We start from the raw sequence: 40,552 nt of genomic DNA, 5'->3' as shown, positions 1-40,552 counted from the left end.
CGTAGAAAAGATCCATGCCAAAGCCGGCCTGCCCACCAAGGCCAAAGCCGAAGAAGCTCTTGACGCCGTGGTGGCCTCGCTGCGCGAAGCCCTGGCCTCTGGCGAATCCGTGACCTTCACCGGTTTCGGCAGCTTCAAGGTGGTTGAGCGCGCCGCCCGCAAGGGTCGCAACCCCCGCACCGGCAAGGAAATCACCATTCCTGCCAGCAAGGTTGCCAAGTTCACGCCCGGCAAGGGCCTGAAAGACGCCATTAAGTAAGTGGCGTAGCGACACATTTTTTCGGCGGCGCTATTGCCTTCACACAGGGTAATCGCGCCGTCGATATTTTCTCCCGCCATGTACGCGGCATTTTAGCCGCCTCTGCATAAAGCCGGAGAAAACACCCCTGCGGAGGGGTGGCAGAGCGGTTGATCGCGGCGGTCTTGAAAACCGTTGAAGGTGTGAGCCTTCCGGGGGTTCAAATCCCTCCCCCTCCGCCAGGTTTTTCAGCAAGTTATTGCACTCAAAAGGCGACCCCTGTTCGGGATCGCCTTTTGACGTTTTAGATAATGCGGCGGCGCAACAGAGGATCCGCAGCAACAGCAAAAGCGTCTTCTCTTCCGGCAGACCGGGCCAGTTCATACGCCTGCGAGGCTTCGGCAAGCCCGTCATCAAGAAGAAAAGTATTCAGGCAGGCCGTGGCGTAAGCCAGACTGGAGCGCCAGTCCTCCGGCGCGTCAAGGCTGATCTGCGCCTTGTAATCGAGCGCCAAGGAATAAAATGGCGTTTTATCCGTGCATTGCGCCATTTTTTGTACCCACTGGCGGGCGCTTTCATCCCCGGTGATGAACTGCTGCGCCATCTGGGCCATCTCAAAGGCTGTCTCCGGGCAGTGCCGCGTTCTGTCAAAATGAAATCCCGGCTGACAGATGCGCCCGGTGCCTGCAAGTATATCGGCCCAGACAAGGCAGGCCTCAAAGAGGTCTCGCGGAACTGGAAGGTCAGGGCAACGATGCCGCTGTTGCTCGAAGCAGGTCAGGAACAACGGCAACTCACCCAGGCGGAGCGCCGCCACGGCGCAGGCGGTTTGCAGATCAAAGGAGCGTTCGCCGTCATTCGGACGGGAGCTGCTGTCATCAGCTTCCAAAATCATGACAAGCAAGCTCCGTGCGTGTTCCAGCTGCCCGCTTTCCACAAGCAGACGCAGGCGCATGGCCTGCACATCCGGATACGGGGGCAGGTGCTCAAGCAGAGCGCCCAGCGCGGGGAGATGCTTTTCATAAGCGGGATTTGAGCGCGCCCACTGAATGCAGGCCAAGGCAAAGACGCGCTCAGCAGTACTGTGATCCATTGCCTGCGCCGCAAGAGAAGGAAGCATGCCCATGAGCATGGCAGTCCGGTGCTCGTGAAGATGGCTCTTCAACACCCGCTGCTGGGCTGCTTTGCCGATTTTCTCTGCAATGGCCGGACGCGCAGCCAGAAAGGAAAGAAGATCGTCCAGCTCGAGAGCATGCTTATATGTCAGGACCTCACTGCCAGGCTCAAAATTGACCGCCAAATCTTCGCCAATGTCTTCGGTGAGCACACAACAACCGCAGGAAGCACCTTCCATGATACGGAAGTTGAATTCCCGGCAAATGGATTCATTAGGCAGTGTGCGGGTGTCGTCATACAAAGCCAGCATGTCCTGAAAAGAAAGAATGCAGGGGACGACACCATGCCGCTGCTCCAGCAACTGCGCAAAACGGAAACGCTGGAGCCGATTCTGATCGATACGCCCTACGAACGAGGCCGCATGACTGCGCGCGCCATGAGGACGCCACTGACGGGCAGAGCCTGGAATGGCAAGACTGCGTACGTCCCGCAGCCTCCATTCCCCTGGCATTGCGGCGAACAGGCTTTTATGGGGTGTAAGCACCACATCAAATAGCCTCCCGTACCATCGCTGCCAGAAAAGATTGAGATGACTGTCTACCGCCCAAAATATCTTGGGGCAGCCCAGCTCGGCCAAACCGCTCAAAAAAATCCTGCGGCCGATATGCTCCATCTGGATGACCACATCCGGCCGAAAGATTCCTCCTTCTGACGAAGAATCTTCCAATAACCGTTGCACAGGCACAATACCGGCGGCATCAAGATTAACTCTCCGCACATTGTGCCCTGGCATTTCCCCAAGGTCGTAATCAATCAACAGAATATTCATACACCTTTGCAGCCGGGTTGATATCTGACAAAAAATCTGAATCCCGTGACTGCGCGCAGAAGCTCATTCAGCAATCTGCGGCATATGGAGATTCCTGCCCTGCGCCACCGTAATGCACTTTCCTTTCAGACGCTATCATTCATTACTGCAGCTGCATTCCACAAGTGAAACATCGCAATTTGAAGTCTGGACTGGAATGTGGTCTACGCCGTGGCGCAAACGCACATTGAAGACTTTGCGGAATTTGGCCGCGAGATCAGCGCATGGGTGAAAGCACGGGGCTGAATGCTGCCGCTACCGTCCGCCTGAGTCAGCTGCCCCCAAGTTGAATTTTATTTTCTAGCAAAAACACGGCCCGTTTCTGAACAGGGATAGCAGTCTTACGTGCTAACCTGCGCAAAAACGGGCCGTTGACGCTGCCCATAGGGCAAAAGACATTTAAATTTTCTAGCACCCCTGCGTATAGAACAAGGCCAGCCCGCCGCGCGCGGTTTCGCGGTAGTCGTCCTTCATGTCGCGGCCTGTCTGGTTCATGGTGCGGATGCAGAGATCAAGCCCCACAGGGTGCTTGGTGCCCTGCCCTGTGCGGGCCATCATCCAGGCGTTCCACGACTTCACGGAGCTCATGGCATTGCGCGAAATACAGGGAATCTGCACATAGCCGCCCACAGGATCACAGGTCATGCCAAGATGGTGCTCCAACGCAAATTCCGCCGCGTTTTCCACCACATCGGGCGTTTCGCCCATGACCTGCGACAGCATGGCCGCCGCCATACTTGAGGCGGAACCGATCTCGCCCTGACAGCCCACATCCGCGCCCGCCACACTGGCATGTCGCTTGATGAGCGTACCCACCATGGAGGCCACCAGCAGGCCGTCCACAAGGTCAGCCTCTGTTTTGCCGCGCTCCTTGATGAGCATGTGCACCACCGCAGGCATAACCCCTGCGGAACCCGCCGTGGGCGCGGTCACAATGGGGTGGCCCATGGCGTTTTCTTCCGACCCGGCCTGCCCGTAGGCCGACAGCCGCGCCGCAAAGGCATCGGCTGGCTCCGGCGAGCTGGCGGCCTGTTCCAGCATGAGCTTGGCCCGGCGCTCCAGACCAAACGGCCCCTTGAGTTTGCCTTCCAGCCCAAGGCCCGTGGCGGCGCAGCTGTCCATCACATGGATGATGCGCTGCGCGCCCTGCCGGATGTTCTGTTCCGACTGCCCGGTGATGGCCATTTCGTTTTCCAGCATAATGAGCGGGATGCTCTTGCCCGTGTTCTTCACGATTTCAAGTAAACCATTCATCGAATCAAAGGCATGCACGGGCTTGCCTTTATCCGGGGCCTTCCAGCCCTTCCACTGCAAAAATCCGCCGCCCACGGAATAGTATTCGCGCGAGGCAAGCTGCTTGCCCTTGCCCAACAACTCAATGATCAGCACGTTGCTGAACGGAGCCTCGATGGTGCCCTGCTCAAAGATCACGTCCGAATCCTTGAGCGGAATCCGGGCCGGGCCAAGTACCACCGTGCGGGTGTCGTCCGGTTTTACAAAAAGGTTGTCCAGAAATTCGGCCTTGCATTCATCGGGCTTTTGCCCAAGCAGACCCGCCGCCACGGCGCGGTCAGTGCCGTGCCCCTTGCCCGTAGCCGAAAGGCTGCCGTACAGGTGCACCTTGACGGCATCCGCTTGGGCAAGCTGCTCCTGCGGCAACTGGGCGCACAAATGGATAAAATCATTGCCTGCCGACATGGGTGCAATGGTGTGTGAGCTGGAGGGGCCAGGGCCGATCTTGAACATCTCGAACACGGTCACATCAATGGGATTGGCGCACACGGAGCCAGGCTTCCACAGGGGGTCAAAGCCTGCCCACGTGAGTGAGGGCAAGCACAGGCCCGCGCCCGTCACAGCCATTGATTGCAGAAAACGCCGACGATTACAGTGCATACACGCACCCTCCTGAGTTATCTGGCAGATTGCGAAGCCTACTGCCGGGGCTTTTTGTACGAGACAGGGCCGGTGGAATAGTTGGTGCGGGGCAGCCAGGCATCGGGATAGCCGATGTTCTGGGCCATTTTGTCCGGGCTGTTGAGAAAGCCCTGACAGTGCCGCGCCACCAGTTGGGGGAAAAATTCCCGCCAGTCGCGCAACGCGCCCTCTGCCTGCACCCGCAGGGCCTTGGCAAAGGCGGTCTGAGCCTGCGCCGGGGATGACGCTGCCTTGGGGGCCAACTCCTTTTGCAGCGAGGCCACGCGGGCAGCAAAGGCGGCTTCCATGCTGGCGGCTCTGGTCTGAATCTCCTGAGAAATCAGGTCGTAACGAATATTGGCGTAATCGCTCACCAGGGAATAGGCCCACCATGCGGAATCATTGGCAAAGCGGCGGGTGTCGCCCTGTTCGTAGCCTGCGGGCATGGGGGCGACCGCCAGCGGCACAAAAACAGATTCTGCCGCCGGAGCGAGCGCAACCCAGCACACCAGCGCGAGAGGCTCCGGCACATCGGGCCGATACTGCGCAATGGTCGTGTAGCCCACATAGTACATGCCCATGGGCCGTTCCCACGCGCCTTCAAGCTTGGTGGTCGGGCTCACGTCGCCGCTGGGGTCCTTGGGACCGATAATGCGGTTGGGATTGCCAAACGGCCCCGCCGCAACGCCCTTGGTGAGGTCGAATTCCGTACCTTCGTAATGGTCGCGGTGCATGCGCTTGATGTCGTCCAGGCTCAGCAGCTTGTCCGGCTTGACGGAAAAGGGATAGGCCCGTGTTGCGCCGTTTTCAACCCATGCGGGCAGCTTCAGCGAAGGAGCCGCCAGAGAGAGCGCCCGCCACACGCGCCGCAGCGAATAGTAGGGGTGGTTATATTCGCCATCGCTCACGGTGGTCAGCCAGTCCAGCGGCTTGGACGCATCCTTGGGGCTGCGCATGTTGTACTTGTCCACCGTGGCAAACAGGCTTTTGCCGTACATCTGATCGGGGTTGCCGGGCGTGATGTCGCGGATGCGAAATTCGTTGGCCGCCACAAAAAACTGGCCGTCCGGCACGCGCTGGGCCACCCACAGACCGCCGGTTCCCGCCGGGGAGGGTGCCATCTCCATAACCCAGGCTTCGTTTTTGTCGGCAACGGGCAGGGTTTCGCCCGTTCCGTAGTAGCCATACTGCTCAATGAGCGCGCCCATCAGCTCAATGGCCTCGCGGGCGGTTTTGCAGCGTTCCAGCGCCACGCGCGCCAGCTCGGACGAATAGAAAATGCGCTTGCCCGGCTCTGCCGTGCAGGTATTGTGCGCCCCATCCGTGCATTCGCCAAACATGAGGCCATGCTCGTTCATGATGGCGTAGTTGCCGTCAATATAGGCAAAGGTGTGCCGCACCTGAGGGATAAAACCGATGGCAATCGTACGCGGCGTATCCGGGTGGTTATAGCCCGGCGCACGTTTGGGGTCTGAAAGGCGGGGAACAAGAAAGGTATTGGTGGCGGGATTTTCCTTCACCGCCACGGCGGAATCGTACACAGGCCGCAGTGCGCCTTCCGGCCAGTCGCGGGCGGGTACGTACACAATGGACTGGTCGTTGAGATCATTGTCGTCAGAATGGCTTACCATCACGGAGCCGTCGGCGCTGGCCCCCCTGGTGACAATAAAGGTGGTGCAGGCAAGGGCCGCCTGGGGCAGCAGCAGGGCCAGAGAAACACAGCATAAGACGATCAGCCGCTTCATGGAACCTCCATAAAAAATCAGACCGCAACATCCCGCATGCTCAAACCGATACGCACAAATGCCAGCCACCCCAGCGGCAGGCGCTGGAATGCTGTACATCAAATCAGCAAACTGTTTTTCTTTTTTGTAACGCAGGGGCGACAGAGGCACAAGGATTGCGCAGGTCGAAGTGCTTTTTGAATGTAAAACAGTAGCAATCCGAGCCGAGAATTGTTATTGGTAATCTATTGTCATCTCCAGATCAGCACACCCCGCATTTGCAGAAATGCCGGGGTTCCCGTCCAGGTTTCAACGGCAGCAATTCCCCGCCCAGCGCTGTTTCAGGCGCCCACCCAATGACGGCATGAACCGCCACGGAGGTTTGTCCATGCTTGCTTCTCCCTACAAAGAATTCAAAGAAGCCCTTCTGGACTTTATTCCCAAAGACCGCATCCATACTGATCCTCTGCGTCTGCTGGCATACGGCACTGACGCCAGCGTGTACCGCCTGATCCCCAAGATCGTGGTGGACGTGCTGGACGAGGCCGAAGTGGTGCAACTGGTGGCCCTGGCAGACCGCATGCGCGTACCCGTGACCTTTCGCGCCGCAGGCACCAGCCTGTCCGGTCAGGCGGTGTCCGATTCCGTCCTTGTGCGCATAGGCAAGGGCTGGCGCAACTGGCGCGTGGGTGAAAACGCCGAGCGCATCACCCTGCAACCCGGCATCATCGGCTCAGGGGCCAACAAAATTCTGGCGGAATTTGGCAAAAAAATCGGGCCTGACCCGGCCTCCATCGACAGTTGCTTTATCGGCGGCATCTTTGCCAACAATGCCAGCGGCATGTGCTGCGGCACCTCCGACAACTCCTATAAGACCGTTGTTTCCTCGCGCATGGTGCTGGCAGACGGCACCATGCTGGACACGGCGGATGCCAAAAGCCGCGCCGCCTTTGCCAGAACACACGCCCATATTCTCAACGGACTTGCCGACCTGCGCAAACAGATCATGGACAATCCCGAGCTTGCCGACCGCATCCGCCGCAAGTTCAAGATCAAGAACACCACAGGCTACAGCCTCAACGCTCTGGTGGATTACGAAGATCCCTTTGAAATCTTGCAGCACGTCATGGTCGGCTCCGAAGGCACGCTGGGCTTTATCGCCGAAGTGACCTACCGCACGGTGGAGGAGGCCCCCTTCAAGGCCTCTGCCCTGCTGCTTCTGCCCACGGTCAAGGCCGCCTGTGACCTGGCCTCTGCCGTGGCAACGCTCCCCGTTGCGGCTGCGGAACTTATGGACAGGGCATCCCTGCGCTCGGTGGAAGGCACCCCCGGCCTGCCCGAGGGGCTGGAAACCCTGGACGACGACGTCTGTTCCCTGCTGGTGGAGACCCGCGCCTCCACCCACGAACAGCTTGAAAAGAACATTGCAACCATCAATGCGGCATTCAGCGACGTGACCTTTGTGCGCCCCTACGCCTTTACCGACAAACCCGAAGAATTCACCAAGCTGTGGCTCATCCGCAAGGGCATTCTGGCCTCGGTGGGCGGCATGCGGCCCGTGGGCACCTCCATTGTTATTGAAGACGTGGCCTTCACCCTCGACAGGCTGGGCGAAGCCGCCAAAGACCTGCAGGATCTTTTTGCCCGCCACGGTTACACGGTGGCCCCGCTCTTCGGCCACGCGCGCGACGGCAACCTGCACTTTGTTTTCTGGCAGGACTTTGGCGCTCCGGCAGAAGTGGCCCGCTACAAGGGCTTCATGGAAGACTTCTGCAAGCTGGTTACGGAAAAATACGATGGTTCGCTCAAGGCGGAGCACGGCACTGGCCGCAATATCGCTCCCTTTGTGGAGCTGGAGTGGGGCAGTCAGGCCTACGCCATCATGAAGAGCATCAAGAGCCTGCTCGACCCCAAGAACATCCTTAACCCCGGCGTGCTACTCAACAGCGATTCGCAGGGGCATCTCAAAAATCTCAAGCCCCTGCACCCCGCCGATGAACTGGTGGACAAGTGCATGGAATGCGGTTTCTGCGAGTCGGTCTGTCCCTCGCGCGACCTGACGCTCACGCCGCGCCAGCGCATCACCGTATACCGGGAAATCTGCCGCCTGCGAGAGGTTGCCCCTGAAAGCAGCGAACTGAAAACGCTGCAAAAGGGCTACGAATATATGGGCAAGGCCACCTGCGCCACAGACAGCCTGTGCCGTCCGCGCTGCCCTGCGGGCGTGGATACGGGCGTTTTCATCAAGAGCCTGCGCAAAAAGGACGCTGGTTCCCTCGGCAAAAGCATTGCCGGAACCATTGCCGACCACTTTGCTGGAACCTGCAAGGCCATGTCCATCGCGCTCAACAGCGTGGACGCCCTGCACCGCGCCCTTGGCACCAGCATCATGCGCGACGGCTCGCGCCTCCTGCGCTGCCTCACCTTCAACAAGGTGCCGCTGTGGAACAAGAACATGCCCAAGGGCGGGCGTTCGGTCTATCTGCCCACCCCTTACTCAGGCAATGCCAAGAAGGTCGTCTACTTCCCCAGCTGCATTGCCCGCAACATGGGCCCCGGCGAAGAACACAGCGACCGCCGTACAGAGCCGGAAGCCGTCATCAGCGTGCTGCTCAAGGGCGGGTATGACGTCATTCTGCCCAACAATCTGGACAAGCTGTGCTGCGGCATGGCCTTTGCCAGCAAGGGCCTCGCTGACGCCGCCCACAAAAAAGAGCAGGAACTGGAAAAAGCCCTGCGGCAGGCCAGCAACAATGGCGAATACCCCGTGCTGTGCGAAACCAGCCCCTGCCTGTTGCACATGAAGCAGACCCTCGACCCCAGCATCAAACTTATGGAACCTGTGCAGTTTATCCTTGAGAACCTCATGGACACGCTCAAGCTCAAAAAGCTGCCCAAGACCGTGGCTCTGCACGCCACCTGCTCCATGCGCAAGATGGGCCTTGAGGGCAAGCTGGAAGAACTGGCCCGCAAGTGCGCCGAAACCGTTGTGGTTCCGGACGGCATCAACTGTTGCGGCTGGGCGGGCGACAGGGGCTTTACGCATCCCGAACTCAACGAGGCCGCGCTCAAGGGCCTGCGTATGCAGGTAAGCACCTGCGAGGTGGGCTATTCCTCCAGCCGCACCTGCCAGATCGGCCTGTCGCTGCACGGCGGCATCCCCTACTATTCCATCGTCTATCTGGTTGACGAAGCCAGCGAATAATCAGCAAAGCGGGCGGTTCTCATGGGAGAACCGCCCGCTGTTTTATCTAAAGGACAAGTAGGGTGCCGTGCCTGACGGCTTTTCTTGTTACGACTGCTTGCGCTTGAACATCTTTTCCAGTTCGGCGGCGTCCCAGCGCAAGACGCAGGGGCGGCCATGCGGGCAATATTCCCGGTCGGGCGTTTCCAGCCACTGTTGCAACAACCCGGCGGCCTCGTCATCCGCAAGGCGTTGCCCGGCCTTGATGGCCCCCTTGCACGACATGGATATGAACATGTCGGCCAGATCATCCTTGCGCCCGGCAAGGGCCTCGCGCAGAAAGTCCCTGGCTTCGGCGCGGGAGAGCACCGGGGGCATGGCATTGACGCGCAGATTGCCGCCGCTGACCTCAAGGGCAAAGCCCAGGGATTCCAGCCGGGGCCGCAGTTCAAAAAAACGTTCCGTTTCAGCGGGGTGCAGAGGCAGATCAAGCGGCAGGGCCAGCAACTGACCAGACCCGGCGAATCCCCCGCGCCGCAGGCGGGCATACAGCACACGCTCGTGCGCCGCATGCTGATCAAGCAGCAGCAACGCGCCGGATGCGTCCCGCAGCACCAGATAGGTCAGCGCCACCTGCCCGAGGTAGGCAAACTGCCCCACGCTCAAGGGCTGGCGTTCCTGAACGGGCGGGAAAATGGCTTCGCTGTGCTCGCCTGCCGTATCCGCAGTCTGATACGGGACAGAATCAGAAGATTGGTGCGCGTAGGCTGAGGCCGCTTCCGCAAGGCCAGAAATATCTTCCGGCGCGGCAACAAACAGGGCGCTTTCCTTCTGCGCGGAGGCTGGCTCATGGGCAGGTGCCGCATCACTCTGAACAGAATCACCCCACCAACTTGTCCCCTTGTCCGGGCCTGCGGCTGATTCGGGCAACCGGGCCTGCCACGAGGAATCCTCGTCCGGCCTGTCGTCCCGCTCCTGCGGCTTGATAAGAGGCGGGTTGTCCAGCCTGCCCCAGAAACCCTGCGGACGCGGGGCTGCTTGTTGGGCAGAGGGAGGCACGGGGCTTTCCGCAGTGTCGCCTTCTGGCGAGTTCGGCCACAGATTTTCAGCCACGTCATAGGAGGTCAGCAACGCCCCCTGCACGGCATGCAGCACAGCGGAAAATACGGCGGATTCATCCCGAAAACGCACTTCAGACTTGGCTGGATGCACGTTCACGTCCACTTCCGCCGGGTCCATCTCCACAAACAGTGCTACCTGCGGATAATCCCGGCTGGTCATGCGGCCCTTGTAGGCCTCGCGCACGGCAGCAAGCAGACGCTTGTCCGTCACCGAGCGGCCATTGACGTAAAACAGCATGCGGTCGCCGCGCGGCTGGCTCACATTGGGCAGGGCGGCCAAACCGCGCACGCGGATACCGTGGCGGGTGCCGTCAAAGGGGCGTAGCGCCTCCACAATCAGCCGGGGCCAGAGCACGCCAAGGCGGTCGGCAAGGCTTTGCCCAGGCAAAAACCGCAGGGCCTCGCGCTCGCCGGAACTCAGGCTCAAGCCCACAGCGGGGCGGGCCAGCGCCAGCCGGGCCAGCCAGTCCTGCGCTCGTTTGAACTCCGTGGATGGGGTCTTTAAAAATTTCAAGCGTGCTGGTATGTTGGAAAAAAGATCACGCACTTCCACCCGCGTTCCCCGGTGCAGGGCCGCCGGGGCGGAAACCGTCAGCAAGCCGTGCTCCACCTCAACCCTGTGCGCCTGTGTCTGGCCGTCCGGGTCAGTCACGGCAGAGGTAATGGAAAAGCGGGAAACCGAAGCAATGCTCGGCAGAGCCTCGCCCCTGAAACCGTAAGAGCTGATGTGCTCAAGGTCAGACAGGCTGGCAATCTTGCTCGTGGCGTGCCGGGTGACGGCCAGTTCCAGATCGGCTGCGGCTATGCCGCACCCGTCGTCCTGCACGCTGATAAGGCTTTGCCCGCCGTTTTCAAGGCAAACGTCGATCTGCGCGGCATCGGCGTCAAGGCTGTTTTCAACCAGCTCCTTGAGCACACTGGCAGGGCGCTCCACCACTTCACCAGCGGCGATCTGATTACGCAACTCAGGCGGAAGCAAACGTATATGACGATGTTTTTCAGACATAGACCCAGTGTATTCGGGCGCGCTCCACAAGGCAAGCGGCCTCGCCTGCGGCGCATGCGCGGCTGCGCGTGGAGAATAAATTCCCGCAGCAGGGCTTGCCTCGGCGCGCGCTGTGCTTATGTATGGAAGACGAGGCTGCGTATGCGCGCGGCCAGGCTTCTGGCATCACGCAAAGCAAGCCGGGAGGTTTCTATGTACAGCAACACACTGAAAGCCATTGCCGAACCGCTGCGCGGCACCCCCGTGCCTGCGGGCTTTGACCCTGAACTGCTCTATGTTGAATGCGCCCGTTGCGGCTCGCCCGTCATGTGGGAGCAGGGCAAGGCCACTCATATCCTCAGTCTGGCGGGCATTGACCCCCTTGAACTCGACTCTTCATGCATGCTGGTCACAGACGGCTGCCCCATGTGCAGCGGCAAAGATCAGTATACGGTACAGATTTTCCGCGTCAGCGGCGATGCGCAGACGCGCCGCCCCCCATTCTTCGGCAACGCATAGCCAGCGCGGGTCTACCCCGCCCGCGTAAACCCTAGCAGAAGGCTGCCGGATCATGTGCCCGGCGGCCTTTTTGCGTTTTGCCGCAGGCAATCAGGCGCACTATCAGCCAGCGTGATTTTCCAGCCCGGAGAGATTCTCCGGGCTTTTTTTGTTGCCCCCGATGGGGGGCCGGAACAACGTGCTCCGCCTGACCTTTCATCAATTAACAAAAAATAACATTTTTCTGATAACATAGATAAAAAGTACGAGTTAAATCCACAAAATCACCCCACCTATCTTGACGATATTCGCCTTCAGGAGCATAACACAAAGCAACAAATTTGAAACAAAATTAACATATACCCGTCACACGCCGGAGCCGCCATGTTGCCAGCAGAACGCCGCAGAGAAATGGCCCGCCTCATCAAAAACCGGGGCGCGGTCAATACCCGCGAACTTGCCGAAGCGCTGGGTATTTCCACTATGACAGTGCGCCGCGACCTCAAGGTGCTGGAAGAGCGCAACCAGCTTGAACTCACCTGGGGCGGGGCCGTGCCTCTGTGTTTTGAAGCCAACGACATCCCCCGCGCCCGCAAGGCCGTTTCCATGCTTGAGGCCAAGCAGGCCATAGCCCGCGCCGCCTGCCAGTTTATCAAGAACGAAGACTTTATTGCCCTGGATGCGGGCACCACCAGCCTTGAGCTGGCCCGCCTGCTGCCCACCCTGCCCCTCACAAGCCTCAGCGTTGTCACGCCTGATCTGGAAATAGCCCTGCTGCTTTCGGGCTGCGACCATCTTTCCGTCTTTCTTTCCGGCGGGCTTATCGACCCCGTCAGCCGCGCCTGCAACGACAGCGATGCAGTAGCCTATCTGCGCGACCTGCGCCTCACCATGGCCTTTGTGGGCACCAACGTGTGGGACGCCCACCACGGCATCACCACCAGCACTTCCGCCAAGATGCATTACAAGCGCCAGCTCATGACCAGCGCCGACAAAACCTTTCTGCTGGCAGACGCGTCCAAGTACGCCAAGTTCAGCCCCTGGCTGGTGGCCGGGGTGGAACGCTTTGACCACATCATCACCGACAGCGGCCTGACCGCCGAAGCCCGGGCCGCCCTGCAAGACGCAGGCGCGCGCCTGTGCCTCGCCGACTAAGCCCGCCGCCGTCACAAAATCACCGGAAGGTGTCTGTATGATCATAGCTGTTATTGCCGACGATTTTACGGGAGCCAACGACAATGGTGCGCTGCTTGCCGCCAAGGGCTTTTCCAGCGCCACCTGCCTGGGCCTTGCCCACTGGAACCCCAAAGAATTTACGCAGTGCGACGCCGTTTGCCTGAATGCCGAGAGCCGCCTTCTGCACCGCGAAGACGCCTATAAAGCGGTGTACGACGCTGTGACCGAATTCAACAAGGAAAAGCCCGCGCTTGTTTCAAAACGCATAGACTCCACCCTGCGCGGCAATGTGGGCGCGGAGCTTGAGGCCGCCATCAAGGCCATGGACGACACCCACGGTCACAGCCAGACCCTGGCCGTGCTTGTGGCGTCCTATCCCCATTCGGGCCGCATCTGCGTGGGCGGATACCAGATCGTGCACGGCGTGCCGCTGGAGCGCTCGCCCATTGCCAAGGACGCCGCCACCCCCGTGCACCACACGGCAGTGCTCAAGATCATCGCCGATCAGACTTCCCTGCCCTGCGGCTTCGTGTCGCTTGAAAAGGTGCTGGCCGGGCCTGCCGCCGTGCGCGAAACCATTGAGGCCGCACGTGCCCAGGGTTGCCGCGCCGTGGTCTGCGATGCCGTGTCGGACGACGACATTGCCGTGATTGCCCAATCGCTGGCCGATGCACCCTATCCGCTGGTGTCGCTTGATCCCGGCCCGTTCACATCGGAGCTTGCCGCAGCGCGCATTGCAGCTCCTCGCGCGGCATTTGAAAACCGCATCTTCCTTACCGTGGGCAGCACCAGCGAACTTACCCGCGTGCAGCTGGAAACCCTGCGTCTGGCCCACCCCTGCCACATCGTGTCCATGAATGTGCGCAAGGTGCTGGCTGGCGAGCCCGAATCACAGGCGGAATGCCGCCGCGTGCTGGAGGCCGTATTTGCCGCGCCCGAAGAAGCCAAGGTTCTTGGCGTGTGCACCGCCACAAGCAAGGAAGACGTTTTCTCCATGCAGGAAATGTCCCAGACCCTCGGCATCGCGCCCAGCGAAATCTCGCGCCGCATCAACATGGCTCTGGCCCATGTGGCTCAGGAAGCCCTGAAGAACGAAAGCCTGCGCATCGGCGGCCTGTACACCTCGGGCGGCGAAGTGACGGTTTCCGTCATGCGTACGCTCAAGGCCGGGGGCTTTTCCGTGCGGGTCATGGTGCTGCCCCTTGCCGTGTACGGCCACATCATCGGCGGCGAACACCCCGACCTGCCCATGATCACCAAGGGCGGCTTTGTGGGCGACAAGGACAGCCTTGTGGAGTGCATGGAATACCTGTTCACCAAGATTTCAAGCCGCAAGCGGCCCGCCTGACAGCTGCGCCGCAGCCAAACAAGTTCATAACCAACAAGGAACAGATAGATGAAACCCCTGATTTGCGCCCCCATGGGCGACCCCGCGGGTGTTGGGCCGGAAATTCTGGCCGCCTCGCTGGCAGATGCTGCCGTCACCGACATGGCCAATGTGCTGGTGGTGGGCAATACCGAGATCATGCGCCGCGCTGCCGCCATCATGAAGGTCAACCTCGACTTCAACGAGGTGGATGCAGATCTCAACGGCTGGCGCGATGGCGCTGCCAACATCATCAACATGGACAACGTGGATCTGGCCTCCTTTGCCTACGGCAAGGTGCAGGCCCCGTGCGGCCAGGCGGCCTTTGAATACATCAAGGCCTCCATTGAGCTGACCATGGCGGGCAAAACCGCCGCCGTGGCTACCACGCCCATCAACAAGGAATCGCTCAAGGCAGCCCACGTGCCCTACATCGGACACACCGAAATCTTTGGCGACCTCACCGACACCAAGGACCCGCTGACCATGTTTCAGGTGCACAGCCTGCGCGTGTTCTTCCTCACCCGGCACCTCTCGCTGATCGACGCCTGCCGCGCCGTCAAAAAAGACCGCCTGCTCGACTACATCGGCCGCTGCACCAGCGCCCTCAAGCTGCTGGGGCTGGAGAATCCGAGCATGGTGGTGGCCGGGCTCAACCCGCACTGCGGCGAACACGGACTCTTTGGCAATGAGGAAGACGCCGAGGTAGTTCCAGCCATTGAAGAAGCGCGCCGTCAGGGCTTTAACGTGCACGGCCCCAACCCGGCGGACTCGGTCTTCCACTTTGCGCTCAAGGGCGCGTGGGACGCCGTGCTTTCGCTCTATCACGACCAGGGACACATAGCGACCAAGATGGTGGACTTTGAACGCACCATCTCCCTTACGCTGGGCATGCCCATTCTGCGCACATCGGTGGACCACGGCACAGCCTTTGACATTGCCGGAACAGGAAAGGTCAGCGCCGTGAGCATGGTGGAAGCCATCCGCCTTGCAGCGGAATACGCGCCCAACTTCAAAAGGGCCTGATTTGCGGCAGAGGATGTGAACTGCGCACCGCATCCGGAGGACGAGCAGAGTAAAACAAGAGAACAAACAGTAAGAGCGTCAACCGTTCCCCCAACTTTTACCGGCGCGGGCACTGCCCGGGCCGTGTCGCAACCACATCACGGAGGTTGAGATGACTGCCGTCCAATCGTTCGGCATCGGCTATTCGATGACCATGCTCTGCATTTCCATCGCCATAGTCATTGTGCTGTGCATCTGCTTCAAAATACACGCCTTTGTGTCCCTGACCGCAGCGAGCCTGTTCCTGGCGCTGACGCACCACATGGAACTGGCCAAGATCGTCATGGCTTTTGAAGGCGGCCTTGGCAAAACGTTGGGCTTTCTTGCGCCCATTCTGGCCCTGGGGGCCATATTGGGCAAACTGATGGAAGTCTCCGGCGCAGCCGAACGGCTGGCGCGGACGCTCATCAACATTCTCGGTCAGTCAAAAGCGCACTGGGCCATGATGGTTGTGGGCTACATCTGCGGTATCCCGGTTTTTCTTCAGGTGGGCATCATTCTGCTGACGCCGCTCATGTTCTCCATCGTCAAGGAATCCAAGCTGCCGCTCATTCAGGTAGGTATGGCCCTTGTGGTGGCCCTGACCACGGTGCACTGCATCGTGCCGCCGCACCCTGCCGCCATGGCCGTTACCGATCTGCTCAAGGCTGACGTGGGCAAGGTTATCTTTTTCGGTCTGTTGGTGGGCCTGCCCGCCGCCAGCATTGCAGGCCCCATCTACGGCAAGTTCATTGCCAAGCGCCTGCCCGCCGTGCCGCTGACCGGCGTTTACGCCAATACTGAACCCCGCAAGGAATCTGAACTGCCGCCCTTTGGCAGCTCGCTCTTCGTCATGCTGCTGCCCCTGCTGCTCATGATCGCCAAGACCGTGGTGGAACTGACCATCGACAAGCAGAATCCGCCGGCCTATATGCCCTACGTGAACTTTATCGGCACGCCCATGATCGCCCTGTTCATTTCCGCAGTGGTGGCCTACATCGTGTTTGGCCTCAAGCGCGGTTTCAACTGGGATCAGCTGGGCCGTTTCAGCGAGCAGGGCATGGCCCCGCTGGCCTCCATCATGCTGGTTATCGGCGCGGCTGGCGCGCTGAACCAGATCATCACCGACAGCGGCGTAGGCGTTGTGCTCAAGCAGGTGCTCACCAGCATCCAGATCAGCCCCCTGATCCTGGCCTGGATTATCGCCATTGCCCTGCGCTTCGCCCTGGGCAGCGCCACTGTGTCCATGATGACCGCCGCCGGGCTTATCCTGCCCGTGCTCAGCAGCAACCCCGGCATTGACCCGGCCCTCATGGCCATTGTCATCGGCGCTGGCGCGACCGGCGCTTCACACGTGACCGACTCCGGCTTCTGGTTCGTCAAGGAATCCCTTGGCATCCCCATGGGTTCCATGTACGCCACCTATACGGCTGGCACTACCATAGCCTCCGTGCTTGGCCTGTTTGGCACGCTGCTGCTCTCCATGTTCCTGTAAGAACTGCTGCGCCGGGGTCTGGTATTTCACAGGCCCCGGCGCTATTATGGAAAACGTATCCTGTCTTCCACCGCCAGCCCCAGCAAGGAACCAGCAATGAAGATCGTCATCGCGCCCGACTCGTACAAGGAATGCCTGTCTGCCCTGCAAGTGGCCCTTTCCATCGAATCCGGCTTCCGCGAGGTTTTCCCCGATGCGGTCTACGTCAAGGTTCCTGTGGCGGACGGCGGCGAAGGCACCGTGGAAGCCATGATTGAAGCCACGGCAGGCCGTCGGGTGGATACCACGGTACGCGGCCCGCTGGGCGACCCGGTGGATGCTTTTTACGGCCTGACCGGCGATGGCAAAACCGCCGTGATCGAAATGGCCGCAGCCAGCGGTCTGGCCCTTGTGCCGCCCCACTTGCGCAATCCCCTCAATACCACCAGCTACGGCACGGGCCAGCTTATCCGCTCCGCGCTGGATGCTGGCGCGCGCAAGTTCATCTTGGGCATTGGCGGCAGCGCCACCAACGAGGGCGGCGCCGGCATGCTTCAGGCCCTTGGGGTGCGGCTGCTGGACGGTCAGGGGCAGGAAATCGAACCCACCGGCATGGGCCTTGGCAGGCTTGCGCGCATAGACATGTCCGCCTTTGACGCCCGCCTTGCCGACTGCGTCATTGATGTGGCCTGCGATGTGGACAACCCCCTGTGCGGCCCGCGCGGCGCATCAGCCATCTTTGGCCCGCAGAAGGGGGCCACGCCTGAAATGGTGCAGCAGCTCGATGGATATTTGCAGAATTTTGCGGCCATTGCGCGCCGCGACCTTGGCGTGGACATGGCAGACATGCCCGGCGCTGGGGCTGCTGGCGGTATGGGCGCTGCCATGTTTGCCTTTTTGAAAGGGCGGCTGCGCCCCGGCAGTGAGATCGTGACCGAAGCCGTGGGCCTGGACGCGCACGTGCGCGACGCTGATATCGTCATTACCGGCGAGGGACGCATCGACGGGCAGACCGCCTTTGGCAAAACCCCTGTGGGCGTTGCCCGCGTGGCAAAGCGCCACAACAAGCCGGTTATCGCCATTGGCGGATCGCTGCGCCACGATGTGGACGCTGTCTTTGCCCACGGCATTGACGCGGTTTCAAGCGTGCTCTACCGCCCCTGCACCATTGACGAGGCCCTTACCGAGGGCAATGAAAATCTGCGCAGGGCCGCGCGCAACATAGCCGCCATTCTTTCCATGGGACTTGACCTTGGCGCGACGCACATAAGGAAATAAGGCATGTTTACCGCCTACAGGCAAAGCTGGCGCGCACACACCGGCTTCAACATTCTCTTTGTTTGCGCCATGCTGGCGGCGTGGGGCATGTATGCCCTGCTGTACGCCGCGGCCTTGCCATGGGGCTCGAACCAAGCCAACGTGCTGGTCTTTGTTGTGGCTGCCCTGTGCCTCATGTTCATATTTGTGACCCCGCGATACGGCTTCAAACCCACGGCAACGCACTACGCCATCATGGCGGCAACCTTGCTGCCCTCGCTGCCCAACGGGCAGGAGATCATCCGGCAGAGCGGCCTGTTATTCTGATGTGCCTTCGCGCTCCAAAGCGCACATGATACTAAAAGACGGCCACTCCCTATAGAGAGTGGCCGTCTTTGTTATACGTATGATCTTGCGGAGTTCACCCCGCCAGGTTTTCTGCTTTGTTAGGCCTTCTTGGCGCGCAGGCCCGCAAAGGCCAGAATCACGCCCAGGGCAATGCCCAACGCCGCTGCAAACACCACCTGAAAGTGGGCGGGCAGCATAAAGGTGATGGTGTGCGCGGGAATCCAGAAGAAAGGAATGGTCTTCTTGAGCACAAAGCTCCACATGGAATTCCAGTCGATGGTGCGGAACAGGGCCGCCACGTCAGGCTTGGTGCACAGGCTGGTGAGCGTGCCGCCAGTGGCCGCAATGTGCAGGTCGGTGAGCTTGTGGGTAATCATCAGCACCGGGGCGAACAACGTGTTGATGAGCACGCTGATGGAAAAAGACATGAGCAGCTTGGCGCCAAAGGTCGTGGGAGCGCCCGAAAGCAGGCCCATTTCGTTGAGCAGCTTGAATGTGCCCGCGCCGTACACGGTGAAGGCGATCTTGATGCCTATGCCCAGCAAACCCCAGATAATCGCCTTGGGCAAAACGCCAAATCCAGGCCTGTTGTACACGCCGGTGGTAATACGCAGTGCAATGCATTCGCCAAGGGTAGCCAGAATGGCAAACTTGAGAAAGCTCATGCCAAAAGGATACTGGGCAGTCAGGCTGATAAAGCCCTCAAGCGCCCCGGGCCCAAAAGCCAGCCAACCGAACGCCGCCAAACAAACGCCTAAAACCACAAAATCCTTTTGACGCATACCCTCTCTCCGTATTCTCGTTGACGCTCAGGGACTGTGACGCTGTGAGAACTTTTGTTCCCTGCCAGGGATGGAAGCCTTTTTATGAAAGGTGTGTACGTTGGACACTCAACTGGAATAAAAAGGCTTTCTGACGCAGGCAGGGGGCAAAAGAGCCATCGTGTAAACAGGCCCAAATCGGTTGGTCCCGCGCCGCGCGTAACCACAGGCGGCGGGGAAGGATCAGCCATAGCCGCGCAAGGGCGCGGGCAATTCGCATCAGCCGAACAGACGGAGGGGGGCTACCGTCAGAACCGGCTGCCGCATACTAGTGGCATTTTTGCCCCGCGTAAACACCGGCCTTGCGCAAATCTGTACAGCGACCCTATTCCTGACCGAGAATCAGGCGCTGGGCCAGCGCACCGGGCGGATTTCCGGGCTGTCTTCGTGTAGTGCGCTCTGCGCCACGGAGCTTTCGGAAGATTCCACGGCCTGAGGTTTCAGCCCGCCGGAAAGCGCCGCCTGCTTGAGCACCTCGCGGGTGCGGGCAAACAGATTGCTGAGAATGGAATTGGAAACCAGCATACCGCTGCGGGTTAGCCGCATATAGCCCTGCCGGATGCGGATAAGTCCGTTTTCATGCAGGGCCTGCACCAGCCGCTGGTGATCGCGCACAAAGTCGCGTCCGGTCATTTCGCGGTATGCTTTGACACGCAGGCCCCGCGCCGTGCGCAGACGCAGCATCAACAGCTCAAGCACGCGCGTTTCGGGCGTGAGTTCTTCCACGCTCTGGGCCAGTTTTCCCTCGCGGGTGCGGGCGTTCCAGGCGGCCTGGCTTGAGGGATTTGTCCAGCGGCGGTTGTCGATGGTGGACGTGGCCGATGGGCCAAGGCCAAGATAGTCTTCCCCCTCCCAGTAGCCCATGTTGTGGCGGCACTGAAATCCCATGCGGGCGAAATTGGAAATTTCATAGTGCAGGTAGCCGTGCTGCTCAAGCATGGCTGCGCCTTCCATGAACATGATGTTCTGGTCGCGCTCCGGCGGCAAGGTCAGGCGGCCTTCTTCCACATCAAGCTCCAGCGGGGTTCCCGGCTCAAGCGTGAGGCCGTAGGCGGAAATGTGGTCGGGGGTCATGCGGATGACATCCTTGAGCGTTTGCAGCCACTGGCGCACGCTCTGCCCCGGCAGGCCCCACATGAGGTCAAGGTTGATGTTGGCGCAGCCCGCCTCGCGCGCCAGAAAGGCCACGTGCAGGCTGTCCTGCGCCTTGTGCGGACGGCCCAGCAGGCGCAGCATGCCTTCGTCCATGCTCTGCACGCCGATGGAAAGGCGGTTGATGCCCGCATCCAGATACTGGGCCGCGCGGTGCCCGCCGCGCAGGGATTCCGGATTGGCCTCAAGCGTCACCTCGGCCTTGGACACCAGCCTGAAATACTTGTTAATGCGCTCCATGGTCAGGCCGATGATGCGCGGCGAAAGCAGGCTGGGCGTCCCCCCGCCAAAAAAGACAGACTGCACCTCGCTGCCGCCTAGCTGGTCGCCCCAGTGGGCCAGCTCCAAGAACAGGGTGTCCACATAGTCGCGCACGGCGGGGGAGCTGGCCGCATCAACGCCGCGCCCAAGCGGGCTTGAATGAAAAGCGCAGTAGCGGCAGCGTGTGGAGCAAAAGGGAACGTGTATATAAAGCAGCATAAGCGATCCTGTGAGTGACAAAAAAAACGACGCTCCGCCTGCGCGTAACACCCTGCGGAACAAGGAAAAGCCAGTTTTGCAGCGAGCTGGCAACAGATATGAACAAAAGCTGCAAGGAATATGCCCGCATCCGCCGCCGTGCCGGGAATTCCGCGCGCAGGCGGCTGCCCGCCCTTGGCAAAAACGCGGCGGCGAAGTATATTCACCAATTGGAACACGGCGCAAGCGCCCTGCGGCCTTCTGCCGCATCTTTCACCGCGCTGGCGGCTGTACGCAACGCACTTCAGGAGAAGCAGCTCTATGGATATACGCTTTCAGAATCTCGGACCGGAACAATGGAAAGGGGACGTTCTGCTGGCCCCCGTCTGCCAGGATGAAACTCTGCTTGAGCAGATTCCTGAACTGGACAAGGTTGCTCCCTGGCTGGTCATAGCCCCTGCCCTGCGCGACTTCAAGGGCAAGGCGGGCGAATTGGCCCTGCTGTACGGGCATCCCGAACTTACCGTTCCCCGGGTGCTGGCCGTGGGCCTTGGCCCGAGGGAAAAAGTCTCCACCGCCGACATCCGCAAGGCCATTGCCGCCGCAGTGCAACTGTGCCGCAAGCAGGGCTACACGTCCATAGTGCTGCCCGAACCGGCTCTGGCACGGCTGCCCGGAGGCCGTGAACGCCTGGTGGAAGAATGCGTATGCGCCGCTCAGCTTGCCCTGTACCGCTTTACGGCCCTTAAAAAGGCCGATGCGGACGAAGCCGCCGACCCGCAGTGGCTGGCCGTGGCCTTTGACGGCCAGGAAGTGCCGGACGCCGCCCACGCCGCCGCTCGCAGGGGCGAAAACGCCGCCTGGGCCGTGAGCCTTGCGCGGGACCTTGCCACCACGCCGCCCAATTTGCTCTACCCTGAAATGCTGGCCCAGAAAGCGCAGGAACTGGCGCGCGAAAAAGGCTTTGCCTGCACAGTGCTGGACGAAACCGATCTGGAAAAGGAAGGCATGGGCTGCCTCATGGCCGTTGGCCAGGGTTCGGGCCGTCCGCCCCGCCTCATCGTGCTGGAGCACGCCCCCGCCGGGCACGAACAGGACAAGCCCCTCGTGCTGGTGGGCAAGGGCATCACCTTTGATACGGGCGGCATCAGCCTCAAGCCCGCCGCCAACATGCACCAGATGAAGGCCGACATGACCGGCGCCGCAACGGTGCTGGCCACGGTGGCGGCCCTTGCGCAGGAAGACGCGCCCCGCCGCGTGGTGGGCCTGCTGGCCTGCGCCGAAAACATGCCCGGTGGCCGCGCCATGCGCCCCGGCGATGTGGTGCGCGCCGCCAATGGCGACACCGTTGAAATCCAGAATACCGATGCGGAAGGCCGCCTTGCCCTGTGCGATGCGCTGGCCTATGCCCAGAAAACATGGGTTCCGGCTGCGGTGATTGATATTGCCACCCTCACCGGGGCCTGCGCCGTTGCGCTGGGAAACCAGCTTGCGGGCCTGTTCAGCGATGATGCCGACCTTGCCGAGCGCATCCGCGCGGCAGGCGGCGCTTGCGGCGAAGAATACTGGCCCCTGCCGCTGTGGAAGCCCTATGTTGAATCGCTCAAAAGCGAAGTGGCCGATATTTGCCACATGGGCCCGCGTGAAGGCGGGGCCATCAACGCCGCGCTCTTTTTGCAACACTTTATTCAAGAGGGCGTGCGCTGGGCCCATCTGGACATTGCCGGGGTAGACTGGGCCGCCAAGGCCACGCCCCTTGCTCCGGTAGGGCCCACGGCCTTTGGCGCGCGCACGCTGCTCGATCTCGCCAGGGGAGGCGTATAATGAAGGTATTTCTCATCGGAGCCGGACCCGGCGATCCGGGCCTGCTGACCATCAAGGGGCGTGACGCCCTGGCCGCCGCCGATGTGGTGGTATACGACGCCCTGGCAAACGACAGCCTGCTTTCTTACGCCCGCCCCGATGCGGAAAAAATCTATGTGGGCAAGGTGGCGGGCAACCACGCCCTGCCGCAGGATCAGATCAACGCCCTTCTGGTCAGCAAGGCCAAGGAAGGCAACGTTGTGGCCCGCCTGAAAGGCGGCGACCCCTATATCTTCGGGCGCGGCGGCGAAGAAGGCGAAGAACTGGCGGCGGCGGGCATTCCCTTTGAGGAAGTGCCCGGCATCAGCAGCACTATCGCCGCCCCCGCCTATGCGGGCATTCCCGTGACCCACAGGGATTTTGCCTCTTCCGTGACCATCATCACCGGGCATGAGAATCCGGACAAACCCGGCTCCGTGCACAACTGGAAGGCCCTTGCCGCCAGCGCCTCCACTCTGGTCTTTGTGATGGGCATGAAAAACCTGCCCGACATCGCCCGCAATCTGCTTGAAGCAGGCATGGATCCGCACACCCCGGCGGCACTTATCTATCGCGGCACAACGCCCTATCAGCGCAGCCTCGTGGACACCCTGGCCCGCTTGCCCCAGGCGGCGGTTGAAGCCAAATTCACCAATCCTTCGGTCATTCTTGTGGGCAAGGTCGCCACCCTGCGCGACACCCTTGGCTGGTTTGAAAAAAAGCCGCTTTTTGGCCGCAGCATTGTTGTGACCCGCGCGCGCGAACAGGCCAGCGGCCTCGCCCAGAGCCTTACGGCGCTGGGGGCCGAGGTCATCCAGTGCCCCACCATTGAAATCAGCCCCCTTGCCGATTATGCGGAACTTGACGCGGCTCTGGGCAATCTTGCCAGCTACGGCTGGGTTATCTTTACCTCGGTCAACGGTGTAAAGCACTTCTGGCTGCGGCTCGCAAAGGCGGGCAAGGACAGCCGCGCGCTCGGCAACTGCAAGGTGGCCGCCATCGGCCCCGCCACCGCCGACGCCCTGACTGAACGCGGCATCACCCCCGATTTCATTCCCGAGCGCTACATGGCCGAGGGTGTGCTTGAAGGCCTGCTGGCCCTTGAAAACGGCAACGTGGCAGGCATGCGCTTTTTGCTGCCCCGCGCCGCCAAGGCCCGCGAAGTGCTGCCCGAAGAACTGCGCAAGGCAGGAGCCGTGGTGGACGTTATTTCCGCCTACGAAACCGTCCCCGCCGCGCACAAAAGGGATGAAGTCCTCGAACGCATCAACGCCGGCACCTTAAGCTGCGTGACCTTCGGCTCCTCCTCCACAGTGGAGAACTTCCTCTCCCTTATCCCGGCTGCAATCCTCAAGACGCACCCGGAAGTGAAGCTGGCCGCCATCGGGCCGGTAACGGCAGAAACGCTGCAAAAAAACGGCCTTACCTGCAACATCATGCCCATGGATTACACCATCCCGGCACTGGTGGACGCCCTGAAAACGTACTTTGCGAGATAAGACATGCCCCTGAATATCGCCATACTGGCCTCCGGCAGCGGCACAAACGCTCAGGCCATGATCGACAAGGCCGCCCAGGGCGTACTGGACGTGAACATTGCCCTGATCGTTTGCAACCGCCCCGGTGCGGGCGTTGTGAGCCGTGCGGAAAAGGCGGGCATCCCCTGCCTTGTGCTGGATCACAAAAGCTTCCCCGATCGCGAGAGCTTTGACGCCCGCATGGTTGAAGCCCTGCGCGAAGCCGGGGCGGAGCTTGTGGTGCTGGCGGGCTATATGCGCCTGCTGACCCCTGTGTTCCTTGAGGCATTTGCCGGAAAGGTCATCAACATCCACCCGGCGCTGCTGCCCAGCTTTCCCGGCGTGCACGGCGGCGCCGATGCCGTCAATTACGGCGTCAAGGTTTCCGGCTGCACCGTGCATTTTGTGGAAGAAAAGGTGGACAGCGGCCCGGTGCTGATTCAGGCCGTTGTGCCTGTCAACGCTGGCGAAAGCGAGGACGACCTCATGAGCCGCATCCATGTAATGGAGCACCGCATTTATCCCCAGGCAATCCAGTGGCTGGCTCAGGGGCGCATAGACGTTCAGGGGCGGCAGGTGCACCTCAAGCCCGGCAACACCCCCCGTGCGCCGCACGATGGCGACTGGCTCGTATGGCCGCCGCTGGAGCAGGGTTTTTAACTGCTGCCGTAAGCCTTGAATGAATCCATAAGGAGACTCTTCAACTAAAGAGTCTCCTTTTTGATTATTTTCAAAACCGGCGGAGCTGCTGGTTTCGCCGTCCTGACCTTGCCGCCCGTCGTTCTGGCTGTTTTCATTACTTACAAAAGTTTCAAAACTTACAAATCAAGAATCCGCGTTGCTCTGGAGCGATTTGGTGTGTTATTTTTCACTATCAACAGAGCATACCTTTATTCTTTGCTCAATCAATCAGCTTTTGCCGCCCTTTCCGCCCCAAGTACTTTCTTGCACAACCGCTGGAAATAACGGCAAATCCACCTACTTTTGAGGAAACCCTTATGACGCAGCAGTTTACCCGCAGAAAATTTCTGCAATCGGCCTGCATCACCATCAGCGCGCTGACGGTGAACATGAGCGGCATTGAAAAAGCTCTTGCCGCAGCCGCTGGTGTCGGCCCCCTGGCCACCTGCGACATCCTGATCATCGGATCAGGTGGCGCTGGCCTGCGAGCCGCCGTGGCAGCCCTGCAAAAAAATCCCAAGCTCAACGTGGTTGTGGTCAGCAAATGCATGCCCTCGCGCAGCGCCACCTGTATGGCCGAAGGCGGCATCAACGGCGTCACCGATTTCAGCAAGGGCGACTCCTACGAGCTGCACTGCTTTGATACCGTGAAGGGCGGCGACTATCTGGTAGACCAGGAATCCACGCTCAAATTCTGCGAGCAGGCAGGCCCCGCCATCCTTGAACTGGATTATCTGGGCATGCCCTTCTCGCGCACGGCTGAAGGCAAGGTCAAGGCCCGTCCCTTTGGCGGCGCATCCAAGGTCCGCTGCAACTACTCCGCCGACAAGACCGGCCACATCGTTGCCCACACCTGCCTGGACGATGCCCTGAGCCACGGCGTCAAATTCCTCATGGATCACGAGCTGCTTGACGTGGCCGTGGACAATGGCCGCTGCGAAGGCGCCGTGCTGCGCAACATCCGCACCGGCGAAATCGCCCCTGTGCGCGCCAAGGCAGTGGTGCTTGCCACCGGCGGCTATACCCGCATTTTCTGGAACCGCACCTCCACCCCCTACATTGCCACTGGCGACGGCGTTGCCGCTGCCCTGCGCGCGGGCATTCCCTTCAAGGATGCCGAAATGGTGCAGTTCCACCCCACGGGCGTGGTGCACGGCGGCGTGCTGATTACCGAAGCGGCCCGCGGCGAAGGCGGCTATCTGCTCAACAACAAGGGCGAGCGCTTCATGAAGGCCTACGCCCCCGCCAAGATGGAACTTGGACCCCGCGACATCGTGGCCCGCGCCATCGAAACGGAAATCCGCGAGGGCCGTGGCTACGGCCAGGGGCTGGAAGCCTATGTGCTGCTTGACCTGAGGCACCTCGGCAAGGATAAGATCGTCCACGATCTGCCGCAGATCCGCCACGTTGGCAAACTTTTTGAAAATATCGACCTTGTGGACAAGCCCATGGTCATCCGCCCCACTGCCCACTACTCCATGGGCGGCATTGACGTGAACACCTTTGACGACATGGCCACGGTTGTGCCCGGCCTGTTTGCCGCTGGTGAAGCTTCGTGCGTGTCCATCCACGGCGCAAACCGCCTTGGCGGCAACTCGCTGGCCGATGCGGTGGTGACGGGCAAAATCGCCGGTAACGGCGCAGCGGCCTTTGCCAGCCATGCCGATTTTGGCGCGGGCAAGCGCCTCACCGATCTGACCGCCCGCTGGCAGGATCGCTTCCGCAACACCACCAACGGCGGCGATGCCAAGCAGATGTATGCCATCCGCGAAGAAATGGGCGCGCAGCTCTGGGACAACCTGGGTATTTTCCGCACCCAGTCCAAGCTCGACTCCCTGAGCAGCTCCCTGGCGGACCTGCGTTCGCGCTACGACGCCCTGCGCGTCCCCAACGCCAACCCCGTCTACAATACGGTGTTCACCGAATATGTGGAGCTGGGCAACATGCTGCAACTGGCCCAGGCCGCCTGCCTTGCCGCCTCCGAGCGCAAGGAATCGCGCGGCGCGCACACCCGCGAGGACTTCCCCAAGCGTGACGATGCCAACTTCCTCAAGCACAGCATGGTCAGCATGGACGACAGCGGCAAAATGCGCATGGGCTGGAAAGAAGTGGAAATCACCAAATTCAAGCCCGAGGAGCGGAAGTACTAATGCCCACTATCATCATTGACCGCTTTGACGGCAAAAACAGTTTTGAGCAGAGCTACAAACTTGATCCGGCGGACGTGGCGGGCAAGACCGTGCTCAACACCCTGCTGTTCATCAAGCAGACCCAGGACCCCACGCTGAACTTCACGGCCTCCTGCCGCTGCGCCATCTGCGGCGCGTGCGCCGTGCGCGTCAACGGGCATGCGGTTCTGGCCTGCGACACCAAGATGGACGACCTCGCCCAAACATACGGCTCGAACACCTTCCACATTTCGCCTCTGGCGAACTTCAAGGTCATTTCCGACCTCGTTGTGGACTGGGAACCCGCCATGGAAAACCTGCGCAAGGTGCATCCGGGCATGGTGGCAAAGTCCGAATTCTCCATGAAGGAAGGCTGCCGCCAGAACCAGAAGGAATTCGACCGCATCATCAAGCAATGGGACTGCATCCTCTGCGGCGCGTGTGCCTCTGAGTGCAACAAGCTCACCGCCGACCGCAGCGACTACATGGAACCCTTTGTCTTCACCCACGCATGGCGCGTGGCCAACGATTCGCGCTCCAAGGATCCCCTGCTGCACGGCAAGCCCGCCGTGGCGGGCGGCCTGTGGAACTGCGTGCATTGTCAGGAATGCGCCAGCCGCTGCCCCAAGGGCATCAGCGCTGCCGACGATATCGCCGGTCTGCGGGCCCTCGTTATGGCCAAGGGCATGACCGACGGCGTTGGCCCGGCCCACGCCAAGTCGTTCTACACCGATCTGGTGGAAGACTCCGGCCGCCTCAACGAAGTGCGCCTTGCCCTGCGCACCGAAGGCATCAGCACCATTGCCCGCGCGGGCATGGCTGTGACCCTGCTGCGTCAGGGCAAGATGAATCCGCTTGAGGCCTTTGGCGGCGAAACCATTGAAGGGCATGATGCCCTGGTGAAGATGATTCAGGCGGCCCATGCCGCAGAGAAGGAGTAGCCGTATGCAGACCGAATTCGCCTTTTTTCCCGGCTGCGTGCTGACTCAGGCCGCCAAGGAATCCAAGATGGCTCTTGAGGCCGTGGCCCCAAGGCTTGGCATCAAACTCAAGGAAATCCCCGGCTGGAGCTGCTGCGGCGCTTCCCAGGCGCAGGATGTTGACCCCGTGGCGACCCTGGTTGCCAACGCCCGCAACATCGCCCTGGCTGAAAAAATGGGCCTGCCCGTGCTGACCTCGTGCAGCACCTGTCTGCTCATGCTGCGCCGCGCCAAGGCAGAACTTGACGGCGGCAAGAAAGACCGCATCAACACCTTTCTTGCCAAGGGCAACATGACCTATAACGGCACCAGCGAAGTCACCAGCCTGCTCTGGGTTCTGGCGCAAAACGCCCAGACCCTCAAAGCCAAGGTGACCAAGCCGCTTACGGGCCTTAAAGTGGCGGCCTTCTACGGCTGTCACAGCCTGCGGCCCGAATCCGCCCTTGGCTTTGAAAGCTCGGTGAATCCCTCGAGCTTTGAGACCGTGGTGGCCGCCCTTGGCGGACAGACGGTTCCCTTTGCCAAGCGGCTGGACTGCTGCGGCTTCCACGCCGTGTATCCGGCGGAAAAATCCGTCATGCGCATGACCAGCCAGATTGTGGACAGCGCAGCTGTTTCCGGCGCGGCCTGCATCGTAACCCCCTGCCCGCTCTGCCAGATGCAGCTCGACATTTATCAGGAAGCAGCGCAGGATATAGCCAAGTCGAAAGCCCGTGTGCCCGTGCTGCACCTTTCGCAGCTGGTGGGCCTCGCCCTGGGTATTCCCGGCAAGGAGCTGGGCCTCGACTATAACGTGATTGACGCCACCAAGATGGGCTAACCAGCCCTGTAAATAGTGACAAAAGGCGGCCCCTACCCCTGGCCGCCCCATGCGCGCCCCCTCTCGTGTCCCTACCCGAGAGGGGGTTGCTTTTTTCTGGAGCAGATGAGCGATTGAAGATCAGCTTACTTGCAAGCTGGCAACCATTTCATAGTCTGACTGCTCAAAAAAGATGGCGCATGCGCAGCAACGGGCATCGCAGTGCACATGCGCTCCGGCGCAGGCAGGCCTTACGCCAGTCTGGCGATGCGGCACAGATCGCCAAAACCTTCCGCCAGGGTGGGGTGCGCGTGAATGGTACGGGCCACATCTTCAGCGCTTGCGCCCATATGGATTGCCAGCGCCGCCTCGGCTATGAGGTCTGTGGCGTGCGGGCCGCAAATATGCGCTCCCAGGATTGCCTGGCTCTCCGCATCAATGACCAGTTTGAACAGCCCGGCTATTTCGCCCATGGCGTGCGCCTTGCCCAACTCGCGCATGTGCAGTCGGACGCAACGCACATTGCGCCCTTTTGCCAGCGCCTGCGCTTCAGAAAGCCCCACGCAGCCGATTTCCGGCGTTGTGAAAATAGCCGAGGGCACAAGGGAATAATCGCACGGCTTTGACTGCTGCCCCAGGTTTTCGACCACGCATTCCGCCTCTGCGGCGGCCATATGAGCCAGCATGATTTTCCCCGGGCCAAGAATGTCGCCAATGGCGTATACGCCCGGCACGGACGTTTCAAGAAAGACATCGGTCTGCACCCAACCGCGCGCGTCACATACCACGCCTGCCGTCTCCAGCCCCAGTCCCTCCGTATCCGGCACGCGCCCGACAGTGACAAACACGCTTTCCACCTCAAACGGAGGCGGCACTGATGGGCGCTCGCCGCTGGCGGCTTCTGTATGCAGACGCACCATACCGTCGCCCACTTCGGCCCGGCTGACAGTGACGCCCGTTTCGACCTTGATTCCCGCTTTTTTCAGTTCGCGGTGCAGCAGCTTGCTGATTTCTTCGTCAACCGCAGGCAAGGGCAACAGTCGGTTCTGCCCTTCAACTACCGTAACCTCAGCGCCAAATGCCCTGAAAATACAGGCCATCTCGCAACCTATCACGCCGCCGCCCACAATGCAGATGCTTGCGGGAACACGATCCAGATTCAGAACGCCGTCGCTGGTCAGAATGTGGCGCTTGTCTGTGGGCAAAGCGGGGAGCTCCAAAGGCCTTGAGCCAACCGCAAGAATGACGGCATCACCGTCAATCCGCTGTGTGCTTCCATCCTTTGCCGTCACCTGCACCTGCTGCGCGCTGACAAGGCGGCCTCTGCCCCTGGCCACAGCGACATTCAGGTGTGCGCAGGATTTTTCCAGCCCCTGCGCCAACAGCCGGATAACGCGGTTTTTACGTTCCAGAAGGCGAGCCATATCAATGGCGGCCTGCGATGAGCCCGTGACGGCGAACTCGCTCATGTGCCGGAACTTGTCCAGAATATCTGCGGAGCTTTTGAACGTCTTGGTGGGAATGCAGCCGGAATTGAGGCATGTGCCGCCAAGAGCTTCGCTTTCCACAAGCGTTACGGCCTGCCCGGCGCGGGCCGCTGCAAAGGCCGCCGTATATCCGGCAGGGCCGCTGCCGATGATGGTCAGTTTTTTCATTCGATCATCCTCGCGCATATTTTAACCCACCGAAAGCTAACTGTTTTGCGGCAGCAACTGGCCGTACTGCTCTGCGCGCAGCAAAGCATGCGAGCCTGCCGGAGCTTCGGGCCGTACGCGCGCGATCCAGCCTTTGCCGTAGCAATCCTGGTTTATCAGGGCAGGGGAATCTTCCAGATCGCCGTTGACCGCAATGACGGTGCCGGTAATCGGGGCAAACAGGGCGCTGACGGTCTTCATGGATTCCAGCGAGCCAAATTCTTTTTCGGCTTCCAGCTGCGCGCCAACGTTGGGCACGTCCGCGTAGACAACTTCTTCAAGCTGGCTTTGGGCAAAGTCCGTAATGCCCAGCACCAGCTCATCCCCCTCTTGCCGCACCCAGATGTGCTCCGAGGTATAAAACAGATCTTCGGGCAAGTTATACTGAGGCATACTGTCTCCTGTACATGAGGCCGGGAAGCCCGCGAGCTTTCCGGCCTCATCGATGTGGTGGGGAACGGTCTGCCGCAATGGTAAAAAGCGCCGGCAGTTCCGCTGTTCCGCCTCAACTAGGCCGATGCGGTCGGCAGAGGGTAGGCGTGGTGTTCGCCGTTGACCACAAAGCTGTAGTTGATGCGGCTCGCCACCTTGAGCATATTGGCTACGGAGCAGTATTTGACGGCTCCAAGCTCAAATGCGCGCACAAATTTTTCCAGGGTGACGCCTTCGCCGCTGACCGTGTATTCCACATTGATTTCCGTAAATATCTGCGGAATTTCTTCGCGGCGCACGGCATCGGCAGAAATTTTGAATTCCGTGAAGGGAACACGCATCTTGTTGAGGGCATGGCCCACTTCAATGCCCGTGCAGCCCGCCAAAGAAATAAGCAGCAGCTCCATGGGGCGAACGCCTTCGTTATTGCCGCCATATATGGCAGAGGCATCCATAATCACAGGGCGGTTGTCGGAATCCCTTCCTTCAAACAGCATGTTTCCTTTCCATTCAACGTTAATCATAGGCATGATAAACCCCTTTAAGATCTTATCGCTTTAAATGCAGGCGGCGCATAAGCATCTGTGCATGTTCGCCGTGCGGGCATTTGACAGCGCAAATTTTTGTAACGACCGCTCTAGCGGGCAGATGCTTGTTGACGTTCCGTACTGACAATGAGGGCAATCCAGACAAGAAGAACAAGCAGAAAAGCCGTCATGCCCCAAAGGCCTGTGGCATAGAGCCACCCGCCAGCCGAAACCAGGCAGACAAGCAAGGCCAGAGCTACCAACAGCGCCGCATTGCGCAGCATGGCGGCTCCGCCCTGCGGCGCGATGACGCTCCAGCCGCGTTCGGCCAGAGAAACCACGGTCATGCCGATAATATTGGCGGCCATGGCCACCCACACGGGATGTATCTTGAGATAGAAGCTGTTGACGGCCCAGCCGCCCATCCAGTTCCACACAAGGCCAGCACCGCAACCGGCCACAAGGGCGGTGACAGCGGCACGGGGAGTGGCAACGCCCCAGAACAGGGCTGCGACCATGGGAGCGAAGGTTGCGCCGTTGCGGGCTGTCCAGGCGAAGATATTCCACCACGCGGCCTGCTCAGAACGCAGATAGCCAAACAGAATCATGAGCGCCGTCAGCGCCAGCAGAGATATGCGGGTAAAATGCACCAGCTTGGCGTCTGACGCGTCAGGAAACAAGGCCGAGCCAACATCCCTGCCAAGGCTGGTTGCGCCGGAGAACTGGCACGGAGCGCCCCAGCCAAGGGCGCAGGCCCAGATGCCCAGCGTGAACATGCCAACCATGGGCGCGGGCAGGGTTTCCATAAGATACTTGGGCACTGCCACAAGGCCACGCGCATTGCCGGGCATGGTGATAGCCGCTGCAACGCCCACAAGAACGCCCATGACAATGAAGATGATGTTGAACCCGCCAGCGATCAGCAGGCCCTTGCGGCCTTCGTCCGCTGTTTTGCACGACAGGGCCATCTGGAACGCGGCCTGCGCCAACAGCACGTTGATCAGGAATGTGCCAAACCAGGCCAGAATGGTTTGCAGGCCAACGCTGGTCAGGCTGCCGTACTTGGCGTTTGTCTCCAGAAACGTTGCAAGTGCGCCGTACCCCGGGTTAACGCCGATGGCGTAAATGGCCACCGCAAACATGATCATGAACACAAAAAAGTTTGCCGTCTGGGTCATGGCCACAGACCACATGCCGCCAGCGCTCAGGAAGACATACATAAGCGCTGCGGTAATAACGACCGAGGCCAGCATGTCCAGCCCTGTGAGGGCGTTGATGCATGAGGCGAAAGCAAGGGCCGTAGCCACAGACCACATGGGAAACGTGATGGCCGTGATGGCTCCGGCTATGCCCTTTGCCGTGCGTCCGTATTTATCGCCAATGAGGCCAGAGATGGTGACCATCATTCTTTTGCGGAACGGCCCGATCAGCACCAGTGCGATGATGAGCACGTGGGTCAGCTCCGCAACGCCGTACCATATGGCAGAAATACCTGTAAAATATGAGAGTTCGAGGATTGCGATATAGGTTGAGCCTGAAAAGAGGCCTGTAATGCAAAAGGCCACTGTCCATCGGCTGAACTTGCGCCCGCCCACAAAAAAGTCTTCGCCCGCCTTGGCCTTTTTCTTGGCTATCTGGCTCATGACAATGAGCAGGAGCGTATACGCGAGTGCAAGGCCGAACATCCAAAAAGCCGAAGATGACATATAAACTCCTCATCATAACGGATGATTTTGCCGCTGTCTGGCGGCGGAACGGCAAGGGTACAGGCCCATGCACATGGGCTGTACGGTGACCGTTGCAGCCTGCTTTTCTCTATCTCAGGCGCGCACCGACCGGGCCCGTGGCGGTAACTGCGACTGAACGTTCACGTGGCTGATTTTGTACAGCGTCACTTCAACAAAGCCTTTTTATTGTGAGCCTGTCTTAGCAATGTTTGTTCCAAAAAGTTTTATCTTGATTATCAGGTAGATATAAAAAAGCCCGCGTATACTTCGCGGGCCATGCTGCGCACACTGCTCAGCAAATGAAATATATAACAATTTGTTTTGATTGAATTAATAAATTTGAAAGCAATCCTGGGCCTGTGCCGAAATAATGGTTCAAAATCAAACCATGCGGTTCATTATTAAACCACAATCAGAACGTAGCCATTTCACAGGAAAACGGCACCGGAGCTCGTGCTGATAACGTCCTGCAGCAAAAGGCCACGCCAAGTGGTTCATTCCTGAACCGAAAGGCCGTGCTCCCGCATTTTACGCAACAGCGTGGGATGGGATATGCCCAGCTTGCGCGCGGCGGCGCGGATGCTGCTTGTGGCGGCAAGTCCGCTTTCAATGCACTGGCGTTCAAACTTCTTGATCTGGTCACGCATGTTGCCTGCACCAGCAGCCGCAGCCCTGCCCGCCGGGGCAATGCTCTCCCACACCGAGGCACAATGCCCGGCGGAAAAGCTGGCAATGGTCAGCCTTTCCACAAAATTCCCCAGTTCGCGCACATTGCCCGGCCAGGGATAGGCCAGGAGCATCTGCTCTTCTTCTGGCCCGATCATGCATCGGGTAGAATACTTTTTGCTGAAACAGGCAAGAAAATGCTGCGCAAGCGGCAGGATGTCTTCCGGCCTTTCGCGCAGGGGCGGCACCGCAAGCGGAATCACATTGAGACGATAATACAGGTCTTCGCGAAAGGTGTTTTCCCGCACCATTTTAAGCAGATCCCTGTTGGTCATGGCAATGATGCGCACATTGAGGCGGACAGGCTTGCGCCCTCCGATGCGATAGATCACACCCTCCTGAAGGGCGCGCAGCAGCTTGACCTGAAGGGACATATCCATTTCGCCCACCTCATCGAGCATGAGCGTTCCCTCGTTGGCGACCTCAAGCATGCCCACGCGGCTGGCATTGGCCCCGGTAAAACTGCCTTTCTCGTAGCCAAACAGTTCCGCTTCCTGAAGGTGCTGGGGAATGGTGCCGCAGTTGATCTGCACAAGCGGGCCGTTACGGCGGCCGCTGTGGCTGTGGATATGCATGGCCAGCACTTCTTTTCCCGTGCCGGTTTCACCTGTGATGAGCACGGTTGAATCCACGCTGCCAAGCCTTTCAGCCTCGCGCAGCAAACGCAGCATGGAGGGATTGCACGCAATGACCTTTTTGCCTTTGTGCGAAGCCTCCTGAAAGGCCGCAAGCCGCCGCCGCGTATTCTCCGCCTCTGTCTGCAAGCGGGTTATTTCCGTCATATCCTGCGCGGAGAGCACGCAACGAAACAGCTTTTCCTTTTCATCAAACAAGGGCGTTATGGTGAGCACCACCTGCTTGCCATTGCAATCTTCAAGCAGCGAGCTGTGCGCCTTGCGGAGGGCCACCGATTTTTTCAGCAGGTCGCTCACGACCTCCATGTCCGGAGAAGCTGGCGCGGCCATATTATCGCAATCAGGCAGCAAGCTGCGGATTTTGTCGTTACTGAACAGCGGGGTGCCTTCGGCATCAAAAATCATGATGCCATCAGTGGCGCAGTTGATGACTTCGCTCAGCTCGCGGTTGTGGATATCCGCATTTCTGAAGGCCACGTATATTTTGTGGATCAGTTCCTTCTTGGTCAAAACGCCCACAAGCCTGTCCTCATGATCCAGCACAAGCATTCTGTCGATGGGCATGCTGCACGCCATACCAAAGGTGTCATCGTTGCGGATGCTGACAAGGTTGGTGTCCATGACCTCGCTGATGGGCGTTTCAAAGGACTTTCCTGCGCGCACGGCCTGCACAAGGCGAAAAATGGTAAGAATGCCTTTGACCCTCTTTTCCGCATCCAGAATAGGCACGCAGTTCACGCCGTGCCGTTCGTACACCGGGAGCGCGTCCTTGAGCTTATGGTCAGGGGTCAGGGTTTCCGGGTTGTCGTGCATTACCTGTTCGACAAGCATTTTTTCTTCCGGCAGGGCGGGCATAGGCATCTCAGGGTAAAAAAGTGGGCGCTGATCCAGCAGGCATGGGGTTTTACAGATTTTTCAGCAGTAAATTTTCGAGACCCTTTGGGCAGCATACTGGAGGTTTCAGGGCTGGGCAAGAAAGGGGCTGCGGGCTGAGAGCGCGCACAAAAAAGCCATAACGCAAAAAGGCCCTGACCAGTGCGGTCAGGGCCTTCAGAACATTTTAGGCGAAAACTGCCTTAGCCCCAGGCTTCAGTCACCAGATCATACAGCTTGACGGAAAGCACTTTGAGATCGGGCTTGGTGTACTGCACGTCAGCCCCAACCACAGCGCATTTCTTGGCAAGAGGTTCATTGATCATGGAAGAGAAGATGGCCACGGGCAGTTTTTTAAGGACTCTTTCGTCCTTGATGTGCTTGCACAGGGCCAGACCGTCCATGCCGGGCATTTCTATATCTGTGATGACGCCGTGAACGAAATCGGAAATGGGGCGATCTTCGGCTTCGCAGCGGTCTCGCAGCACCTTCAGGTAATCCCAGGCTTCCTGACCGTTGACCTTCTGCGTCACAGTGAAGCGGCCTTCCTTGTTGAGCAGGTCAAGCAGCAGGCTGCGGATACTGCTTGAATCGTCCACGTGCAGGATATTGTAGGTTTTTTCGCCGCTGTGGCGCATATCGGAGGCGTCAAAGCGCATGGCCATGGCCGGATGCAGTTCGGCGACGATGGCTTCAAGATCCAGCAAAAAGATCACGCGCTCTTCCAGCCGCACCACGCCCGTGACCGAGCTGCGGCTCACATTCTGCAAAAACTGCCCCGGCGCTTCCACATCCGTCCAGCTCAGCCGATAGATGCGGTTGACACCCGACACCAGAAAGCCCGTACAAACGCCGTTGAATTCGGTGACGATAACCTTGGCGTCTTCGTTTTCAATGGGTCCGCTGCCCAGAAACTGGGCCATATCTATCAGCGGCACCACACGGCCATTGCGGTGCAGAAACGCGCCCAGAAGCGCTTTATGGCGCATTTCCGGCATGGCAGTCACCGGCTGGCGACGGCCAATCTCAACCACCTTGGCCACGTTAAGGCCATAGTGGGCTTCGTAACCGTCCTGGTTGACGAAAAATTCCACAATTTCCAGCTCATTGGTGCCGGTTTCCAGCAGGATGTTGGTCTGCGCCATGGAAATGCTCTCCGTTGGGCTGAAGCCCGTTAATGTCGGACGGCAGACCTGAACTTGTTTGCTGCCAGCCGGTGAGCGAAGCTTACGCTGACTTTCTTATCGGTTGCCAAGTGCAAATATTTAGCCATGCAGGCCGAAAAGACAGTTTTTTTCATATTTTTCTGTTTCGCACAAAACGGGGAACATATCAAACAGAGTGCAGTGGCATTGAAAATACCGTCATAAATCAAGTGCAAAGCCAGCTTGCCTGCAGTTTATATTCCCTGAAACAACCGCGTTGACATGTAGCGTTCGCCCGTGTCGCAGGCAAAGGTTACGATATTCTTGTCCTGCATTTCTGGCCGCGCCGCAAGGTCAAGAGCCGCGCGCACGTTGGAGCCTGTGGATATGCCCGCCATGATGCCGTTTTCCATGAGCAGACGGGCGGTTCTTATGGCTTCTTCTCCGTCCATCTGGATAATTTCGTCCAAAAGCGCACGGTCAAGGATGGCCGGCACAAAGTCAGCGCCAATACCCTGGATAAGATGGGGGCCGGGTTTGCCGCCCGAAAGCACCGGCGAAGCGGCTGGCTCCACGGCCACCACCCTGAAGCCGGGGATGCGCTCCTTAAGGAACCTGCCCACGCCAGTGATGGTCGAGCCGGAGCCAACGCCCGCAACCAGCACGTCCATCTTGCCCACGCTGTCCTTGAAAATTTCCGGCCCGGTGGTCTTGTAATGGGCCACCACAGCCTGCGGGTTGGTAAATTGGCCGAGTACAAAGGCATCCTGTTCATCGGCAATGCGCTTTGCAGCCGCCACGGCGCCGCTCATGCCCTGTTCCGCCGGGGTGAGCACAAGCTCCGCGCCCAGCGCCCGCAAGAGGTTGCGGCGCTCAACGCTCATGGATTCCGGCATGGTCAGTATGCAGCGAAAGCCACGCACCGAGGCAACCAGGGCCATACCAATGCCCATATTGCCGCTGGTGGCCTCCACCAGCACTCCGCCCGGTTCAACGCGCCCCTCTTCCAGAGCTTCACCAACAAGGTGAAAAGCCACGCGATCCTTGATGGAACCGCCTGGATTGCGGTTTTCAAGCTTCAGCCAGACAGTGCCGGGCAGGTCGCGTGAAAGATCGAGCCGCAGCATGGGAGTGTTGCCAATGGTTTGCAAAATGCTGGTTAACATGAAAACATATGCCTCACAGTAAAAAATGCCAGGAAATCCGGCTCTATGGCAGATATTCGCTTTACAATGGGAGAGTTTTGCTTAACTCTTTACATATAACCATAGAAGAATCCGTGCACATTGGCAATTTTCGTTCTGGCCGCTCCAACAGCCCATTCAGGGAGGATACCATGAAGATTCTGCAAGTAACCACTGTGTTCATAGCCCTCGTCATTGCCCTTTCCGGTGGGCTTGCCCATGCCAAGGCAGACACCGTGGCGCTCTATACAGAAGCTGTGATGACAGGCGACGTACCGGCCCTTGAAACCCTGCTGGCCCCCAACTACTGGCATATCAACGCCAACGGGCACATTGAGGACAAAGAGCACTTCATCAATACCATCAAGAGCAAGGAACTGGTCATTGACCGCCTGACCTTCACCAATGCCCGCACCGCCCTGATCAGCGACGCCAAGCTCATCACCGGCACAGGCTACCTCAAGGCCAAGGCCACTCCTGCTCTGCCCGAAGGCCTCATGCGCATTACCGTGGTGGTCATTACCAACAAGGGACGCGAACAGGTGGTGCTGTTCCAGGCCACGCCTGTGATTGCCACCGAAGACTGCAACGACGGCAACTGCAAGATCCAGTAAGGTTAAAATACATAGTGGCCCGCATAGGGCCATCAGGCCGGGGCATCCCTACCCGGCCTTTTTTGTGCGGGAGAACGCCTGTACAGAAGAATAAAAGCCGCTCCTGCTAACAGGGGCGGCTTTTAAACGTAACCCGGGGTATGGCGGGGCCGGATTTCGCGTGGTGGGAAAGATCGGAGGCAGAAAACAATCATAAGTGAGCTGTTTCAGGCGCATGCAAGTATCAAAACAACAGGCAGAGCAAACAAATCCTGTCCATATTTCGCGGGGGTTCTCAAATCAAAGCCCCCCCGCAAAACATCTCAATATTCAGATGCCTAGGCTGGCGAAACTTCAAAGTTGGCCGCCACCTTCACCCTGTCGCCCACAATGGCTGCCGGGATGTTGGGGCCAATGCCAAAGTCGCTGCGATTCAGCTCGCCAGTGATGCTGAAAGACTGCGTTTCCTTGTTGTTGATGGGGTTGGTGATACGGTCGCTGGCTGTGATGTTGAACGTCACTTCTCGCGAGGCGCCGCGCATTTCGAGCAGACCAGTGATGGTTCCGGTATGGTCCGACCCAAGGCGCACAGATGAGCTCTGGAAGGTAACTTCGGGGTGCTGCGCCACATCAAAAAAATCCGGCGAGCGCAAGTGCTCGTCCCGCGCATGCACATGGGTATCAATGCTCACAGCCTTGGCGGTCATGGTAAAGACTGCGTCAGAAAGGTCATCGTTGCCGGTTTCAAGATCAATGGCAACGTCTGCAAACCTGCCGTTGATGTCGGTAATCATGAGATGCCGCACCACAAATCCAAGGTGCGAATGGTCGGGATCGTTCTTCCAGATAGCCATAACAACCTCCCGCTTCGTGCAGGTTGCGCTCAAATCTATAGTGCTGTTTTTAACGGCAACGCCTGCCGGAAAAACATACGTTCAAGCTATGAATTTTAGTTAAGGCTCCAGACCGCCGAGTCAAGCTCTTCCAGATGATTTATCAAAAAAAATTGCGCCGCTGCCCGCCCTTGTTCAAGCTACACGAGGTGCGCGGGAGTTCTGCGGCAGACCCAAGGCTTGCCGCAGAACTCCCTGCCAACAGCAAAAACTGCGGAGGCCTAGAACACGCCCGGCAACCCGTGATCCCGCAAAGCCGCATCACAGGAACCCAGGTGGTAGGTGGTGTGGGAGGCCAGCATGGCAATCATGGCCGCATAGGTGAGATCCCGGCCAATTTTTTTGCTCACGCGCTCCTGCACCCTGGTCAGGTCGGCATTGGAAAGCGCCGCCAGCCGTGCGTCCACTGCGGCCTTTACGGATTTTCCGTAAGCCTGCATGGCTTCTTTGCTCACAACATCCTTGCCCTGCTCCTTGAGCATCAGCACGCCAATGCCGGCAGGCGCGGGCAAAAAGGTTTCGTCGTCACTTTCAAGAATAAAGAAGTTCAGCACGGCAATGGCGTGGGCCACCTGCTGCCACACGGGCCAGCCGCCGTTGGTTTCGGCCCAGATGTTTTCGGGGCAGATGTCCATATACTGGGCCAACAGTGCCCAGGAGCGCTGATAGGGTTCTTCAAGGGCGGCAACAATGTCTCTGGACATGGCTTTTCCTCTTTTTTTCAGGTTTGGCGCACAGCTTGCCTGTGCGTAAAGGCCGCTCAAACACAAAACCGCCGCAGCGCCGCAACTGCGGGCATACGGCGGTTCCATGCGACAGCGTTGCAGGCAAAGCCTGCCGCGCCATTTATTCGAAGCGGCTTGCCCCGGTGATCAGCACCATGTCGGTGGGCACATTTTCATGAAAGCCCACGGTCTTGGTCTTAACCTTTGCAATTTTATCCACATTCTCCATGCCTTCGGTCACTTTGCCGAAAACGCAGTAACCCCAGCCGTCAGGGGTGGGGGAGCTGTGGTTGAGAAAATCGTTGTCCACCAGATTGATGAAGAACTGGGCGGTGGCGCTGTGCGGATCGCGGGTGCGGGCCATGGCCAGGGTGCCGCGCTCGTTCTTGAGGCCGTTGTCGGCTTCGTTGGTCACAGGTTCGCGGGTGGACTTTTCGTCCATGCGCGCGCCAAGGCCGCCGCCCTGAATCATGAAGCCGGGGATAACGCGGTGGAAAATGGTGTTGGCGTAAAAGCCGTCATCCACATATTTCAAAAAATTGGCAACGGTTTGGGGGGCCTTGTCGGCATAAAGCTCCACAAGAATGTCGCCGGAGGAGGTCTCCAGCAAAACCGTAGGATTGTCGGACATGGGTGCTCCTTGAATGGTTATTCTGCACAGCGGGC

Annotated in this window: 33 protein-coding genes and 1 tRNA gene; 18 read left to right on the top strand and 16 right to left on the bottom strand. The window is 59.5% G+C overall.

Features of this window, described 5'->3' with window-relative positions; genetic code table 11:
* Together VEZ52_RS02680 and VEZ52_RS02675 are read left to right on the top strand one after the other, a co-directional pair.
* A partial coding sequence (locus tag VEZ52_RS02680; RefSeq protein WP_324835422.1) for an HU family DNA-binding protein occupies positions 1–259 on the top strand: 259 nt, incomplete at its 5' end.
* Between the two features lie 131 nt (positions 260–390).
* Positions 391–480, top strand: a tRNA-Ser gene (locus tag VEZ52_RS02675).
* A 62-nt stretch (positions 481–542) separates the two neighbouring features.
* On the opposite strand, the gene VEZ52_RS02670 is transcribed toward VEZ52_RS02675, so the two are convergent.
* The 3 genes from VEZ52_RS02670 to VEZ52_RS02660 all read right to left on the bottom strand — a co-directional run bounded on the left by VEZ52_RS02670 (position 543) and on the right by VEZ52_RS02660 (position 5,881).
* Positions 543–2,183, bottom strand: coding sequence for a glycosyltransferase (locus tag VEZ52_RS02670; protein ID WP_324835421.1), 1,641 nt, complete (start codon positions 2,181–2,183; stop codon positions 543–545).
* Positions 2,184–2,630: 447 nt separating this feature from the next.
* A complete protein-coding gene (locus VEZ52_RS02665; protein WP_324835420.1) occupies positions 2,631–4,115 on the bottom strand; it encodes an L-serine ammonia-lyase in 1,485 nt (494 codons plus the stop codon).
* Positions 4,116–4,153: 38 nt separating this feature from the next.
* Positions 4,154–5,881 carry a dipeptidase gene (locus tag VEZ52_RS02660; protein WP_324835419.1) on the bottom strand — a complete coding sequence of 576 codons (1,728 nt, stop codon included), beginning with the start codon at positions 5,879–5,881 and terminating at the stop codon, positions 4,154–4,156.
* A 367-nt stretch (positions 5,882–6,248) separates the two neighbouring features.
* On the opposite strand from VEZ52_RS02660, the gene VEZ52_RS02655 reads away from it, so the two are divergent.
* Positions 6,249–9,065 carry an FAD-binding and (Fe-S)-binding domain-containing protein gene (locus VEZ52_RS02655; protein WP_324835418.1) on the top strand — a complete coding sequence of 939 codons (2,817 nt, stop codon included), beginning with the start codon at positions 6,249–6,251 and terminating at the stop codon, positions 9,063–9,065.
* Positions 9,066–9,152: 87 nt separating this feature from the next.
* Here the strand turns inward: VEZ52_RS02655 and mutL are convergent, their stop codons facing one another.
* On the bottom strand, positions 9,153–11,171 hold the full coding sequence (mutL, locus tag VEZ52_RS02650) for a DNA mismatch repair endonuclease MutL (protein WP_324835417.1): 2,019 nt from the start codon (positions 11,169–11,171) through the stop codon (positions 9,153–9,155).
* Positions 11,172–11,363: 192 nt separating this feature from the next.
* On the opposite strand from mutL, the gene VEZ52_RS02645 reads away from it, so the two are divergent.
* From VEZ52_RS02645 to VEZ52_RS02615, 7 genes are all read left to right on the top strand, one after another.
* Positions 11,364–11,669, top strand: coding sequence for a hypothetical protein (locus VEZ52_RS02645; protein WP_051135428.1), 306 nt, complete (start codon positions 11,364–11,366; stop codon positions 11,667–11,669).
* A gap of 363 nt (positions 11,670–12,032) precedes the next feature.
* Positions 12,033–12,803: a DeoR/GlpR family DNA-binding transcription regulator gene (locus tag VEZ52_RS02640; protein WP_324835416.1), complete on the top strand. Its 771-nt coding sequence runs from the start codon at positions 12,033–12,035 to the stop codon at positions 12,801–12,803.
* Between the two features lie 37 nt (positions 12,804–12,840).
* Positions 12,841–14,172 carry a four-carbon acid sugar kinase family protein gene (locus VEZ52_RS02635; RefSeq protein ID WP_324835415.1) on the top strand — a complete coding sequence of 444 codons (1,332 nt, stop codon included), beginning with the start codon at positions 12,841–12,843 and terminating at the stop codon, positions 14,170–14,172.
* A gap of 48 nt (positions 14,173–14,220) precedes the next feature.
* Entirely contained in the window at positions 14,221–15,216 is a 996-nt protein-coding gene (pdxA, locus tag VEZ52_RS02630; RefSeq protein WP_324835414.1) for a 4-hydroxythreonine-4-phosphate dehydrogenase PdxA, read from the top strand.
* Between the two features lie 151 nt (positions 15,217–15,367).
* Positions 15,368–16,729: a gluconate:H+ symporter gene (locus VEZ52_RS02625; RefSeq protein WP_298997888.1), complete on the top strand. Its 1,362-nt coding sequence runs from the start codon at positions 15,368–15,370 to the stop codon at positions 16,727–16,729.
* A gap of 96 nt (positions 16,730–16,825) precedes the next feature.
* Positions 16,826–17,986 carry a glycerate kinase gene (locus VEZ52_RS02620; protein ID WP_324835413.1) on the top strand — a complete coding sequence of 387 codons (1,161 nt, stop codon included), beginning with the start codon at positions 16,826–16,828 and terminating at the stop codon, positions 17,984–17,986.
* Between the two features lie 3 nt (positions 17,987–17,989).
* Positions 17,990–18,292, top strand: a complete 303-nt coding sequence (locus VEZ52_RS02615; protein WP_324835412.1) for a hypothetical protein — start codon at positions 17,990–17,992, stop codon at positions 18,290–18,292.
* 119 nt (positions 18,293–18,411) lie between these two features.
* Here the strand turns inward: VEZ52_RS02615 and VEZ52_RS02610 are convergent, their stop codons facing one another.
* Both VEZ52_RS02610 and hemW read right to left on the bottom strand, forming a co-directional pair.
* Positions 18,412–19,095, bottom strand: coding sequence for a hypothetical protein (locus tag VEZ52_RS02610; protein WP_324835411.1), 684 nt, complete (start codon positions 19,093–19,095; stop codon positions 18,412–18,414).
* A gap of 381 nt (positions 19,096–19,476) precedes the next feature.
* Positions 19,477–20,766: a radical SAM family heme chaperone HemW gene (gene hemW, locus VEZ52_RS02605; protein WP_324835410.1), complete on the bottom strand. Its 1,290-nt coding sequence runs from the start codon at positions 20,764–20,766 to the stop codon at positions 19,477–19,479.
* Between the two features lie 300 nt (positions 20,767–21,066).
* Here hemW and VEZ52_RS02600 point away from each other — a divergent pair, with 300 nt between their 5' ends.
* The 7 genes from VEZ52_RS02600 to sdhE are packed head-to-tail and all read left to right on the top strand — an operon-like array spanning position 21,067 to position 28,753.
* The gene (locus VEZ52_RS02600) at positions 21,067–22,569 is read left to right on the top strand and encodes a leucyl aminopeptidase (protein WP_324835409.1); all 1,503 of its coding nucleotides are present in this window, start codon (positions 21,067–21,069) and stop codon (positions 22,567–22,569) included.
* Entirely contained in the window at positions 22,569–24,086 is a 1,518-nt protein-coding gene (gene cobA / locus VEZ52_RS02595; protein ID WP_324835408.1) for a uroporphyrinogen-III C-methyltransferase, read from the top strand. The genes VEZ52_RS02600 and cobA overlap by 1 nt, the downstream gene beginning before the upstream one ends.
* A 3-nt stretch (positions 24,087–24,089) precedes the next feature.
* Positions 24,090–24,764 carry a phosphoribosylglycinamide formyltransferase gene (purN, locus tag VEZ52_RS02590; RefSeq protein WP_324835407.1) on the top strand — a complete coding sequence of 225 codons (675 nt, stop codon included), beginning with the start codon at positions 24,090–24,092 and terminating at the stop codon, positions 24,762–24,764.
* A gap of 60 nt (positions 24,765–24,824) precedes the next feature.
* The gene (locus VEZ52_RS02585) at positions 24,825–25,070 is read left to right on the top strand and encodes a hypothetical protein (protein ID WP_324835406.1); all 246 of its coding nucleotides are present in this window, start codon (positions 24,825–24,827) and stop codon (positions 25,068–25,070) included.
* A 32-nt stretch (positions 25,071–25,102) separates the two neighbouring features.
* Positions 25,103–26,935, top strand: coding sequence for an 8-methylmenaquinol:fumarate reductase flavoprotein subunit (gene sdhA, locus VEZ52_RS02580; protein WP_324835405.1), 1,833 nt, complete (start codon positions 25,103–25,105; stop codon positions 26,933–26,935).
* Positions 26,935–27,894 (top strand): succinate dehydrogenase/fumarate reductase iron-sulfur subunit, encoded by a 960-nt coding sequence (locus VEZ52_RS02575; protein ID WP_240823311.1) that lies wholly within the window; start codon positions 26,935–26,937, stop codon positions 27,892–27,894. The genes sdhA and VEZ52_RS02575 overlap by 1 nt, the downstream gene beginning before the upstream one ends.
* A gap of 4 nt (positions 27,895–27,898) precedes the next feature.
* Positions 27,899–28,753: an 8-methylmenaquinol:fumarate reductase membrane anchor subunit gene (gene sdhE / locus VEZ52_RS02570; protein WP_324835404.1), complete on the top strand. Its 855-nt coding sequence runs from the start codon at positions 27,899–27,901 to the stop codon at positions 28,751–28,753.
* 230 nt (positions 28,754–28,983) lie between these two features.
* On the opposite strand, the gene lpdA is transcribed toward sdhE, so the two are convergent.
* The 7 genes from lpdA to cysK form a co-directional block, all read right to left on the bottom strand.
* Positions 28,984–30,387 carry a dihydrolipoyl dehydrogenase gene (gene lpdA / locus VEZ52_RS02565; protein ID WP_324835403.1) on the bottom strand — a complete coding sequence of 468 codons (1,404 nt, stop codon included), beginning with the start codon at positions 30,385–30,387 and terminating at the stop codon, positions 28,984–28,986.
* A 36-nt stretch (positions 30,388–30,423) separates the two neighbouring features.
* Positions 30,424–30,819: a glycine cleavage system protein GcvH gene (gcvH, locus tag VEZ52_RS02560; protein ID WP_324835402.1), complete on the bottom strand. Its 396-nt coding sequence runs from the start codon at positions 30,817–30,819 to the stop codon at positions 30,424–30,426.
* A 116-nt stretch (positions 30,820–30,935) separates the two neighbouring features.
* On the bottom strand, positions 30,936–31,388 hold the full coding sequence (locus tag VEZ52_RS02555) for an OsmC family protein (RefSeq protein ID WP_298997862.1): 453 nt from the start codon (positions 31,386–31,388) through the stop codon (positions 30,936–30,938).
* A 107-nt stretch (positions 31,389–31,495) separates the two neighbouring features.
* Complete coding sequence (locus VEZ52_RS02550; protein WP_324835401.1) at positions 31,496–33,091, bottom strand: sodium:solute symporter family protein; 1,596 nt, start codon at positions 33,089–33,091, stop codon at positions 31,496–31,498.
* A gap of 515 nt (positions 33,092–33,606) precedes the next feature.
* Positions 33,607–35,328: a sigma 54-interacting transcriptional regulator gene (locus VEZ52_RS02545; RefSeq protein ID WP_324835400.1), complete on the bottom strand. Its 1,722-nt coding sequence runs from the start codon at positions 35,326–35,328 to the stop codon at positions 33,607–33,609.
* Positions 35,329–35,549: 221 nt separating this feature from the next.
* On the bottom strand, positions 35,550–36,491 hold the full coding sequence (locus VEZ52_RS02540; protein ID WP_324835399.1) for a chemotaxis protein: 942 nt from the start codon (positions 36,489–36,491) through the stop codon (positions 35,550–35,552).
* A 254-nt stretch (positions 36,492–36,745) separates the two neighbouring features.
* A complete protein-coding gene (gene cysK / locus VEZ52_RS02535) occupies positions 36,746–37,657 on the bottom strand; it encodes a cysteine synthase A (RefSeq protein ID WP_324835398.1) in 912 nt (303 codons plus the stop codon).
* 170 nt (positions 37,658–37,827) lie between these two features.
* Here cysK and VEZ52_RS02530 point away from each other — a divergent pair, with 170 nt between their 5' ends.
* Positions 37,828–38,289, top strand: coding sequence for a nuclear transport factor 2 family protein (locus tag VEZ52_RS02530; protein ID WP_192113173.1), 462 nt, complete (start codon positions 37,828–37,830; stop codon positions 38,287–38,289).
* Between the two features lie 317 nt (positions 38,290–38,606).
* Here VEZ52_RS02530 and VEZ52_RS02525 read toward each other — a convergent pair whose 3' ends face one another.
* The 3 genes from VEZ52_RS02525 to VEZ52_RS02515 all read right to left on the bottom strand — a co-directional run bounded on the left by VEZ52_RS02525 (position 38,607) and on the right by VEZ52_RS02515 (position 40,517).
* The gene (locus tag VEZ52_RS02525) at positions 38,607–39,122 is read right to left on the bottom strand and encodes a YceI family protein (RefSeq protein WP_324835397.1); all 516 of its coding nucleotides are present in this window, start codon (positions 39,120–39,122) and stop codon (positions 38,607–38,609) included.
* A gap of 260 nt (positions 39,123–39,382) precedes the next feature.
* Positions 39,383–39,865 carry a DinB family protein gene (locus tag VEZ52_RS02520; RefSeq protein WP_324835396.1) on the bottom strand — a complete coding sequence of 161 codons (483 nt, stop codon included), beginning with the start codon at positions 39,863–39,865 and terminating at the stop codon, positions 39,383–39,385.
* Between the two features lie 142 nt (positions 39,866–40,007).
* Positions 40,008–40,517, bottom strand: a complete 510-nt coding sequence (locus tag VEZ52_RS02515) for a peptidylprolyl isomerase (protein ID WP_022659070.1) — start codon at positions 40,515–40,517, stop codon at positions 40,008–40,010.
* Positions 40,518–40,552 lie beyond the last annotated feature (35 nt).

The sequence above is a fragment of the Desulfovibrio sp. genome (assembly GCF_035644575.1).
In the GTDB taxonomy this organism is placed as follows: Bacteria; Desulfobacterota; Desulfovibrionia; order Desulfovibrionales; family Desulfovibrionaceae; genus Desulfovibrio.
This window is presented reverse-complemented; position numbering and strand designations above follow the sequence as displayed.

What these genes read in the sequence shown, in the direction of transcription:
- VEZ52_RS02670 (WP_324835421.1), bottom strand. Translation starts at nt 2,183, where the DNA reads ATGAATATTCTGTTGATTGATTACGACCTTGGGGAAATGCCAGGGCAC.
- VEZ52_RS02665 (WP_324835420.1), bottom strand. Translation starts at nt 4,115, where the DNA reads ATGCACTGTAATCGTCGGCGTTTTCTGCAATCAATGGCTGTGACGGGC.
- VEZ52_RS02660 (WP_324835419.1), bottom strand. Translation starts at nt 5,881, where the DNA reads ATGAAGCGGCTGATCGTCTTATGCTGTGTTTCTCTGGCCCTGCTGCTG.
- VEZ52_RS02655 (WP_324835418.1), top strand. Translation starts at nt 6,249, where the DNA reads ATGCTTGCTTCTCCCTACAAAGAATTCAAAGAAGCCCTTCTGGACTTT.
- mutL (WP_324835417.1), bottom strand. Translation starts at nt 11,171, where the DNA reads ATGTCTGAAAAACATCGTCATATACGTTTGCTTCCGCCTGAGTTGCGT.
- VEZ52_RS02645 (WP_051135428.1), top strand. Translation starts at nt 11,364, where the DNA reads ATGTACAGCAACACACTGAAAGCCATTGCCGAACCGCTGCGCGGCACC.
- VEZ52_RS02640 (WP_324835416.1), top strand. Translation starts at nt 12,033, where the DNA reads ATGTTGCCAGCAGAACGCCGCAGAGAAATGGCCCGCCTCATCAAAAAC.
- VEZ52_RS02635 (WP_324835415.1), top strand. Translation starts at nt 12,841, where the DNA reads ATGATCATAGCTGTTATTGCCGACGATTTTACGGGAGCCAACGACAAT.
- pdxA (WP_324835414.1), top strand. Translation starts at nt 14,221, where the DNA reads ATGAAACCCCTGATTTGCGCCCCCATGGGCGACCCCGCGGGTGTTGGG.
- VEZ52_RS02625 (WP_298997888.1), top strand. Translation starts at nt 15,368, where the DNA reads ATGACTGCCGTCCAATCGTTCGGCATCGGCTATTCGATGACCATGCTC.
- VEZ52_RS02620 (WP_324835413.1), top strand. Translation starts at nt 16,826, where the DNA reads ATGAAGATCGTCATCGCGCCCGACTCGTACAAGGAATGCCTGTCTGCC.
- VEZ52_RS02615 (WP_324835412.1), top strand. Translation starts at nt 17,990, where the DNA reads ATGTTTACCGCCTACAGGCAAAGCTGGCGCGCACACACCGGCTTCAAC.
- VEZ52_RS02610 (WP_324835411.1), bottom strand. Translation starts at nt 19,095, where the DNA reads ATGCGTCAAAAGGATTTTGTGGTTTTAGGCGTTTGTTTGGCGGCGTTC.
- hemW (WP_324835410.1), bottom strand. Translation starts at nt 20,766, where the DNA reads ATGCTGCTTTATATACACGTTCCCTTTTGCTCCACACGCTGCCGCTAC.
- VEZ52_RS02600 (WP_324835409.1), top strand. Translation starts at nt 21,067, where the DNA reads ATGGATATACGCTTTCAGAATCTCGGACCGGAACAATGGAAAGGGGAC.
- cobA (WP_324835408.1), top strand. Translation starts at nt 22,569, where the DNA reads ATGAAGGTATTTCTCATCGGAGCCGGACCCGGCGATCCGGGCCTGCTG.
- purN (WP_324835407.1), top strand. Translation starts at nt 24,090, where the DNA reads ATGCCCCTGAATATCGCCATACTGGCCTCCGGCAGCGGCACAAACGCT.
- sdhA (WP_324835405.1), top strand. Translation starts at nt 25,103, where the DNA reads ATGACGCAGCAGTTTACCCGCAGAAAATTTCTGCAATCGGCCTGCATC.
- VEZ52_RS02575 (WP_240823311.1), top strand. Translation starts at nt 26,935, where the DNA reads ATGCCCACTATCATCATTGACCGCTTTGACGGCAAAAACAGTTTTGAG.
- sdhE (WP_324835404.1), top strand. Translation starts at nt 27,899, where the DNA reads ATGCAGACCGAATTCGCCTTTTTTCCCGGCTGCGTGCTGACTCAGGCC.
- lpdA (WP_324835403.1), bottom strand. Translation starts at nt 30,387, where the DNA reads ATGAAAAAACTGACCATCATCGGCAGCGGCCCTGCCGGATATACGGCG.
- gcvH (WP_324835402.1), bottom strand. Translation starts at nt 30,819, where the DNA reads ATGCCTCAGTATAACTTGCCCGAAGATCTGTTTTATACCTCGGAGCAC.
- VEZ52_RS02555 (WP_298997862.1), bottom strand. Translation starts at nt 31,388, where the DNA reads ATGCCTATGATTAACGTTGAATGGAAAGGAAACATGCTGTTTGAAGGA.
- VEZ52_RS02550 (WP_324835401.1), bottom strand. Translation starts at nt 33,091, where the DNA reads ATGTCATCTTCGGCTTTTTGGATGTTCGGCCTTGCACTCGCGTATACG.
- VEZ52_RS02545 (WP_324835400.1), bottom strand. Translation starts at nt 35,328, where the DNA reads ATGCCCGCCCTGCCGGAAGAAAAAATGCTTGTCGAACAGGTAATGCAC.
- VEZ52_RS02540 (WP_324835399.1), bottom strand. Translation starts at nt 36,491, where the DNA reads ATGGCGCAGACCAACATCCTGCTGGAAACCGGCACCAATGAGCTGGAA.
- cysK (WP_324835398.1), bottom strand. Translation starts at nt 37,657, where the DNA reads ATGTTAACCAGCATTTTGCAAACCATTGGCAACACTCCCATGCTGCGG.
- VEZ52_RS02530 (WP_192113173.1), top strand. Translation starts at nt 37,828, where the DNA reads ATGAAGATTCTGCAAGTAACCACTGTGTTCATAGCCCTCGTCATTGCC.
- VEZ52_RS02525 (WP_324835397.1), bottom strand. Translation starts at nt 39,122, where the DNA reads ATGGCTATCTGGAAGAACGATCCCGACCATTCGCACCTTGGATTTGTG.
- VEZ52_RS02520 (WP_324835396.1), bottom strand. Translation starts at nt 39,865, where the DNA reads ATGTCCAGAGACATTGTTGCCGCCCTTGAAGAACCCTATCAGCGCTCC.
- VEZ52_RS02515 (WP_022659070.1), bottom strand. Translation starts at nt 40,517, where the DNA reads ATGTCCGACAATCCTACGGTTTTGCTGGAGACCTCCTCCGGCGACATT.